Here is a 55,400-nt window from a genome sequence, read left to right as displayed (position 1 = left end):
CCCTGATGCAGGCCCAGCAGGTGCTGCTGCCGGGCCTGTTCGTGGTCGGGGTCACCTGGTACGGGGTCGAGCTGGCCGCCCAGGGCCGGATCACCGTCGGCGAGCTGGTCGCCGTCTACGGCGCCACCGCCTTCCTGGCCGCCCCGCTGCGCATCCTCGGCGAGGCCGCCCACGCCTGGAGCGTGGCCCGGGTCTCCGCCGCCCGGGCCACCCGGGTGCTGGCACTGCGCCGTACCGACTCCACCCGCCCGCTCACCGCGGAGCTGCCCGCCAAGCCCGGGCTGGCCGACCTGCACGACCCGGTCACCGGCCTCACCGCCCAGGCCGGCCGGCTCACCGCCGTGGTCTGCGGCGACCCGCTCACAGCCGGCTCGCTGGCCGACCGGCTCGGCGGCCACGTGCCGCTGGCCGAGGGCGAGAGCGCACCGCCCTCCGTCCGGCTCGGCGGCGTCGAGCTGGACGCCGTACCGCTGGACGCCGCCCGGGCCGCGGTGCTGGTGCACGACAAGGAGCCGGTGCTGCTCTCCGGCACGCTGGCCGACCTGCTCGCCGTCCCCGCCTCCGGGCGGGTCGGCGCCGAGGCGGCGGTGGCCGCCGCCCAGGCCGAGGACGTCCTGGACGCCCTCGTCGACGGCTCGCCCGAGGCCGGCGGGGACCCGCTGAAGGCCGTGATCACCGAGCGGGGCCGCTCGCTCTCCGGCGGCCAGCGCCAGCGCCTGGCGCTGGCCCGGGCGTTGGTGGTCGACCCGCCGGTGCTGGTCCTGGACGAGCCCACCAGCGCCGTCGACGCCCACACCGAGACCAGGATCGCGGCCGGCCTGCGCGCCGTCCGCGAGGGCCGCACCACCGTGGTGCTGGCCACCAGCCCGCTGCTGCTCGACCAGGCCGACACCGTCGTGCTGGTCGAGGACGGCCGGGTGGCCGCCACCGGCCGCCACCGCGAACTGCTGCACACCACCCCGGCCTACCGCGCCGTGGTCACCCGCGAGGACGCCGCCGACGAGGCCCCGCGGGCCGTCGGCGCCGTGGAGGAGACGGTATGAAGCCGCCACTGATCGAGGAGCAGGGCCCGGCCGCGGTGCTGCCCGTCGCCACCCCCGCCACCGTCCGCTCCTACGTCCGCCACCTGGCGCGCCGTCACCGGGCCGGCTTCGGCGCGGTGGTGGGCCTGCACACCGTGGCCACCCTGGCCGGCCTGGTCGGCCCCTGGGTGCTCGGCTCGCTGGTCGAGGACCTGAGCGCCGGCACTGCCGGGGGCAAGGTGCTCTCCGCCGTCGGCTGGTACCTGGCCGCGCTGGTGCTGCAGGCCGCCTTCATCGGCTGGTCCCGGCTGCGCGGCGGGATGCTCGGCGAGGAGGTGCTGGCCGACCTGCGCGAGGACTTCCTGGTGCGCTCGGTGGCCCTGCCGCCGGGCGTGCTGGAGCGGGCCGGGACGGGCGACCTGGTCTCCCGCGGCACCACCGACGTGGACCGGCTGGCCAAGTCCGTCCGCGAGGCGGTGCCCGAACTGGCCGTCGCCGTCGTCTCGGTGGTGCTGGTGCTCGGCGCCCTGGTGCTCACCTCCCCGCTGCTGGCGGTCTCGGTGGCCGTCGCGCTGCCGCTGCTGCTCGCCACCTCCCGCTGGTACTTCCGGCGCGCCCCGCAGTCCTACCGCTCCGAGTCCGCCGGGTACGCGGCGGTCAACACCGTGCTCGCCGAGACGGTGGACGCCGGGCGCACCGTCGAGTCGCTGCGGCTCGGCGGCGGGCGGGTGGAGCTGACGGACCGCAAGATCCACGAGTGGCAGGCCTGGGAGCGCTACACGATGTGGCTGCGCACGGTCTGGTTCCCGACCGTCTCGGCCTCCTACGCGATCGTCATCATCGGCACCCTGGTGCTCGGCGGCTGGTTCGCGCTGCGCGGCTGGCTCACCGTCGGCCAGCTGACCGCCGGGGTGCTCTACGCCCAGGCGCTCACCCACCCCGTGGACCTCATCCTGCGCTGGTACGACGAGCTCCAGGTCGGCCAGGCCTCGCTGGCCCGGCTGGTCGGCGTCCGCGAGGTGGCCGACCCGGAGACCGACCCGACCGTCCGCCCGGCGGGCCGTCAGGTCGCCGCCGCCGACGTGCGGTTCGGCTACCGGGAGGGCGCCGACGTGCTGCACGGCATCAGCCTGGACGTCGCCCCCGGCAGCCGGGTCGCCCTGGTCGGCCCGTCCGGGGCCGGCAAGTCCACCCTCGGCCGGCTGCTCGCCGGGATCTACGCCCCGGGCCGCGGCAGCGTCACCCTGGGCGGCGCCGCGCTCTCCCGGATGCCCGCCGAACGCGTCCGCGCCGAGGTGGCCCTGGTCAACCAGGAGCACCACGTCTTCGTCGGCACCCTCCGCGACAACCTGCGGCTGGCCCGTCCGGACGCCTCCGACGCCGAGCTGCGCTCCGCCCTGGCGGCCGTCGACGCCGACGAGTGGGCCGAAGCCCTCCCCGAGGGCCTGGACACCGAGGTCGGCTCCGGCGGCCTGGCCCTGACACCCCCTCAGGCCCAGCAGCTCGCCCTGGCCCGCCTGGTCCTCGCCGACCCCCACACCCTGGTCCTCGACGAGGCCACCTCCCTCCTCGACCCGCGCGCCGCCCGCCACCTGGAACGCTCCCTCTCCCGCGTGCTGGCCGGCCGCACCGTCATCGCCATCGCCCACCGCCTCCACACCGCCCACGACGCCGACGTCATCGCCGTCGTCGAACGCGGCCGCATCAGCGAGTACGGCCCCCACGACGCCCTGGTCACCGCCGACGGCCCGTACGCGGCCCTCTGGCGCTCCTGGCGCGACGAGGGCTGACCCGCCGTCGACGGCCGACCGCTCGGCGAGGGCCGCCAACCCTCGTCCGGGCAGTCCGAACAGGTAGGCGGCCCGGACCGAGGGCTCCCGAGTGGCGAGCACCCGGTCGGTCAGCAGCTCGGCCAGGCCGTGCCGCTGCGCCTCGGTCAGCAGGGCGGCGAGCACCAGCAGGTCGCCGGGTCCCCTGACCCGGGCGGCGTGCGCGACGGCGTGCCGGACCGTCGAGGTGAAGCCGAAGGCCGTCTCCAGACGCACCAGGGTCGGGACGAGCTCCTCGGGCGGCTGGTGCTCCGCGGCGGCGGTCGCCACCGCCTCGGCCGGGGCGTGCGAGAGCCGGCGCCGGTGCAGGTGGAGCACCAGGTTCCCGACGGCTCGGTGGTCGTTCTCCCGGACGAAGAGCGCGGCAGCGGCGCCGATCTGGTCGGTCAGGCCGAGGCCGGCGAAGGCGCTGACCAGGTCGGCCGCCGCCACGACATCGCGGGCCCGGACCGCCTCGGGGAACGCGGCCAGGGCCGGTGACGAGGGCGCCGCCGCGTGCAGGGCCGTCAGCAGCGCGACGGCTTCGCCCAGCGGCCGGTGCCGGGCCGTGGCGCGGACCAGCTCGACGACCACGTCCCGGTACCGGGCGTCCGGGTGGACGGCGAGGTGGAACAGCTGCTCGACCGAGGCGCAGCGCAGGTCGTTCATCAGTTCGTCGGCCCTGGCGACCGGGGAGACCAGGTCGAGGGCGAGCCGCTGCTCCCACAGCAGTTGGCGGATCCGTTCCTCCGCAGCCAGGGTCCGGGCCCGTTCCTTGAGCAGCTCCTCGTGCAGGTGGAGGACTTCCCGGTACAGCGCGTCGCGCTCGTGGCGCAGCCGCAGGTGCTCGGAGTCGTCGGTGGTGAGGGCCTGCCGCAGCGCGCGGAGCCCGTTGTCGGAGACCGCCAGCGCCCGTTCCCGCTCGGCCAGTTGGCCGGCCAGGACTTCCTATTCTCGCTGGCTGCTGGACAACTCCGCCCGGGTTCGTTCCAGTTCGATCCGCAGGTCCTGCGAGTCGCTCCTGCTGACCGAGGCCCGCTCCAGCAGGGTCAGCAGTTCGGTGCGCACCTCCGGACCGACCGGCCGTCCGGCCGCGTCCAGTTCCTCGCAGAGGCCGGTGACGAAGGCCGGTGACGGCAGGCGCTGGCCGGCGATGTAGCGGTACACCGTCGAGTAGTCCAGGTTGTGCCGATCCCCGTACTCGCGGTAGGTGCTGCCCAGCTGCTTGTACAGGGGGCGCAACCGGGCCGCGAAGGCCGATCGGTCGGAATTCTCACGCTCGGGCACCGCACCGTCCTCGCTCTTCCAGTGAAGGGCTCGATTCTCCCGGCTCCGTCCGGGCGGGGTCGGTGTTGCGGACGGATCGTCAACACATCGGCGGGGAAAGGGCGATGACGGTTGCCGAGGCGACCGGCAACGTGTTGCGGCTGCCGCAACACCCGCGGGCGCGGCACGGTGGAACCGTCGTCCCCGCACACCCTGGAGATCCGGTGCCCCGTACCGCCCTCGTCCTGCTCGCCGCCGCCGTGGTGGTGCTGTCCGCCCTGCTGGTCGCCGCCGCGGCCGCCAAGCTGGCCCGGTGGGAGGGTGCGGGGCGTCCGGCGGCGGTGCGGGCCGGGGCGGTGGCGTTCGCGGGGACCGTGACGCTGGCGGTGGTGGTGGCCTCGTACCTGGGGGAGGTGCTGGGCTGACTGGGCCGTACGGATGGTGTCGGTGCGATCGTCGGAGTGGTGCGTCCGCCCCTGGTGGGGGTGGGCGCATGCTCGGCGGGTGACCAAGACAACGGGTGATGGCTCGGGCAAGCGCAGCGAGATCGCGGGGGTCCCCACGCGGGTGATCGCGATCGGGGCGATCGTGGTGCTGGCGGTGTGGTTCCTGCTGGCCAACCTGGACAAGGTGAAGATCCAGTTCTGGGTGTTCACGGTGTCCTGTCCGCTGTGGATCGCGCTGCTGGCGACGCTGCTCGCGGGCGGGGCGCTGGGCTGGCTGCTCAAGGGGCGGCGTTCGAAGTGAGCGCGGTGGCGGCGTTCACTCCGCTGATCGAACTCCGGGGGGTGAACAAGCACTTCGGGGCGCTGCACGTGCTCCAGGAGATCGACCTGACGGTCGGTCGCGGTGAGGTCGTGGTGGTGATCGGGCCGTCCGGCTCCGGCAAGTCGACGCTCTGCCGGGCGGTCAACCGGCTGGAGCAGATCGAGTCGGGGACGATCACCATCGACGGGGTGCCGCTGCCCGCGGAGGGCAAGGGGCTGGCGAAGCTGCGCGCCGAGGTGGGGATGGTCTTCCAGTCCTTCAACCTGTTCGCCCACAAGACGGTGCTGCAGAACGTGGTGCTGGCCCAGGTGAAGGTCAGGAAGCGCGGGCGGCAGGAGGCCGAGGCGAAGGCCCGGGCGCTGCTGGAGCGGGTCGGGCTGGCGGCGCAGGCCGACAAGTACCCGGCCCAGCTCTCCGGCGGGCAGCAGCAACGGGTGGCGATCGCACGGGCGTTGGCGATGGACCCGAAGGCGCTGCTGTTCGATGAGCCGACCTCCGCCCTCGACCCGGAGATGATCAACGAGGTGCTGGACGTGATGAAGGGTCTGGCCGACGAGGGCATGACGATGGTCGTGGTGACGCACGAGATGGGGTTCGCCCGCAGTGCGGCGCACCGCGTGGTGTTCATGGCGGACGGGCGGATCCTGGAGGACCGCGCGCCGGAGGAGTTCTTCGCCGATCCGGAGACGGACCGGGCCAAGGACTTCCTCTCCAAGATCCTGAAGCACTGAGGGGCGGTCAGCGATGAGACGGCTCACGGTCGTTGCGGCGCTGCTGCTGCTCACCGCAGCGGCGGCGGCCGGCTGCGGCAAGCCCGGTACGCCGCCCCCCAAGGGCCCGCAGCCCAGCTCCCTGCCGAGCTACCAGGTGAACAGCGCGGACGCGGTCCAGGGCTCGCCGACCCTGGACGCCGCCCGCGGCCGGGGCCGGCTGGTGGTCGGCGCCAAGGAGGACCAGCCGTACCTGGGGCAGAAGAACCCCGCCACCGGCCAGTACTCGGGCTTCGACATCGAGATCGCCAAGATGGTCGCCGCCGACCTCGGCTTCGCCCCGGAGCAGATCCAGTTCCGCACCATCGCCTCGGCCAACCGCGAGACGGCGCTGCAGAACGGCCAGGTGGACTACTACGTCGGCACCTACACCATCAACGACAACCGCAAGAAGCTGGTCGGCTTCGCCGGGCCGTACTACATCGCGGGCCAGGGCCTGTTGGTGCGTCAGCAGGAGAAGGACATCAACGGGCCGCAGGACCTGGCCGGCAAGAAGGTCTGCTCGGCGGCGGGCTCGACCCCGTACCAGCGGATCCAGAAGGACTACCCGAAGGCCACCCTGGTCGGCTACGACACCTACTCGGCCTGCGTGGACAACCTGATCACCGCTCAGGTGGACGTGGTGACCACCGACGACACCATCCTGATGGGCTACGCGGCCAAGGTCCCGGACGAGCTGAAGCTGGTCGGGCAGCCGTTCTCCAAGGAGCCGTACGGCATCGGCACCCCGCGGGGCGACACCGCGCTGCGCGCCGCGATCAACGACGCGCTCCTGCACCACGAGCAGAACGGCGACTGGAAGAAGGCGTACGACGCCACCCTCGGCCTCTCCGGGGTGCCGGCACCGGCGCCCCCGCCCATCGACCGGTACTGAAAGGCGGCCGGGATGAAGGTCCTGACGGACAACTGGTCCACGTACTGGGAGGGATTCCTCGGCACCCTGGAGCTGACCGCGGTCAGCGCGGTGCTGGCGCTGGTGCTCGGGGTGCTGATGGCGGCCTGCCGGGTCTCGCCGGTGAAGCCGCTGCGCACGCTGGGCACGGCCTGGGTGACGGTGCTGCGGAACACGCCGCTGACCCTGCTGTTCTTCGCCGTGCTGCTCGGGCTGCCGCGGTTCGGGATCTCGCTGCCGTTCTTCACCTTCGCGGTGGTGGCGCTCGGCTGCTACACCTCCGCGTTCGTCTGCGAGGCGCTGCGCTCGGGCATCAACACGGTGCCCACCGGGCAGGGCGAGGCGGCCCGCAGCCTGGGCATGACCTTCGGTCAGACCCTGGGCCTGGTGGTGCTGCCGCAGGCGTTCCGCTCGGTGGTGGCGCCGGTCGGCAGCGTGATGATCGCGCTGGCCAAGAACACCGCGATCGCCGGTTCGTTCTCGGTGGTGGAGCTGCTCGGCACCTACCGGACCATCAACGAGCTGGGCTACAGCATCCTCTGGACCTTCGTCTGGATCGCGGTGGGGTACCTGGTGATCACCTTGGCGATCAGTGCGGTCTTCAACCTGATGGAGCGACGGCTGGCGGTGTCCCGATGAGCTCGGCGCTCTACGACGTCCCCGGGCCGAAGGCGGTCGCCCGGCACCGGCTGTACGGGGTGATCACCACCGCGCTGCTGGCGGCCGTGGTCGCCTGGGTGGTCTGGAAGATGTTCGACACCGACCAGTTCACCTACCAGAAGTGGATGCCCTTCGAGTACGAGGGCGTCCAGGAGCTGCTGCTGCGCGGCCTCGGCAACACCCTCAAGGCCTTCGCGCTGACCGCCCTGTTCGCCCTCCCCTTCGGCGCGCTGTTCGCCGCCGGGCGGCTCTCCGACCACCGGCCGGTGCGCTGGGTCTGCACGGTGGTGGTGGAGTTCTTCCGGGCCATGCCGCTGCTGGTGATGATCTTCTTCATCTTCGTGGCCATGCAGGTGCAGCCGCTCTGGGCGCTGGTGGCCGGGCTCACCCTCTACAACGGCTCGGTGCTGGCCGAGGTGTTCCGGGCCGGGGTGCTGGCGGTGCCCAAGGGGCAGCGCGAGGCGGCCTACGCGCTCGGCATGCGCAAGACCCAGGTCATGGCGTACGTGCTGGTGCCGCAGGCCAACCGGGCGATGCTGCCGAGCATCATCAGCCAGCTGGTGGTGGCGCTCAAGGACACCTCGCTGGGCTTCCTGATCACCTACGAGGAGTTCCTGCACGCGGGCAAGCTGATCGCCACCAACCTCGACTACGACCTCCCCTTCATCCCGGTGGTGCTGGTGATCGCCCCGGTCTACATCGGGATGTGTCTGCTGCTCTCCTGGCTGGCCCGCTGGGTCGAGCAGCGCGGCCGGCGCAGCCCCCGGATCAAGGGCGGGGCCCCGATGGCGAAGGCGGGCGTGGCGATGGGGCTGCCTCCCGAGGCGCGGTGACACCCCGGGTGACACTCCGTCAGGGGGACGGCTGCCGCGCGTCGGCGCCGAGCACTTCGGCGGCCTTGGCCAGTACGGCGCCCTGGTGCTCCCTGGCCAGGGCGAGGTCCTGGCGGTGGGAGTCGATCGCGGCCCGCTGGAGCTCGCTCTCCACGGTGAGCAGCACGGTCGGGAGCCGGGTGCCGAGCTTGCAGCCGACGTCGGCCCGGGCGGTGGCGCGCTCCAGCTCGGTGGGCTCGGCCGCGTTCCACCGGGGGTCGTCGTTGGCCCGCCAGATGTCCTGGTAGGCGTAGCCGGCCCGCTGCATGCAGGCGCTCCACTCGGCGGTCGCGGCCACGGCGCGGGGGTCCTTCCCGGCCCGGGTGAAGCTGTCGGTGGGGATCCGGTTGAGCTCGATGCTCCCCTGGCTGAACTGCCCCACCCCGAGCGTGCGCCGGGCTTCGCCGAGGCAGCCGCCCGCGGGCACCGGCACCCCGTTCAGCTCGGCGGCGCCACCTTTGCCGCCGTAGGCCGTGACGACCTCGGGCGTGGGCTCCGCCGCCGCCTCCGGTGCCGCCTCGGCGGCCGGCCGGGCGGCCGGGTGGTAGCCGAGGCGCTCGGCCTCGCCCGGGTCGATCAGTCCGTACCGCTGGGCGTTGACGGGCCCGCCGGGGTCGGGAGCCGGGCCGCCCGGCTGCCAGTCGAGGCCGAAGCGCCGCAGGCAGTCCCGGGCCAGCCGCTGTTCGGCCCGGGCCACGGTGCGCTGCTGATCCGGCGTCATCACGTAGGCGTCGAAGGGCAGCACGATGTCCGCCCCGGACCGGACCTCCCGGACCGGCGACGGGGACTCCGGGGCGGGCCCGGCCGAGCCCGTCGGCGCGCAGGCGGCCAGGGCCGCCAGCAGCACGGTGAGCGAAGCGGTTCTGCGCATGTCCGTCCTTGTCCCGTCGGGCCGTTCCGGAGCGGGGCACCTTGCCCGTGCCCCGCTCCGGAACGCGCTGCTCAGAAGTTGTAGACGGTTCCGCAGGTGCCGCCGAAGATGTGCGAGTTCATCCGGTCGTTGGCGTTGGTGCCGTCGGAGAGCGTGACGTAGGCGAAGTTGGACACCTCGCCACCGGCCGCGACGGTGAAGCAGGCGCCCCGGAAGCCGGAGTTGTAGTAGACCCGGACGTTCTGGGCGAGGTCCCAGTTGTCCAGGCTGCTGACGTTGCTGGCCACGTAGTCGCCCTGGTAGAGCGGGACGCCGTTGGTGTACCTGACCTGGCCCCAGTTGGACTGCTGGTGGAAGTTGTCGAACTTCGCGCCCTGGTAGTTGGCGTCGCTGTAGAGACAGGCGTTCTCCGGGGTACAGGGCGCGGACGCGGCGGCCGTGCCGACGCCGGTGCCGACGGCGGCCACGGCGAACAGCCCTGCCACGGCGAGGTTCCTCAGACGCATGGTGATCCGTTCTCGATGGGATGTGGAGGCCGCTCCGGCCTCCGCCCACAGACTCTCCCGGGGACGGTTCGCATTCCTTGTAAAAAAGCGAACCCACCGGGACGCAAGTGACTCAGAAGGAGCTGACGGGGTATCGGAGACAAACCCAAAATCTGCTTATGATTTGGGGATGTTCGACTCCCGGCATCTGCGCACCTTCCACCAGATGGTCGTCACCGGCTCCTACTCGGCGGCGGCCCGTGAGCTCGGCTACACCCAGCCCGCCATCACCCAGCAGATGAAGGCGCTGGAGCGCGAGGTCGGGGTCCCGCTGTTCACCCGGGCCGGGCGCGGGCTGCGGCTCACCGAGGCAGGGGAGACCCTGGCCCGGCACGCCGAGGAGATCCTGGCCGGCCTGCGCACCGCCCAGCAGCAGCTCGGCGCGCTCGCCCGGCTGCGCGCCGGCCGGGTCCGGGTCTGCGCCTTCCCCAGCGCCAACGCCACCCTGATACCCGCCGCGATGGCCCGCCTCCAGGCCGAGCACCCCGGCATCCGGGTCGAGCTGCTGGAGGCCGAACCGCCCGAGTCGATCCAGCGGCTGCTGCGCGGGGAGTGCGACATCACGCTGGCCTTCAGCTACCCCGGCGCGGACACCGAAGTCCCGCCCGAGGTGGTGGTCACACCGCTGATGGAGGACCAGCTCACCGTGCTGCTCCCGATCGGCCACCCGCTGGCGCGCCGTCAGGCCGTCCGGATCTCCGACCTCGCCGAGGAGCGCTGGATCGCCGGCTGCCCGCGCTGCCGGGCCAACCTGCTCCAGGTCTGCTCCGACCAGGGCTTCGCCCCCGACGTGGTCTTCACCACCGACGACAACCTCGCCGTGCAGAGCCTGGTCGCCGCCGGGGTCGGCATCGCGCTGATGCCCGCGCTGGTGCTCTCCTTCATGTGCCACGCCAAGGTCACCGGCCGGCTGGCCGAGCCGCACGTGCGCCGCCAGGTCTCCGCGTACGTGCTCCGCGACCACCTGCGGGTGCCCGCCACCGGACTGGTCCTGGAGGAGCTGACCCGGGCCGCCGCCGCCCGGGTCGGCTGCTGACCACCCCGGACGGCCACCCCGGACGGCCACCCCGAACGGAGCGTCCTGAGGCCCCGTCATCCATAAGCAGGAGCTGGCGGAAGGTCAACGAATCCTCCTTGGACGCGTGCGCGCGCGGGTCGCACGCTCGGTGGCATGACAACCACCACAGCGCCGCTGGACGCCTGTACCGAGCGGATGCACGGCCTGGTCGACGAGCTGCGCCGGGTGGTCGGCCGGGCCCTGCCGCCGGAGCTGACGGTCCGGCTGGTCGCCGCCGCCCTCGCCCCGCACCTCGGCAGCCCGGACCTGCTCACCCCCGCCCAGCAGGAGGGCGACCCGGAGCGGTACCGCCAGCACCTGCTGCACGCCGAGCCGGACGGCAGCCTCTCGATGGCCGCGCTGGTCTGGCTGCCCGGCCAGCACACCTCGATCCACGACCACGTCTCCTGGTGCGCCACCGGTGTCCACCAGGGCGAGGAGAGCGAGCGCCGCTACCTGCTGGTCCCCGACGGCCTCACCGGACGGCTGGTCGCCACCGAGGACGTGGTGAACCGTCAGGGCGAGGTCTGCGGCTTCACCCCGCCCGGCGACATCCACCGGGTGGCCAACACCGGCCCCGGCACCGCGATATCGCTGCACGTCTACGGTGCCGACCTGGCCCGCCTCGGCAGCAGCGTCCGCCGCGTCTACCAGCACCCGGTCGAGGGCTGACCCACCATGGCACTGACGCTCCGCGCCGTCGCGCACCCCACCCTCCCCGGCCCGGTCCGCCGGCACGGCCCCGGGCTCGCCCTGGCCGTCACCGGGGTGGCCGCCGCCTGGGCCGTGCACCGCGCCGTCCCGGCCGTGCCGATGCTCACCGCCGCCGTGGTGCTCGGGGTGACGGCCGGTCAGCTGCCCGCGCTGCGCCCGCTGGTCGGCGGCGCCGCCAAGCCCGGTCTCGGGCTGGCCTCCAAGCGGCTGATGCGCGCCGGGATCGTGCTGCTCGGCCTCAAGCTCGGGCTGCGGGACGTGCTCGGTCTCGGCTGGCCCAGCGTGCTGATGGTGGTCACGGTGGTGGCCGCCACCTTCTTCGGCACCGTCTGGCTCGGCCGCAGGCTCGGCCTGCCGGGCGACCAGCCGCTGCTGATCGCCACCGGCTACTCGATCTGCGGGGCCTCGGCGATCGGCGCGGTCGGCCAGGCCGCCGGCAGCGACGAGGAGGACATGGCCACCTCCGCCGCCCTGGTCACCCTGTGCGGCACGCTGGCCATCGCGGTGCTGCCGCTGCTGCGCACCCCGCTCGGGCTGGACGCGGGGGAGTTCGGCCGCTGGGTCGGCGCGGGTGTGCACGACGTCGGCCAGGTGGTGGCCACCGCGCAGACCGCCGGGGCCGAGGCGCTGCGCGAGGCGGTGCTGGTCAAGCTGATGCGGGTGGCCATGCTGGCCCCGCTGGTGGCCGGGGTCGGGATCGTGCTGGCCCGCCGCCGGGGTGCCGGTGCGACGGCGGGGCCCAAGCCGCCGGTGCTGCCGTTGTTCGTGGTCGGCTTCCTGGCGATGGTCGCGGCCAACAGCACCGGCCTGGTCCCGGCCGCCGCCCTCTCGCTGGCCGCCCACGCCCAGGAACTCCTGCTCGCCACCGCCCTGTTCGCCCTCGGCAGCGCCGTCAAGCTCTCCTCGCTGACCCGCACCGGCGCCCGGGTCGCGCTGCTCGGCCTGGCCTCCTGGGTGCTGATCGCGGGCGTCGCCTACGGCGGCGTGCTGCTCACGTCCTGAATCGGTAACTCTTCTCCCCGGCGGTCGACTTGGCGCCCCCTGAGCGGGCATCCTCGCTGCGGACGGGGGTGGGGGCGATGGAGTTCCACAGGGCGGGACGGCTGCGGCGCGGAGCCGCGAAGGTGCTGGCGGCCGCGGCGGCGATGCTGCTGGCCGACGGCTACTGGGTGGTGCGCAGCGGGTTCGGCGCCGCCGGGCAGTACGCCCTCGCAGGGGCGGCACTGCTCGCGGTGGTCTTCGCGGTGTCACAACTCGTCGACGCGGCAGAGCCGTTCCGGCTGCGGGTGGACGAGTACGGGATCGCGCTGCACGACCGTGAGCTGAGCTGGAGCGAGATCACCGCCGTCGCGCTGGAGTACCCGGAGGCGGTGGAGGGCTACGAGCGCGACGAGCGGAGCTACCCCGATCCGCTGCTGGTGATCTGGCCGGTGCCCGGGGTGGTGTTGGCCGGGGAGGCGGCCGGGGAGCGCGGCGGCCGTCCCGGGTACCAGATCGCCAGGTGCACCGAACTCACGCCCGGAGTGGGGGAGTTGAGCGCCGCGCTGCTGTGCTGGGGCGGTCCGCGCTTCGTCACCGCCCCCGCCGGGATCGGCGCCGAACCGGCCGGCGGGCTCCCCGCCGGCTACCACGGCCCCGAGGAGTGGCAGGAGTACCTCGTCGCCGACCACTCGGACCGCCGCGCGGCGATCGCCGGCGCGGTGACGGTGACCGGGCTGCTGTACGGCACGGCGGTCGGCCTCGGGCTCGCCGGGGTCGAGTCCTTCCACGCCTTCGCCCGGGCCCCGCTGTTCCCCTTCGGTCTGCTGGCGCCCTACCTCGTGGTGGCAGGCCTCTCCCGGGTCCGCCGCTACCGCCGCTGGGCCCGCGACCCGAAGCGGCTGCGGATCGGCAGCAGGGGGATCGCGCTGCGGCCGCGCGGCGGGCGGGAGGTGCTGCTGGACTGGGCCGAGCTGACGGCGGTGCGGATCGTGCCCCGGCCGGACCGCACCGACGGCGCGGCCTGGCTGACGGTCTGGGCGGTGCCCGGCACCCGGTACGGGTCCTCCGGCGACTTCCGGCGGGACGGCCTCTGGGCCAAGGCGCTGCTCCCGGTGGCCGGTCTGCCGGTGCGTCAGCTGACGCCGGAGCAGGCGCTGCGCCGGTATTCCGGCGGACGCTACCGCGAGAGCGGCTAGAGTCGGTGCCGCACAGCCGCAGACGAACGACCGAAGGGCCCCAGCGAGATGACCGTGCTCCCGGACCGGGACGGATTCGACACCCCTGTCACGATCGACCGCCGCGAGGGCCCGTACGGCGAGGTCGCGCTGCGGCGGCGCGGCGCGCACTACGAGATCATCGCCAACGGCTGCTTCCTGATGGACACCGCCGACGGCCGCTCCGAGCGCCTGCTGATCCGGGCGGCGCTGGACCAACTGGCCGGGGTCGAGCGGCCCAGTGTGCTGATCGGCGGCCTGGGCGTCGGCTTCTCGCTGGCGTACGCGGCGGCCGAGCCGCGCTGGGGGCGGATCGCGGTGGCCGAGCGGGAGGACGCCGTCATCGACTGGCACCGCACCGGCCCGCTCGCGGAGTTCTCCGAGCACGCCCTGGACGACCCCCGGGTCGCGGTCCTGCACGGTGACCTGGTCGCCTATCTGGCGGGCGAGGGCGAGGGCTTCGACGCGCTCTGCCTCGACATCGACAACGGACCGGACTGGACCGTCACCGAGGAGAACTCCGGCCTCTACGGCCCGGCCGGCCTCGCCGCAGCGCAGCGCAGGCTCAACCCGGGTGGTGTGCTGGCGGTGTGGAGCGCACAGCCGTCCGCGGCCTTCGAGGAGGCGCTGCGGACGGCCGGCTTCGCGGACGTGCGCACCGAGGAGATCCCGGTGTCGCGCGGCGTGCCCGATGTGGTGCACCTGGCACGCCGCGCCGGCTGACGCCGCCTCAGGTCTACTTCAGGCCGCTGTCCACCGCGGTCATCAGCTCACCGTTGGTGGTGTCGCCGTCGAAGGACCAGATCATCGCGCCCGCCAGGCCCTGGGACTTGATCCAGGCGGTCTTGCGGGCGATCTCGGCCGGGTCGTCGTAGGTGTAGAACACCGTGCCGTTGTAGATGTAGGAGTGGCCGGCCACCGGGTCGCGGTAGATGGTGTAACCACCGCTGGTGGCCATGGTCTTGAGCTTCTTGTAGTCCTCGAAGCCGTTCTCGTACGAGCCCGGGGCCGGCCCGGTCGCGCTCTGGAACAGGCCGTTGGTGGTGCCGCGCGGCACGCCCGTCCAGCCGCGTCCGTAGAACGGGATGCCGAGGGTCAGCTTGCTCTTCGGGGCGCCCCTGGTGAGGTAGGCGTTGATGGCGATCTCGGAGCTGAACTGACGGGCCACCGGGTTCGGGTCACCGGCGGCCAGCTTGATGCCGGACTGCTGGTTGGTCTGCGTCTCCCAGGCGCCGTGGTAGTCGTAGCCCTGGATGGTGGCGAAGTCGAAGGCGCCGAACAGGCCGGGCACGTCGATGCCGAGGTCCACCTTGGCCGGGTCGGCCGGGAGGAACGCGCTCAGGGTGTACTTCTTGCCGGTGGTGGCGGTCAGCGCGTCCAGCTGACGGCGGAACTCCTGGGCCAGCAGGGTGTAGTTGGCCTTGTCCGCCGGGCGCAGGATGTTGCCGAGGTGCCCCTCGGAGTTCGGCCACTCCCAGTCGAGGTCGATGCCGTCGAAGATCCCGGCCGCCGAGCCCGCGCCGCCGCGGCCGTCGATGGTCGGCAGGTTGCCCTTGATGTACATGTCGATGCAGGAGCTGACCAGCGCCTTGCGGGAGGCGTCGGTGAGCGAGGCGTCGGAGAACCACTTGCTGTACGACCAACCCCCGATCGAGATCTGCATCTTGAGGTTGGGGTACTTGGCCTTGAGCTGCTTCAGCTGGTTGAAGTTGCCGGCCAGCTTCTGGTCCCAGGTGTCGGTGGTCCCGGCCACCGAGGCGCCCGCGTCCCAGCCCTTGCCGAAGTCGGCCCAGGCGTCACCGGCACCGTCACCGGCGTTCGGGTCCGAGTCGTTGCCCGCCGCCTTGTTGGTGATGAAGCACTGCTTGCTGGACGGGTTGATGTTGGCGAAGGCGTAGTTGAGGTGGGTCAGCTTCGCCGCCGTGCCGGAGGTGTCCAGCTGCTTCACGCTGTAGCCGCGGGCGTAGATGGACCACTGGGTGAAGTAGCCGATCTTCAGCGCGTTGGGGTTGACCACCTCCTTGGTGGTCCGGGTGGCCACCGGGTCGGAGGCGACCGAGGAGTTGCCCGCCGCGTCGCGCGCCTTCACGGTGAAGCTGTAGTCGGTCTCCGGGGTGAGACCGCTGATCACCGCGTTGGTGGTGGTGACGGTGGCGGCCAGCGCCGGGCCGTTGTAGACGTCGTACGCGACCACGCCGACGTTGTCCGTGCTGGCGCCCCAACTCAGCGCCACCGAACGGGAGTCCGGGATGGCGGACGGGGCGCCGGGCTTGCTCGGCGGCTGGGTGTCCGGCTGCGGCGGGGGCACCACCACCTGGACCGGTCCGGCCGGGGCCGAGCGGTTGCCCGCCGCGTCGAAGGCCACCACCGTGAGGTTGTACGTCCCGGCGGGCAGGCCGGAGACGGTGCTGCCGGTCCCGGTGACGGTGGCCAGCTTGGCCGAGCCGTTGAAGAGGTCGTAGCCGGTGACCCCGACGTTGTCGGTGCTGGCGCTCCAGGAGGCGGTGATCGAGCCGCTGCCGGGCGTCGCCTGGAGGTTGCCCGGGACGCTCGGCGGGACGGTGTCGGAGCCGGTGCCGTCGCACGGCTTGCCGTTCAACTTGCAGTTGAGCAGCGGGGCGTAGGCACCGGAGTAGGCGATGTTGAAGCCCAGGCCGTACGAGCCGCCGGGGGCGATCGAGGTCTGCCAGCTCGGCGGCTTGACCGTGACGTGCGAGGCGGCGGTGGTGTAGGTCGCGTTCCAGAGCGAGGCGACGGTGTTGTTGGCGGGCAGGTCGAACTCGAGCACCCAGTTGTTCAAGGCGGTGGTCTCGTTGTTCTTGACGGTGTAGCTGCCCTCGTAGCCGGAGCCCCAGTCGCTGCCCTTGGCGAAGGTCGCGGTGGGGGCGGCGGCCTGGGCGGTGCTGGGCAGCGCCACGGCCAGCAGCGGGGCGATCAACGCCCCCGCCGCGAGCAGGGGCAGGCTGAACCGACGTCTGCGCATGGCTGAGCTCCTGTCCAGGGAGCGCCGCCCGGTGCACGGACGGTCTGGCTCCCTACCTGTGGGGAGGTGACGGTTCCAGGTGCGGGTACTGCTGGGCCGCCGGGCCGTCGGGTTGCCACGGAGATCCTGTGTCATGCGAGCGTAGGGACGGACACCCAGGCTGGCAATAGGTCTGGACCAGGGTCGTGCACCTGCCAGTGGAACGTCAGGTCCGCGGCCCTCGGCCCGAGCGGGGACGGCGAACGGCCGCCGGTCACGGGGCGGGTGCCTCGTGGCCGGCGGCCGTGGGGGTGTGTCGCGGGCTGACCGACCGTCAGCCGAAGGGGTTGTTCGCGGGCGGTGCGGGCTGGGCCGGGGCCGCGGGGGCGGCCTGGGCGGCGGGGGCCGGGGCGCCGAAGGGGTTGAAGTCCGGCGGGGGCACGTGGACGAAGCGGCCCTTCACGTCCTCCTGCTCCTCGGCGGCCGGGGCGGCCGCCTTGGGCTTGGGCGGGGCGAAGGGGTTGAAGTCCGCAGGGGGCACGTGCACGAAACGGCCCTTGACGCTCTCGTCGTCGACGGGCGCCGCCGGGGCGGGCGGTGCCACCGGCGCCGGCGGAGAGGTCGGCCGCGGCGGGGCCGCCGGGGCGGCCGGCTGAGCGGTCGTCACGGTGCCGAAGGGGTCCACCGGCTGGGTGGTGGTCACCGTGCCGAACGGGTCGACGGCGGCCGGTGCCGGGGTCGGAGCGGCGACCGGGGCGGGGGCCGGGGTGGCCGCCTTCGGGGCCGGGGCGCCGAAGGGGTTGAAGTCCGCCGGGGGCACGTGGACGAAGCGGCCCTTGACGTCCTCGTCCGAGGCCGAGGCCGAGGCCGGGGCTGCGGTCGGGGTGGCGGGCTTCGGCGGGGCGAAGGGGTTGAAGTCCGGCGGCGGGACGTGGACGAAGCGGCCCTTGACGTCCTCGTCCGAGGCCGGGGCTGCGGTCGGGGTGGCGGGCTTCGGCGGGGCGAAGGGGTTGAAGTCCGGCGGGGGCACGTGGACGAAGCGGCCCTTGGCGTCCTCGTCGACGGAGGCCAGCGCGGTGGCAGCGGGCTGCTGGGCCGGCACCACCGGCGGAGCCGCCGGGGCGGGCGGCGCAGGGGGAGCGGCGGGCGGCGGAGCCACCGGCTGCGGCGGGACGGCTGACTGCACGTCACCCTGGTAGGCCGGCTGGTAGGCGGGCGGCTCGGGCTGGTACTGCGGCTGGGCCTGCGGAGTGACGGCCTGGGGAGCGACGGCCTGCGGCGGCAGGGCGGCGCGGGTGCCGTCCCAGCCGAGCTGGATCCCGCCCAGCACCTCGGCGAAGGCGCCCGCGTAGAGCTCGAAGTCCTCTGGGTGGGCGGTGCCGAGCTGCACCGTCAGCACCGAGACGCCGTCCGGCAGCGGGAGGAAGGCCTCGACCACCGAGATCACCGTGTTGTCCTGCGCGTCCGGCTCGTCGGCCGCCTGGCCGACCGGCAGCAGCAGCTGCGGCACCGAGGCGATCCGGGTCTCCACCAGCACGGCCGCGGGGCCGGCCGGGACCAGCACCGTCCACACCTCGGCCTGCGGCCGCGAGTCCGCCAACTCGGCCGACAGCTCGGTGATCTGACGCCCCGAACGCGACAGCGACACCACCAGCGAGGCCCGGCTCGGACGGCCGTCCACCTCCAGGGCGGCCAGGCCCGCGAAGATCACTCCGGCGGCGGCCGCGGGCTGCGCCAGCAGACCCGTCAGCACCGACCACTCCAGGCGGTGCAGCGCGGTGCCGCCCGCGTACAACTCCTCGGCCACCTCGGCCAGATGACCGGCCCGGTCGGCCCGGCCCCCGCGCACCACCAGCGGGTGGAACACCGGCGGCACCACGAACCGGACCTCGACGCCCGCACCGGTCGCCAGCTCCTCCGGCTCCGCCACGGGGCGGTCCGAGGCGAACCGTGCCACGGCGGCGGGGAACTCCGGCCGCAGGAACGCGTCCGCGGCGTCCGCCACCACCGGCAGCCCGACCTGAGCGGCCGTCACCGCCTCGGCGGGCAGCCCGCGCAGCTCCTTCGCCCCGTACCGGCCGAACAGCTCCGAGGTCGGGGCGTCCGCCTCCGCGAACGCCGTGACGGTGGAGGCCTCCACCACCGCGCCCAGCCCACGGACGGTCATCCGCCCCGGGCCGGTCCGGGAGAGCCGCAGGCCGAACAGTGCCGAGGCCGCCGGGTGCGTGGACGGCCCACCGCTCAGCGAGCTCACCGGATAGTGCGTGGCCACCCGGCCCAACAGGCTGTCGGCCAGTACGTCGATCGTGGCGCCGATCCGCTCCGCGCCCGCGAAGCCGTCCAGAGTCATGGTGGTGGGCCCCCTCGCTCCCCGGTGGAAATTCCGTTCACTTTCTATCAGAACCGGCAGACGAGGTGGTGTTCGGCCTGTGTGGGACGACCCGGGCCCGCCGCAGGTGGTCAGCGGCGGCGTTCCAACAGGGCCGCGGTCAGGGCGCCGAGGGTGGCGGCGGCCAGTGACCAGGTGGGTGGGGCCGGGGTGGTGGAGTGCCAGAAGGCGACGGCGGTGGCGGTGAACCAGCCGGTGCAGGCGCCGAGGGCGGTCAGGGCGAGCCGGTCGGTGAGGGAGGGCCGGGCGGTGCGCCCGGTCTCGCGGGACCAGCGCAGGACGGAGCCGGGCAGCACGGTGGCCAGGGCGCCGAGCAGGGCGATCACCGGCCCGTGGAACGGCCCCGGCAGCGGCGGCCGGTACTCGAGTGCCTGCACGGCGGCCAGCACCATCAACACCCCGCCCAGCACCGAGGTCTGGAGCAGCGTCAGCTGCTGCTGCCGCTGCTGGAGGCGCTGCTGCACCAGCGCGGTCGCGTTCCGCACCACGGTGTCCGCCCGGTCGCCGACCAGCCGGAAGTCCTCCGCGTCGTGGTCGGTCTGCCGCAGCAGCCACCCCCGCAGCGCGGTGTCCTCCGCGAAGAGCCCGCCGAGCGGTGCGCCGGCCACCGGAGGGACCGCCGAGTCGGCGTTCTCGGCGGCGAGTTCGGCCTGCCGTCGGAACCGCTCCAGCCTCGTGCGCTGGGTGAGCAGCGTGTCGGCGGCCTGCTGGAGCTCGCCGAGCGCCCTCTCCAGGGCGAGGAGCTGGGCGGCCCGGCCGGCGGTCCCGGCCCGGGCCGGTTCGGCGCAGAGGCCGACCACCCGGTCGGTGAGCCGGTCGACCAGGTCGCGGTGGGCCCGGAAGGAGGACTGCCGTTCGGTGAACACCAGGTACTGGTCATGGAGTTTGGCGCTCTGGAGCAGGTAGCGGTGGAGCGCGGTGGGCCGCAGTGCGGCGGCCTCGGTGGCCCCATGGCTCCAGATCCAGGAGTCCAGCAGCCCCTCCTCCTGGCGGGCGGCGAGCACGGCCAACCGCCGCGACCGCCCTTCGGGGCCGTCCGTGGGTGGCGAGAACACCACGAACTCACCGACAGCACCCGGAAGTTGGAGCGCCGTGGCGATCGGGAGCACCACGCTGGTCAGAGTGGAGAAGCCGACCCGCATCGCGGCCTCGCCGAGCAGCCTCCCGGGAGGTGCGGCGTCGGCCACCACCCGGTGCAGCGTGGCGGTGCCGAGCACGCCGCCCACCGCCGCGGTGCCGCCGTGCCGGGCCACGGCCGCCTGCCAGTCGCGCTCGGACCGTGACCAGGGGTCGCCCGGGGCGGTGGCCAGCAGCACGATGACGCCGACCACGTCGTGCTGGAGGTAGCAGAGCGCCTGCTGCGCGGAACCCGCCGTCCCGGGCCGCTTGCGCCCGGCCAGTACCCGGAACGGACCGGGGCGGTCGGCCTCCTCCGGCAGCCGTTCCGGGATCTCCAGCGGAAGGTCCAGCAGCGGCTGCGTCATCCCGTGGTCACGGCAGGCCCGCCACCAGGTGCGCAGCAGCTCGCCGGCCCCGTCGTCCAACCCGTCGCGGCTGACGAACAGATGGAGGATCAGATCGTGGTCAGTCAGCGTCACCGGGCTCCCCGGACCGCCGGTCGGGATCGGTCGGGAGCGACCCGAGGTCGATCCGGTCGTTGAGCAGCTCGGACGGGGACCAGTGGGGCTCCAGGTCGCCCGGTTCGTCCACGCCCCTGGCATCGTTCTCGACGTAGTCGAAACCGTCGTGGTACTGGTCTGACATCCTCGTCCCCCCGGACGCGCTCGACTGCCCCGTACGGAACCAGGTTAGCGAGGCGGCAGGGCCGCCGTGAAGGACTACGCCGGGGCCGCCAGGCGGGCCAGGGCCTCGGGGAGGTCGGGGACGGCGAGCAGGGTGGTGAGCTGGCGGACCAGCTGGGCGGTGGGGCCGGTGGTGGACTCGGTGGCGAGGTAACCGGCCAGGTCGAGGGCGAGGGAGGGTTCGCGGGCGGCGCAGACCACCAGGGCGGCGGTGAACTCCTGGACCAGCTGGAGCTGGAGCTCCTGCGGCGGGACGGTGGCCTCGTCGGCCAGCCAGTCCAGCGATGTGATCTCGACGTTGGCGATCCAGGCGCGGACGGTGCGCCGCAGGTTGGCGCTGGGTTCGCCGACGGCGAGGTGGGACAGGATCTGCTCGGCGGCCGCCCGCCGTACCTGGTCGATGACCGCCGTCCCGGCCGGGCTGGAGGTCACCGAGCCGCCGCGCAGCAGCGCGGTGAAGCCCGGTCCGTGGCTCTGCACGAAGTCGAGGTAACGGCCCATCACCCGGGAGAGCCGCTCGGAGAGCGGGCCCTCCCTGGGCTCCTCGAAGCGGCCGGCCAGCTCCTGGCCCGCGCGCCGCAGGGACTCCTCGTAGAGCGCCTGCTTGCCGGGGAAGTAGTGGTACACCAGCGGCCGGGAGGCACCGGCCGCGGCCGCGATGTCGTCGATCGACACGTCCTCCGGCGCGCGCCGGCTGAACAGGTCGAGCGCCACCGCGATCAGCTGCTCGCGGCGCTCGTCCACGCTCAGCCGTCGGCGGGGAGCCCGCCCGTCCCGATCCGCCACCGGCGGCGTACGCGAAGCCATGGGCGTCACCCTAGTGCCTCCCCCGGCAGGGTTCGCCCCGTCGCGCCGCCCGGCACGCACTCTCGCCGCACCGGCCAAAGGCCCGAGTAGCTCCGCTACGAGGGCCTTTTCCCGGCACGCCGAGAGCACGCACCGAACGACGCTCCTGATGGGGCGAACCCTGCCGGGGGAGGCACTTGCCCCGACGCGTCAGCTCCGATGGGCCAGGTAGCGCCGGTAGGCCTCCAGGCCGTCGGGCACGAACTCCCACTCCGTCAACCGCTGGTCCAGCTCGGCCTCGCTGAGCCAGCCGTGCCAGTCGATCTCCTCGACCTGCGGCTGCACGGGGCCGTCCCAGCGGGCCTCCCAGACGTCGCACCACCAGGACAGCCCGGGCTCGGAGAACAGGAACCTGAACAGCCGGTGCGGCACCACCCCAGAGACGCCGAGCTCCTCCTCGGCCTCCCGGACGGCGGCCTCGGCGTAGCTCTCGCCGGTGCCGACCACGCCGCCGACGAAGGCGTCGTACGTCCCGGGGCCGTAGCCCTTGGTGGCGGCCCGGCGGTGGACGAAGATCCGGTCCTGCGGGTCGCGGACCAGGACGAACGAGCAACGGTGCGTCAGGCCCCGCCGGTAGACCTCGCTGCGCGGGGCGGTGCCGATCACCTCGTCGTGCTCGTCGACCACGTCCAGGATCTCGTCCTCGGGGTTCGTCATGGGCCCCACGCTACCGACACCGACCTGACGGGGTGTCGGGGGAGAGCAGACGAGGGGGCGGCCCACATCGGCAGGCGGCTGACGATCGGACTATCGTTCAGAAGCGGACTGTACGGCGGAGCGAGGGCGGCACGTGGTGGTGGAGATCTGGGGCGAGGTGGCCGAGGGCTTCGAACCGGTCCGGGAGGCGTTCGCGCGCAACTTCCGCGACTACGGCGAGCTCGGCGCGGCCTTCGCGCTCTACCACGACGGCCACAAGGTGGTGGACCTCTGGGGCGGTGACGCCCGGCCCGAGGTCGGCGGCCGCCCGGCCCCGGCGGTGGCCTGGACGGCGGACACCGCGCAGGTGCTCCGCTCGGTGACCAAGGGCCTGACGGCCGCCGCCGCGCTCCACCTGGTGGGGCAGGGCCGGCTCGACCTGGACGCGCCGGTCGCCTCGTACTGGCCGGAGTTCAAGGCGGAGGGCAAGGACCGGGTGCCGGTCCGCTGGCTGCTCTCGCACCAGACCGGCATCCCCGCGCTGGACGTCCCGCTGCGGGTCGAGGACGTGATCGCCTGGGAGCCGGCCGTCGCGGCGGTGGCCGCGCAGGCCCCGTTCTGGGAGCCGGGCCGGGCGCACGGCTACCACCCCTACACCTTCGGCTGGCTGGTCGGCGAGGTGGTCCGACGGGCCGACGGGCGCTCGATCGGCCGCTACTTCGCCGAGGAGATCGCCCAGCCGCTCGGCCTGGACCTGTGGATCGGCCTCCCGGCCGGAGCCGGCCCCCGGGTCGGCCGGCTGGTCGACCTGCCCGGCCCGGCCGAGGCGGCCCAGAGCGCGTCCGGCGGGCTCAAGCTGCGCCCCAAGGCCTCGGTGACGGCGGCCTACCAGGACCGCACCTCGCTGACGTCCCGTTCGTTCGCCTCGGTCCGCTCCGCGGTGGACCTGAACGACCCGGCGATCCAGGCCGTCGAGATCCCCGGAGCAGGCGCGATCGGCACGGCCCGTTCGGTGGCCCGGCTGTTCGCGGCGCTGATCGGTGCGGCCGACCGGCACGGCGGCGCCCCGGGCGAGCGGCTGCCCGCGCTCTTCGGGCCGGAGCTGCTGGCCGAGGCGATGGGCCCGGCGGTCAGCGGCCCGGACAAGGTGCTGATCGTCAACACCACGTTCGGCCACGGCTTCTTCCGCCACGGCCCCAGCTCCCCGATGGCCTCCCCGGCCTCCTTCGGCCACCCGGGCCGCGGCGGCTCCCTCGGCTTCGCCGACCCGGACCTGGGCATCGGCTTCGCCTACGTCACCAACGGCATGATGCCTGGCGTCACGGGGGACATCCGCTCCCGCACCCTGATCGCCGCCGTCCGCCAGGTCCTGGCGGACCGTCAGCCCGCCTGACACGCCGCACGACCGGTTTGACCAGCCGTCAGGCGTTGCCGCGGCGCCGCACCAGGTCGACCACGGCGATCACCAGGGCCAGCCCCACGATCGCGGCCGAAGTGAGGATGCCCGCCCGGAAGGCGGCCTGCCAGCCGTCGCCGACCCGGGCGAAGAACACCGAGCTGACGATCGCGATCCCGGCCGCCGAGCTGACGCGCTGTCCGGTCTGGAGCATGCCGCTGGCGGTGCCGGCCTGGGCCACCGGCACGTCCTGGAGGGTGAGCGTGGAGTTGGGGCTGATCACTGCGCCCGAGCCGACCCCCGCCACGAACAGCGGCAGCGCCGTCGCCCAGCCCGCCGCCGAACCGGTGGCCAGCGAGGCCGCCAGCCAGGTGCCGGTGAGGCCGAGCGCGACCAGCACCAGACCACCGGTGATCATGCGGCGGCCGAAGCGGTAGACGTTCCGCCCGGCCACCACCGAGCTCGCCGCGGTGCCCACCGCGAAGGGGGTGATGGCCAGTCCGGCGGCCAGTGCCGAGTACCCGAGCCCGTTCTGCAGGTAGAGCGTGAAGATGAAGAAGATGCTGGTGAACCCGGCGAAGTAGACCGCCCCGAGCAGTGCGCCCAGCGAGTACGAGCCGAAGCGGAACATCCCGAGGTCGACCAGCGGCGTCCGTCCGGCCCGCCCGTAGCGGTGCTCCCACCCCAGGAAGGCCGCCAGCAGCAGCGCGCCCAGCCCGAGCAGCAGCCACTTCGCCGAGCCCTGCCAGCTCCGCTGCTCGATCAGCGGCAGCAGCAGGGCGAACACCGCACCGCCCAGCAGCAGCACGCCCACCGGGTCGAGCCCGGTCCGCCTGCCCCGCTCGCCGCGCGGCAGCAGCCGGCGGGCCAGCGGGTAGGCCACCAGGCCGATCGGCAGGTTGACGAAGAACACCCAGCGCCAGCCGTGCTCGGTGCCCAGCGCCTGGATCAGCAACCCGCCGAGCACCGGCCCGACGGCGGTGGCGATCCCGATGGTGGAGCCGAGCAGCCCGAAGGCCTTGCCGCGCTCGGCTCCCCGGAACAGCTGCTGGATCAGGCCGGAGATCTGCGGGGTGAGCAGCCCGGCCGCGACGCCCTGGACCAGCCGGGCGGCGATCAGCATGGTCTCGTCGCCGGCCAGGCCGCAGAGCACGGAGGCGGCGGTGAAGAGCGTCAGCCCGGCCAGGAAGAAGGTGCGCCGCCCGTACGTGTCACCGAGCCGTCCGGCCGGGACGAGGGTGAGGCCGAAGGCGAGCACGTAGCCGGAGAGCACCCAGGAGAGGCCGGCCTCGGAGGTGTGCAGGCCGCTCTGGATGGAGGGCAGCGCGACGTTGACGATCGACACGTCCAGGAAGGACATGAAGCCGACCAGCAGGCAGACCCAGAGGGCCTTCCACCGCCTCGGGTCGAGACCGTCGGCCTGGCCCGGGGCCGGGGAGGGCCCGGGCCGGACGACGGGGGTGCTGGTGGCGGCCTTGCTGGTCAACGTGGCGTCATCCTTCAGGGGGAATGGTTCGGTAGGGCAAGTAATAGTTTACGCCCGAACTCTTCCGTCCCGCCCGTCCGGCCGCCGGGGTCAGGCCTGGCCGGTCTCGAAGCGGCTGACCTTCCCGTCCGTGACGGTGAAGCGCCAGGCGGTCCGCATCGCCCCCCAGGTGTCGTTGCGGTAGTCGGCGACCAGCGAGCGGCCGCCGTCGCTCTCGCTCTCCACGTCGAGGTGGCCGTTGGAGGAGAAGACCTCCCGCTCGGTCCAGTCGTGGAGATCGCGCTCGCTGCCGTCGTCGGACATGGTGGCGCCCGGGGCCAGGGCGGCCTGGAACGCGGCCCGGTCGTTGGCGTTGAGCGCGGTCAGCAGGGCGCGCACGGCGGGGTCGGCGAGCTGCGAGATCGGGACGGACATCGGGGCCTCCTCGGTACGGCGGAGAGTGGTCGCGTCCAGCGAACACGTCCGGGGCTCCGGGGCCGGTGACCTTGGGCCGTCCGTGGCGTGCCGCCGCCGACCACCCGTCAGACGACCGAAAACCGCTGGTCCGCGCCGTGCCGCGGTGGTTAGCCTTCGCCGCATGAGTTGGCTTCCCGAGGACTTCGTCCACCCGCTGCACGAGCCCCTGGCCGAGGGCTTCCACCTGCGCCCGATCAGGGCCACCGACACCGAGATCGACTACCCGGCCGTGATGGGCTCCCGCGAGCGGCTGTTCGAGATCTTCGGCCCGGCCTGGGGCTGGCCCGCGGCCACCATCACCGAGGAGGCGGACCGGACCGACCTGGCCCGCCACGAGCGTGAGGCCGAGGCCCACCTGTCCTTCAACTACGCCCTGCTGAACGAGGCCGAGACCGAACTGCTCGGCTGCGTCTACATCGACCCGCCGGAGCGCACCGGCGCGGACGCCGAGATCTCCTGGTGGGTGGTGGACGCGCGGGTCGGCACCGAGCTGGAGGCCGCGCTGGACGCCTTCGTACCGCGCTGGATCGGCGAGCGCTGGCCGTTCGAGCGGCCGCGGTTCATCGGACGGGACCTCAGCTGGGCGGAGTGGATCGCCCTCCCGAAGCCGGAGTAGTCCGCCGCACCCGGGCCCGTCCCTCCGCTCGGAGGGACGGGCCCGCGCCGTGCTCAGCCGGCGTTCTGCGGCGGGAGGGCGGCCACGGCCGGGTGGTCGTGTCCGACGGGGCCGTGCTTGGCGGCCCCGCCGGGGGAGCCGATCCCGTCGGTGAACTCCACGTTGATCGCGGTGAAGTGCTTCCACTCCTCCGGGGTGTCGTCCTCGTAGAAGATCGCCTCGACCGGGCAGACGGGCTCACAGGCCCCGCAGTCGGTGCACTCGTCCGTGTTGATGTAGAGCATCCGGTCGCCCTCGTAGATGCAGTCCAGCGGGCATTCGTCGATGCAGGCCCGGTCCTTGACGTCGACACAGGGCAGGGCGATCACATAGGTCATCGGGCGGCCGTCCTCACGGTTCGTTCCTGGTGGGTGTTCTGACGCGCTGTCCGGACGCAGGCCGACCGTATGACCTCAAGTAAACTTGAGCACAAACAGGAGGCGGCACAGACAGGAGGCGGCCCCGGATGACGAGCCATCAGCCCGGCCAGGCCCGGGCCACCCCGGACGACTGGCTGGCGATCGGCGAGGTGAGCGCCCGCACCGGCGCGGCGGTCTCCGCCCTGCGCTTCTACGAGGAGCTCGGCCTGATCGCCTCCGAGCGCGACGGCCGCAACCAGCGCCGCTACCCCCGCCACATGCTGCGCCGGATCGCCCTGATCTCGGTGGCGAAGCGGATCGGCATCCCGCTCCAGGACCTTCGGGACGCGTTCGCCGACGTGCCGCTGGACCGGCCGCCGAGCCACCAGGAGTGGCAGCGTGCCTCGCGCGGCTGGAAGCTCCGGCTGGAGGAGCGGCGGCAGACCATCGAGCGGCTGGAGGCCGAACTCACCGGCTGCATCGGCTGTGGCTGCCTGTCGATGAGGGCCTGCGCCCTGCTGAACCCCGGCGACGAGCTCGCCGAGGACGGCGCGGGCGCCCGCCGGCTCTGACGGGTGGTCATCCCGGCCCGGCCCGATCCGCCCCCGTGTCGGCCCGGACTCCTGGCGTTCGGTGTGCTTGTATCCCTTATTCGGGGAATGTCCACCCATCGAAGGGAGCCCTGGATGGGGCCGGCCGAACTGCTAGTCCTGACCTTCCCTCAGGAGACCATCACCGTCGAGGCGGTGAAGGCCCTGCGCCTGCTCCGGGCGGCGGGCGAGGTCCGGGTGATCGACACCCTGGTGGTCACCCGGCAGCCCGACGGCGAGGCGACCTACGGGGAGCTGGAGGACTTCGAGCACCTGCGCGGCGTGGTCGATCCGGACCGCGAGGAGCTCCAGCTGATCGGGCCCGAGGACGCCCAGGAGGCCGCCGAACTGCTGGAGCCCGGCACGGTGGCGCTGCTGGTGCTGATCGAGCACGTCTGGGCGGCGGCCGCCGCCGGTGCGCTGCGGGAGCTGGGCGGCCGGATCGCCACCGGCGTCCGCATCCCGCAGGAGAACATCGAACAGGCCGTCAGGGCCGCCGAGGCGCGCCGCGTCGCGGCCGGACAGTAGGAGGAGGACTCGTGTTCCGACCCATGCGCCCGATCCGGCCGGTCCGGGTCGTCCGACCCGTCGGCGCTCCGCTGGTCCGCGGCCTGGTGGTCGGCGGCGCCGCGTACGCCGCCGGCCGCAGCGCGGCCCGCTCCGCCCAGAACGAGCAGGACCAGAACGCCGCCATCGCCGACCTCCAGGCCCAGCAGGTCGCCGGCGCCCAGCCCCCGTACCAGCCCCAGTCCGCGTACCAGCCGCCGCCGGTACCCGCCGCGCCCGCCCAGCCGGACGTCGCGACCAAGCTCGCCGACCTGGCGCAGATGGTCCAGCAGGGCCTGCTCACCCCGGAGGAGTTCGCCGCCGCCAAGGCCAAGCTCCTCTCCGGCTGAGCCGAGCCTGCCCGCCTGCCCGCCTGCCCTCCCGCCGGCTGACCCGCCGTCGGGAAGGCGGCCAGGAGTCACCCGATCGGCCGATGGCCGTACCCGGTGGCCGTATCCGATGACCGGTTGGGCCGGTTGGTACGGCAGCGATCGGTAGGCCGGTGCGTGACTGCTGTGGACACCACCCGGCGACCGCAGGCAGAAGAAGGCGGAATGCTCCAAATCTCAGTCGAGGACTCCGAGATCGACCCGGGCGAGGCCCATCGGTGGCACCTGGTCTCCCTGACCGGTGACGGGGGGCCCGCTCCCCGCCGGATGACTGGTTACAACCAGGCGAAACATTTCACCGTGGCGCAGCACGCCCAGAGCATCGACGAACCGATCCGGTCCTACGTCGCGGCCAGCTTCGAGCTCCCCGGACGGGTGGACCTGGATGCGCTGGAACGAGCGTTCCTCCACCTGGTGCGGAGGCACGAGGTTCTCCGGGCGGTCTACCAGCCGCTCGGCGGGGACCTGGGGTGCGAGGTCCTGACGTCCGACGAGGTGGCCCTCAAGCACGACTACGTCGGCCCGCTGGAGACTTCCGCCGAGGTCACCGGTCACCTCCACGAGGCGTTCCGGGAGGTGGACACGCTCGCCTGGCCGCTGATCACGATGGGTGCGGTCGTGCGGCCGGAGTCGACCACGGTCTGGTTCTCGTGCGACCACCTCGTCACCGACGGCCTCTCCAGCGCGATCGCCGTCAACGACATCACCACCGCCTACCGGGGCCTCGCCCAGGAGCAGGAACCCGGCAGCTACCTGGAGTTCAGCCGCACCCAGCGCCGCGCCAACCGGGCGATGAAAGCGGACGACGCGCGGCTGGACTACTGGCGGGCGTTCCGCGATCGCAACGACGGCCTGTTCCCCCGCTTCCCGCTCGACCTGGGGGTCCGGCCCGGCCGGCTGTACGCGCCGCTGGCCAGTACCGAACGGCTGCTGACCGCCCGTCAGACCGAGGAGTTCGGCGCCGCCTGCCGGGCCCGTGGCGGGCGGCTGTCCATGGGACTGCTGGCAGGTTCCGCGCTCGCCCTGCGGCAGCTGGGCGGACCGGCGGAGTACCGGGGGCTGGTGCCGGTCAACGAGCGCGGCCGGGGCTGCTACGCCGAGTCCATGGGATGGTTCATCAACACCCTGCCGATCGAGTTCCCGGTCGGGGAGCCGGCCGGCTTCGCCGACGCGCTGACCGCCGCCCAGGACGCGTACGGGCAGGCGCAGGCCCACGCCGGAGTTCACTTCGTGAAGGCGTGGCGGCTGCTCGCCCCGGCCGAGTACGCGCGACTGCACTACTGGCCGCACGCGGTGAACTTCTTCTCCTACATCGACTGGCGCCGTCTGCCCGGTGCCGACCTGCACGCCGCCCAGCGGGCCCGGATGCACGTCTGGGTCTCCGGCTGCAACGGGCTCCTGCACTGGCTGCACCGCACCGACGACGGCTTGTTCGTCAACACCATCCACGTCGACACCCCAGCGGCCCGGGACACCAACCGGGCCCTGCTGGACGGATTGGTGGGCGTGCTGACCGAGGCCGCCTAGTGCCGTGCCCGCCGGAGTCCTACGGGTGCGGCCCGAGCATCATCAGCTTCTGCGGGTCCCGCACCGGCTCGAACCCGGCCCGGGCGTAGACCTCGTGGGCGTCCAGGGTGGAGAGCAGCAGCCGCTTCAGCCGGTACGGGGCGAGCAGCTCCACCACCGACTCGGCGATCCAGGTGCCGATGCCGCGCCCCCGGGCGGGCCGCGCCACGTACACGTCGCAGAGCCAGCCGAAGGTGGCACGGTCCGTCACCACCCGGGCGAACGCCAGCTGTTCGGCGGGCCCGGGGGTGTCCGGGGCGGCCGCGTAGACGCCGACGACCACCGAGTTCTCGATGCTGCGGGCGATGGTCCCGCGCTCGCGGCCGAGGGCCCAGAAGGCGTCGGTGGAGAGCCAGTGGTGGACCAGGTCGAGGTCGATCCTGGCGGGGTCGGTGTCGAGGACGAGGCCGTCCTCCCGGGTCAGCTGCACGGGTCCTCCTCGTGGGGTCTCAGGCGGCCAGGCCGGGGAGCACCTCGGCGCGTGGCAGCCGGGCCACCGCCGCTCCGGGCAGGATCAGCTTGCCGCGCCGCCGCCCGCTGCCGATGAGCACGTGCGGCAGGTCCACCACCGCCTCGTCCACCAGCAGCGGCCACTGCTCCGGCAGCCCGATCACGGTGATCCCGCCGTACTCCATCCCGGTCCGGGCCACGGCCTCCTCCATCGGCGCGAACGAGGCCTTCCGCGCCCCGAGGTGCTTGCGCACGACCCCGTTCACGTCCAACCGCCGGTCGGCCCGCACCAGACAGGCCGCATAGGTGACTTCACCCCCGCGCTTGGCGGCCACCACGACGCAGTTCGCCGACAGCTCCAGCGGCACCCGGTACGCCTCGCAGAACACCGCCGTGTCCGCCTTCTCCGGGTCGGTGCCCACGTAGAGCACCGACTCCGCCGCGTCCCACCCTTTCAGGGCCTCCACCACCGGCGGGGCCAGCTCCTCCCACGCCTCGGGCGCAGGCAGGACGGACCCGAAGTCCCCGAAGGGTGCACGCAGTTCGCTCATCTCCCGGACTGTAGCGCAGCCAGGTCCGTCCGGGCCCGGAGCCGGACGGCCGCGACGATCGGGGAGCGGGTGAAGGCCTCGGCGACCAGGGCGAGTTGGGAGCACTCGGCGCGGAGGTCGGGAGAGGTGGCGGGCGGGGTGTGGCCGGGGGTGCCCGGGTAGGGGTAGCGACGGCCGGCGGCCGCCGCCTCCAGCGCCGCCGCCAGCACCGCGGCCTCGACGGTCGCGTCGGTGCGCCGCCGGTCGAGGCGGGCGGCGAGGCTGGCGGCCGCGGCCCAGCCGGGCACCCGGTCGTCCAGGTGGGTGCGGAGCGCGAGTTGGCCGTCGCGGATCTCGATCACCCGCCGGTAGAGCGCGAACTCCGGGTCCCCGCCCGGACCGGGGCCGCCCCGGGCGGAGGGCGGCTCCAGCGCGATCTCCGGGCGGACGGCGTACAGCGCGGCCCAGAGCGGGCCGATCCGGCGCAGGTCGCGCCGGGCCCGCAGCCGCCGCGCCCACCCGGCGATCCGGCCGCCCCAGGCGGTCACCGTCATGCCGCCGATCACCATCACCAGCGTGGCCAGGCCGATCGAGGCGGAGTGCAGGTTGACCCCACTGGTCTGACGGCCCGTCCGGAACCCCTGGACCAGCGGGAAGAGGCTCATCGCGGACCAGTACAGCCCGCAGGCCCCGGCGGCCACCACCAGCCGCAGCCCGGTGCGCAGCAGCCCCGGGCCGAGCCGCCGGGCCGAGCGGTGGACCAGCAGGGTGAACAGCCCGACGCACCAGAGGCTGTGCGCGGTGAACAGCGCGTTGTAGGCGGTCAGTTCGGCCCGTCCGCCGGCCTCGACGGTGATCCTCCCGGCCACCGGCGTCACCTCGGCGGCCCGGTAGAGGAACGCGACGACGGCCATCACCGCCACTGAACAGCGGGCCTGACGCCGCATCGGCGCACGGCCGCGGTCGCCGCCGCGCACCGCAAGGGCCGTCAGCGCGAGGAAGCCCTCGGCCGCGAGTTTGAGCTCGGTGCACAGCAGTGGCAGCAGGTAGCCGACCAGCGGCCGGGCAGCGATCCCCGGGCTCCGGGAGAACGGCAGCAGGGCCATCGCCAACCCGAGGCAGACCGTGAACGCGGCCAGGTGGCGGGCGCCGGGTTGCAGCGGGCCGCCGCGCCAGAGCCGGATCCGGCAGAGCACCCCGACGATCGCGACGGCCCCGGCCAGCCACTCGACGAGCTCGATCATTTCGGGTCGGTGGGACGCCGGCGCATGCCCGGGCCCCAGTCAAGGCCCCAGCCCCAGCGCGGGCGGTGGTCGGTGAGGCCCGGACCGGGGCTGCGGCTCGGACCGTGCGGAGAGTCGAAGATCCGGCCGAGCCGGACCGCCTCCTCGCTCCCCTCGCTTTCGTCGCCCGGACGCGCCGCCGCCTGGCCGGACGGGGCGCGCGGCCCCGCGGCGCGGTGCAGCACCAGCGAGGCGAACAGCTCCGCCTCCTGCTCCTGGGTGGTGTCGTACGAGCTGCGCCCCAGCACCCGGCGGACCAACTCCTCGGACAGGTGCGGCAGCAGACCGCCGACGCCCCCGCCGCCGCCCCCGCCGATGCCCCCTCCGGCGCCCCGGTCGGCCGCCGGCCGTGCGTCCTGGTGGCCGCAGAGCAGGTGCCCGACCTCGTGCAGCACGATGTGCTGCTGGTGCAGCGGGGTGGTGTCGGTCGGATAGCCGATGTACTCGGCGCGCTCCGTGCTCACCAGTACCCCGCAGGTGCCGGCCGCACCGGCGGGCAGCGGCAGGAACTCCACCGGCCGCCCCAGCTGGGTGGACAACACCGAACCGAGGGCCGGGAGTTCGAACGGGTCGGGGAGGGTCAGGGTGTCCGCGAGCTCCCGGCAGTGCCGCCAGAGCCTGCGCCGTTCGCCGTCCGTCATGCCGCCCCCAGCCGCCGTGCCGCCCGAACCCGTGGGACGGCGGGCGGGCGCGCTCCGCACGCGCGACCGTCCCGTACTCCGCCCCAGCAACCCCACGCGCTCCGGTGAGCGCGGACGCGAGCCTACTCGGCGCCCCTGGCCCGCGCCTCGCGCCGGGCGATCGCCTCGATCATGTCGCTGATGGTGCCCAGCCCCTCGGGCGAGAGCGTCACCGCCCGCAGGGCCACCTCCTGCACCCCGGCGTCCCGCAGCGCCCCCAGCAGGGCCAGCTCCTCGGCGATCCGCGCGCCCTGCTCGTCCTCGAAGAAGTAGGCCGGCGGCACCTGGAAGAACTGCGCCAGGGCCTCGAGGTGCCGCTTGGTCGGGTTGTCCCGCCGCCCGGTCCGCAGCTGCCAGAGGTAGGTGGCGGAGAAGGTCTCACCCGTCGCCTCCCGGCACGCCCGGGCGACCTCCTCGTTGCTGTGCGGCTCGCCGTTCGGCCGCCTGACGGTACGGAAGAGCTGTTCGATCCGCTCCCCGAGGACACCGGGCCCGTCTGCCGTCACTGTGCGCCTCCCCGTCCCGTCGCTCCGTCCGGCCCCCATCGTAGCCATGCGTCCCAGCACCCGGAGCGGTGGCGAGGCCGGTGACCTGTCGGTGGAGCGTCCGTCCTGCCTCGCCACCCTCGGCAGCGCCCGCTGAGGGATCGACTCCAGATCACTGATGACCAGTCAGATCCCTTTCGATCGAATATTGTTGGCCCGATGCCCGCCTCCCTGCCTACGGTGGCGGCCATGGACACTTCCCGCATCGCCGTCGTCACCGGCGCCAACCAGGGCCTCGGCCGCGCCCTGGTCGAAGGCCTCGCCGCCCGCCTCGCCGAGCACGACCTGGTCCTGCTCACCGGCCGCGACCAGGGCCGCGTCACCGCGGCGGCCCGCGAGGTCGCCGAGCTCCCCGCCACCCGGGCCCGGGTCGAGGGCCGGGTGCTCGACGTCACCGACGCCGACGCCATCGCCCGCCTCGCCGAGGACCTGACCGCTCGTCACGGCGGCGTCGACATCGTGCTCTCCAACGCCGTCGCCCGCCTCCTGCCGGAGGACTCGCAGTCCGAGCGGGCCGATGAGTTCATCGACGTCTCCAACGCCGCCACCCACGCGGTGCTGCGCTCCTTCGGCCCGGTGCTGCGCCCGGGCGGGCGACTGCTGGTGGTGGCCAGCAGTCTGGGCACCCTGGGCCGCCTCGATCCCCGGCTGCACCCCCTCTTCGACGGCGCGGGCCTCGACGGAGTGGAGCGGGCCGTGGAGTCCTGGCGCGCGGCGGTCCACAACGGCACCGCAGCCGAGGCCGGCTGGCCGCGCTGGCTGAACGTGCCCTCCAAGGTGGCCCAGGTGGCCGCCGTCCGCGCCGTCGCCGCCGCCCGCCGGGAGGACGACCTCGCCACCGGCACCCTGGTCGCCGCCGTGTGCCCCGGCATGGTCGACACCCCGACCTCCCGCCCCTGGTTCTCCGACTACAGCCAGGCCCAGACCCCGGCCGAGGCCGCCCGCGCCGTCCTCGACGTGGTCCTCACCGAGTCCGTGGACCCGTCCCTCTACGGCGAGTTGATCCGCTTCGGCGCCCCGCTCGACTGGCACGGCGGCACCCCGCCGCTCGAACAGGACCTCATCCTCAAGCCCTGACCGCCGCCGCCCGACCAAGCTCACGCCACAGGCGCGAGTCGGGCGGAGGGGTCATGAGCAGGGTCGTCGTGGTGCACGGGGTGGGACGTCAACTCGACACCGCCGAGACGCTGTTGGCGGAGTTCGAACCGGCCCTGCGCGGCGGGGTCGGCCTGGCGCTCCGCCGCGACCCCGCCCTCGTCGGACTCGCCGACGGCGACGTGGCCTTCGCCGCGTACGGCGACCTCTACCGGCAGTCCGGCGCACGCGGCGAGCCGTACTACCGCGCGGAGGACGTCGAGCCCGGCTTCGAGACGGAGCTGCTGGAGGCCTGGTGGCGCGAGGCGGCCCGGCTGGACCCGCGCGTCCCCGGGCCGGACGGGCCCGTCGGCGGTCCGGCCGCCCGGGGCGCGGTCGGGCACCTCGCGTCGCGGGCCCTGACGGAACGGGTCCGCCAGGCCCTGCACGCCGTCACCCGCCTGCGCTACTTCCGGCCGGTCGCGGAGCACATGTTGATCTCCGACCTCAAGCAGGTCAGCCGGTACTTCACCGAGCCCGCACTGCGCACGGCGGCGCGCGCCCGGGTCGGGGAACTCCTCACCCCCGAGACCAGGGTGGTGGTCGGCCACTCGCTGGGCTCGGTGGTGGCCTATGAGGCCCTGTGCGCGGCCGTCCCGGAGCACGGGCCGCTGACCCTGGTCACCATCGGTTCACCGCTCGGGCTGTCCGGATTGGTGTTCGACCGCCTGCTCCCGGTGCCCGGGCCTGACGGCATCGGGGTCTGGCCGGCGCCCGTGAAGCGCTGGACGAACCTGGCGGACCGAGGCGATGTGGTCGCCCTGGTCAAGGAGTTGGCTCCCCGCTTCGGCCCGGAGCTCCGGGACCTGGCGGTGGACAACGGGGCCGAGATGCACAGCATGCGCGCCTACCTGACAGCGGTGGAGACCGGGACGGCGATCGCCACGGGGCTGGCCGGATGACGGTCAACCCGGCCTCCGATGGGCACAACCGCTTCCTCTTCGCCTTCGGCTCGGGCGTGTACACCTCCGACCCGACCCTGGAACCCCTGCCAGGTGTGCCCGAGGACCTGCGTCGGGTCAAGGGCCTCTTCGGCTCGCTCGGTTATACCGAGATCCTCCCTGAGCTGTCCCACGCTCCGGACGCGTACCGGGTGCGCGTCGCCCTGGAGGTCTGGCTCAGGGCGGAGGAGCGCTGCGAGCAGGACGTGCTCGTCGTCTACTACGCGGGGCACGGGCTGCGTGGTGCACAGCGCCACCGGCTCACCTGCCTGAACAGCCGTCAGGATCTGGTGTCCACCGCCCTCGCTACCCGCGACTTGGCCGAGCTGCTGGCGGACAGTCGGGTCGGGCACGTCCTGCTGCTGCTCGACACCTGCTTCGCCGAGCTCGGCGCGGCCGAGATCGCCGCCGTCACCGGCCAGCTGGTGGACGAACGCCCGCAGGACGCCGACGCTGTGTGGCTGGTGGCCTCCGCCCGCTCAAGGGAACTCGCCTACGACCACGCCTTCGCGACGGCACTGGAGGCCGCGGTACGACATGGCACGGCCGGGAAACGTCAGCGCTACCTCGACATCCCCACCGTAACCAACCAGGTGAACGACCACTTCCGGCAGCACGGTTCAGGCCAGGACGCCAGCTACCACGCGGTCTCCGGCCGAGCCGTCCCGCCGTTCCTGCCCAACCCCAGGTACCGGCCCGCCTCGTTGAACGGAGCCATGGACGTCGAGTCGGAGGGGGAGTGGACCGCGCACTTCGACCCGCGCGGACGCGGGGTGGACTACCCGAGCGATCCGGGTGACTGGTTCACCGGCCGCAGCCAGGTCCTGGCCGAGCTGGCCGAGTGGCTGTGCGCCCCCGTCCACGACCGCCGGGCCCGGGTGGTGACGGGCGACCCGGGCTCCGGCAAGTCCGCGGTCTTGGGACGGTTGCTCGCCCTGTCTCGGTCGGACCGTCCCGAAGCCCCTGAGCTCCGGCTGCCGCCGGGCGTGGTGACGGTCTCGGTGCACGCGCACGGCACCACGTTGGAGCAGCTCACCACTCGGCTGGCCGCCGCACTGGACGTCGAAGCCGACAGCCTGTCAGAGCTGCTGGCCGGTCTCGCCGCGTACGACGGTCCGCTGCGGACCGTGCTCGTCGACGCGTTGGACGAGGCGGGCACCGGCGTCGAAGGGCGGGAACCGCAGCGCATCGCCTGGGAGTTGCTCCGGCCGATGTCCGACATGCCCGGTCTGAGGCTGTTGATCGGCGCCCGTCGGACGACCGTCCCCTACCTGGGGCGCGCTGTGGAGGTCATCGACCTGGACACCGACGAGTACTTCGGCCGGGACGACATCGAGGAGTACGCGCGGCGCACCCTTGCCGGCAGGCCCGGAGAACCGGATGCGTTGGCGAGGGCGGTGGCCCGGCAGGCGCGGCGCTCCTTCCTGATCGCCAGGATGACCGTACGAGCGCTGCTGCACGGTGACTTGACCGTAGATCAGTCGCGGCCGGGCTGGGAGGAGACACTCCCGTCGGAGGTGGGGCAGGCCTTCGACGCGTACCTGGCCCGATACGGCGAGGACGAGGACCGAGTGCGCCGTCTGCTGCGACCGCTGGCCTACGCGGAGGGCTCCGGGCTTCCGTGGGACTGGCTGTGGGCTCCGCTGGCGACCGCCCTCTCAGGTGAGAAGTGCACGGACGAGGACGTGGACTGGCTGCTGCGGCACGCCGGTTCGTACGTGGTGGAGGTGTCGGTCGGTCAGGACCGGTCGGTGTTCCGGCTCTACCACGAGGCGTTGGCCGAGCACCTGCGGGACCCGCGGCGCAGCCGCGAGGACGGGCGGCGGATAACGGCGGCGCTGGTCGACTCGGTCCGGTTGAGGGGTGACGGCACGCCGGACTGGGAGCGGGCGCATCCCTACGTCCACGGTCATCTGGCGGGCCACGCCGCCGCTTCGGGCGACCTCGAAGGTCTGCTGGACGACCCGTGGTTCCTGGTGCACGCCGACCCGGACGCGCTGTTGGCGGCGACGCAGGTGGTCCGGGGCGGTGACGCTCAGCAGGTGCGGGCGATGTACCGGACCTCGGCCCATCTCTACCGCGACCTGCCCCCGCACGAGCGCGCGCAGGTGATGGCGGTGGACGCGGCCCGCTACCGGCTGGAGCGCCACCGGGCTGAACTGGGCGAGCGGTTGGAGTGGAGACCTCGGTGGGCGACCGGGGCGCAGACGAGCTCCCTGTTTCTGGCGGAGCTGAGTTCGGAGTGCGGCTACCCACTGGTCGCTGCACAGCTGCGAGGGAGGCCGGTTGTCCTCAGTGCGCTGCGGGGTGGACCGGTGCAGGTCTGGGACCCGGAGCAACGTGCGTGCGTGTTCACCCTGGAGGGACATGACGAGACCGTCTCGGCGATGGACTGCATCGAGTTGGACGGTGTCGTTCACGCAGTGACCGCCTCCCACGACGGAACGGTCCGCGTCTGGGACATCGAGCGCTCCACGGAGATCCGCAGGTTCGTGGTGGAGGCCGCAGAAGACACCGTCCGGCGACTGGAGGCGCCATACGGGGAGCCTGCGATGGCGGGTATGTGCTGCATTCGCGTGAACGGTGAGGCACTGGTCGTCGGCTGTGCGTCCAACGGATCGGCCTGGGTCCGTGATGTGGTGTCGGGCGCGATTCGACGGAGCATGCCGAGTCGGAGCAGTGCCTCCTTCCAGCCGCTCGCAGTGGTCGGCACGGAGATCGGGGGTGTGGCGCATGTCCTCGTCCAGCAGCCTGACGGTCCGGTACGGCGGTGGAACCTCGAGACCGGGGAATGGGGAGACCTTGCGGACTCCGAGGGCTGTCTCGGTGTGGCCGTGACGGTGGAAGGCCGTCGAGCGGTCGTCGCTCTCGGCTTTCGGGACGAGGTCGTGCGGTTCAGCGATCCGATCTCGTCGGCAGCGTTCTCCTCGATGGAAGTGGGGCCGGGCTGGGCCACTTCGCTGGCTTTCGCGGAGCTGGATGGCCTCGCGGTCGTGGTGGTCGGTTACGGCGACGGTTCGATGGACTTGCGGGACCGTTCGGGCGGTCGCGTGCTCGCGCGTCTCAACGGCAACACGGACTGGGTCAACTCCCTGGCGATCACGAGCGTCGAGGGCAGGCCCGCGGTGGTCAGCGCCAACAGCCGCGGAGCCGTTCGTCTCTGGAGGCTTGAGGCGCAGTCGGAGGAGGTCCGTCTGGCCGGGCACTCGAGCCGGGTGTCGGCAGTAACGTGCACGGTGCTAGACGACAACGCTGTCGCGGTGTCGGCCGGCGATGACCACACGGCGCGCGTGTGGGACGTGGCGTCCGGGCGGGAACTGCGGCGCCTTGAAGGGCACTTGGAGCGTCTGAACGGAGTTGCATGCACGACTGTCCAGGGTGACCGGGTCGCGGTGACCAGCGGGAACGACGACACCGTGCGGATGTGGAGGCTTGCCGACGGGGTCGAGATCGCCAGGGCCGCGGCAACCTACTCGTCCCCTGTGGCCTGCGGATACGTCGACGGCGATCCTGTGGCTCTTCTGGTGCGGGGTGAGCTCTTCAGTGGACGGACGGTCCTCTGGAACCTGAACGACCGGAAGACGGGCGGGACGATCGAGGCCGGAAGCGCGATGGGCACGTTGGCCTGCTCCCTCGTGGACGGACGGCAGGTGGCAGTGATCGGGGAATCGCACCTGTCGCAGGAGGATCCCTCCGAAATCGACTGGCAGCGTGTGGGGTTGTGGGATCTGCACGACCAGACCCATCTCGGGGACCTGGAGGAGGGGGCGGTACAGGTCAACAGTCTGCAGTGCGGTGATGACGGGAGCGATCCCGTCGTCGTGGCGGGCACGGCCGGTGAAGGAGCACTGGTGTGGAGTCTGCGTACCCGGCAACTGCGTCACCGGTTGGGTGACGGCTGGATGTCCGATGTGGAGCTGGGGTCGCTGGACGGAGTACCGGTAGCCGTCACCGCCGGCTACGACGACTACGTGGTACGGATCTGGAACGTCCGCAGCGGCGTGCTCCTGCAGGAGATCCCGATGCCAGTCCAGCCCGGAGCGGTGGCCTTCGCACCCGGTGGTGAGCTGGTGGTCGGGGCCGGGTACGAGGTGATCGTGCTGGAGCGGGCCGGGAGGCCGTCAGGCCCGGGTGGTCGGAGGTGACCCGGGCCTGACGGGGTCTCAGGTGGGCGCCGCGGTCTAGAAGAAGCCGAGGGCGTCGGGGGAGTAGGAGACCAGGAGGTTCTTGGTCTGCTGGTAGTGCTCCAGGAGCATCTTGTGGGTCTCGCGGCCGAAGCCGGAGTTCTTGTAGCCGCCGAACGCGGCGTGGGCCGGGTAGGCGTGGTAGCAGTTGGTCCAGACCCGGCCGGCCTGGATGGCGCGGCCGGCCCGGTAGGCGGTGGAGCCGTCGCGGGACCAGACGCCGGCGCCGAGGCCGTAGGCGGTGTCGTTGGCGAGGGCGATGCCGTCGTCGAAGTCGTCGAAGCGGGTGACGGCGACGACGGGGCCGAAGATCTCCTCCTGGAAGATCCGCATGGAGTTGTCGCCCTCGAAGACGGTGGGGGTGACGTAGTAGCCGCCCGCCAGGTCGCCGTCCAGCTCGGCGCGTTCACCACCCGTCAGCAGCTTGGCGCCCTCGGCCTGGCCGATCTCCAGGTAGGAGAGGATCTTGGCGAGCTGCTCGGCGCTGGCCTGGGCGCCGATCTGGGTCTCGGTGTCGAGGGGGTTGCCCTGGCGCATGGCGCGGACCCGCTCCAGGCCGTCGCCGAGGAAGCGGTCGTAGACCGAGGACTGGATCAGGGCCCGGCTGGGGCAGGTGCAGACCTCGCCCTGGTTGAGGGCGAAGAGCGCGAAGCCCTCCAAGGCCTTGTCGTAGAAGGCGTCCTGACGGTCCGCCACATCCGCGAAGAAGAGGTTCGGGCTCTTGCCGCCGAGTTCGAGGGTGACCGGGATGAGGTTGGGGCCGGCGTACTGGCTGATCAGGCGGCCGGTGGAGGTCTCGCCGGTGAAGGAGATCTTCCGGATCCGCGGGGAGGAGGCGAGCGGCTTGCCGGCCTCCTCGCCGAAGCCGGTGACCACGTTGACCACGCCCGGCGGCAGCAGGTCGGCGACCAGCTCCATCAGCAGCAGGACGGAGGCGGGGGTCTGCTCGGCGGGCTTGAGGACCACCGCGTTGCCGGCCGCCAGCGCGGGGGCGATCTTCCAGATGGCCATCAGGATCGGGAAGTTCCACGGGATGATCTGGCCGACCACGCCGAGCGGCTCGTGGAAGTGGTAGGCGACGGTGTCCTCGTCGATCTGGGAGAGGCCGCCCTCCTGGGCGCGCAGGGCGCCGGCGAAGTAGCGCAGGTGGTCGACGGCGAGCGGCAGGTCGGCGGCCAGCGTCTCGCGGACCGGCTTGCCGTTCTCCCAGCTCTCGGCGACGGCGAGGCGTTCGAGGTTGGCCTCGATCCGGTCGGAGACCCGCAGCAGCACCTGGGCGCGCTCGGCGGGGGAGGTGCGGCCCCAGGCGGGGGCGGCGGCGTGGGCGGCGTCGAGCGCCGCCTCGACGTCCTCGGCGGTGCCCCGGGCGACCTCGCAGAAGGTCCGTCCGGTGACGGGGGTGGGGTTCTCGAAGTAGCCGCCGCGCACCGGGGCCCGGAAGGTGCCGCCGATCCAGTGCTCGTAACGGGGGCGGAACTCGACGATGCTGCCGGGCTGGCCGGGGGGCTGATAGACCGTCATGGGCGGTATCTCTCCTCGCTGCTGAGGGTGGAGCTGCGGGACGACCACGTACGCGCGCCGATGTCGGGGTCACCGGCCGGACACGCACGGTAGTGACCCCGGGGCGAGACCCTAGCCGCGAAGGGCCCGGGCCGCCACGGTGCCTCGTGGGGAGAGAGGGGGAGGAGCGGTGGTACGTCAGCCCGACAGGTACCGACCGGTCCGGAGCTCCCAGCGGAGATAGCCGGCGGTCCACGCGCCGAGTCCGTCCGCGTACCGGTGCGCCGCGTGCCGATCGGCCGCCGACAGCTGCAACAGGCGGTAGACTTCGGGTAGTTCGGTCATCAACTCGCCGACCCGGTCGGCCATGTGCTGGGCCTCCGACATGACCACGGAGGCCGCCTCCTCGGGGGAGCAGCCGCGCTCGCGTTGCACGATCATCACCAGGTTGGCCACGTCGCCACGGGCCAACTCCTGGGCGTAGGAACGGACATCGTTGGTGAGGGAGGGTATGTCCGCGGCGAGCTGGCGGAGTTGACGCAGGACCGGATGGTGCAGCACGGCCTGCGGTACCTCGAAGCGCCCGAGCCGCTCGATCATGTCGAAGATGGTCTCCATCGCGGCGGTGCCCCGACGGAGCATCAGATAGCTTTCCCGGTCCGGCGGTCGGCTGGCTATTCGCCCGGCGGCCTCGGCGGGGTGGGAGGCGAAGTAGGACTCCCAGTTGTACGCGGCCCGGGCCCGCCAGCGGGGCGACATGCCCTCGATGCTGCGGCGCCAGAGGTCCGAGAAGGCCCGCTCCGCAGGGGTGGCGCCGACCGGTCTGGGGCTGTGGACCAGGGCGGTGAGCCGCTCGCAGATCTCGGAGACCTCTTCGGGGCGGCGGCCGAGCGCGTCGTCGAACTGGTCGTCGAAGAGGAAGTAGAAGCCCATCAGGTCGGCGGCCAGCCCGAGGTCCTCGGCCGAGCTCTCCGGGTAGGTGAGCGCCGCCAGTTCCGGCACGTCCCACCTCTCGTAGCTCAACTGGCCGGTGGAGGCGGCCAGTTCACGGTGGCGGTGCAGCCACTCGGTGTGGTGGCGGGCAGCCTGCGACTGGTACGGGCTGCGTCGGTGGGGGAAGGGGAGCTCAATTGAACTGTCGTCGGACATCGGACTCCAGGCGCTCGTACTGTGCGTAGTTCTGGCGCTCTCCACAGGCTCTGGTGTTCAGCCTTTCGCGCCGTGTACGTCTCAATGATCAACGGCGCCCGTACCGGGCGAAGGTTATCCGATCTGATCATCAGACGGCAGGGGTACCAAGGCATTTGCCCTCGGTACCCGGGCTGAATCCTGAAGGTGGGCTCCGGCCTGCGCGAACGCGCGCCACGGGGGCGGCCACGGTATTACGCTCACCACCAGGACCGAGGGACGGGTGCGAAGCGGAGGCGGGGCAGTGGTCGAGCAGCAGGGTGGGCCGAGGGACGGGCACTGGCACGGCGGTCACACGCGCCTGCACGAGCGCGAGGAGGAACTCCACACCGCCGAGCAGGCGTTGGACCGCCTCTGCGAGGACTTCGACGCCGGTGGCACCGAGATCGGCGAGCTGCTCGTCTACGCCTCCCCGGCCGGCGTCGGCAAGACCGCGGTGATGGACCAGATCCGCAGGCTGGCCAAGCTGCGCAAGACCTGCACCGTGCTCTCCGGCCGGGGCGGCGAACGGCAGACCAAGGAGCCGTTCCACGTCCTCAAGCAGCTGCTGCTCCCGGTGCTCGGCGGGCTCTCCGAGTCCGAGCGCTCCGAGGTCTTCGGCGGCTGGTACTCCATCGTCGGCCCCGCCATCGGCCTGCTGCCGCCCTCCGGCGAGGTCGAGCAGATGGACCCGCAGGGCGTCCGCGACGGACTCGACTACGTCCTCACCCAACTGGCGCCCCGGCGCGCCCCGCTGGTGATGATGGTGGACGACCTGCACTGGGCCGACCAGGAGTCGCTCACCTGGCTGGCCTCCTTCGCCGCCCGGGCCCGGCTGCTGCCCGTGCTGCTGGTCTTCGCCTACCGCAACGAGTTCGAGGAGAGCCGCGAGCTCCAGCAGCAGATCGAGAGCCAGGCCACCCGCCGGCACGCCCTGCGCCCGCTCAACCCGACCTCGGTCGGCCAGCTGGTCCGGTCCGAACTCGGCCCGGAGACCGAGGACCTGTTCTGCCACGAGGTCTGGGCCGTCACCAAGGGGAACCCGTACGACGTCGCCGTCCTGCTGCGCGAGGTCCGTGACCAGCAGCTCGACCCCTTCGAGGAGAACGTCAAGCAGCTGCGCGACCTGGCCGCCGCGGCCAAGGGCATGACGCTCCAGTACTGGCTGGACAAGCTCGGCACCGGCGTCCTGCGGTTCGCCTGGGCCTGCGCCCTGCTCGGCACCGACATCAAGCAGGACCTGGCCGCCACCATCTGCGCCCAGAGCCCGGCCGAGGCCGAGGAGTCGGTCCGTCAGCTGCGCCGCCAGCACGTGCTGACCACCGGCCCCACCGGCAGGCTCGACTTCGTCCACCCGGTGATCGGCACCTCGATCTACCAGACCATGCCGCCCAGCACCCGCACCGGGATGCACGGCATGGCCGCCACCGCCATCGAGCACTCCGGCGGCTCGCTGCTGGACGCCTCCCGCCACCTGCTGGAGACCCACCCCGAGGGCGACGACGCCATGGTGTCCAAGCTCCGCCAGGCCGCCACCGAGCACCTGGCGATCGGCGCGCCCGAGGCCGCGCTGCGCTGTCTGCAGCGTGCGCTGTACGAGCCGCCGGAGGAGGACGTCCGCGCCCAGGTGCTCTACGAGGCGGGCTGCGCCGCCCTGCTGACGGGCCCTCTGACCACCGTCCACCAGCTCCGCCAGGCCCTCGCGCTGGACCCGGGCCTCAGCCCAGCGCTGCGGGTGGACGCCACCTTCCGGCTCTCCGAGGTGCTGGCCCACGCCGGACAGCTGGTCGAGGCCGCCGAGGTCTGCCGCGCCGAGGCCGAGCACACCGCGCACGGCCCCGGCCGGATGCGGCTGGAGGCGCTGCACTTCATGTGGATCGCCTGGCAGCGCGACGAGGACGACGGCCCGGCCCGCTCCCGCCGGCTCGCCGAGCTGGGCCGCACGGTCAGCGGCCGGGGCGACTCCGACCGCGCCGTCCACACCATGCGGGCCTGGGACCTGACGCTCCGTGGGGAGCCCGCCGGGCGCGCGCTCGACCTGGTCGTCCAGGCGATGGACGGCTACGACCTGCCCGACGGCCTCGGCTGGCGGAACAACACCTGGGGCTTCGAGTTCCCCGCCATCCTCGGCCTGACGTACACCTACACCGACCAGCTCGCCACCGCCGAGCGGCTGTTCGCCGACGCCATCACCGAGTACGAGGTCGCCGGGTGGAGCGGCGGCCACCGGGGCTTCTCCTACTTCCTGATGGGCCTGGTCCGGTTCCGTCGCGGACTCCTCGCCGAGGCCGAGGACTTCCTCCGCCGCGGCCTGCGGCTCTCCGAGCGGATCGCCCCGGACATCCCGCTCCAGTGGGACACCGTCGGCGTGCTGGTCGACACCCTGCTGGCCCGTGGCCGGATCGACGAGGCCTGGGAGCTGGCCCGCAAGTACCACTTCGCGCCGCCGTACCACCCCACCGCCATGGTGCTGCCCGACGCACCGACCCTCTACGGCAAGCTGCTGCTCGCCAAGGGCGACCGTCACGGCGCCGCCCAGGTCTTCCGCATGGTCGGCGAACAGCTGGACCGGCGCGGCTGGCACAACACCGTCTGGGCCCCGTGGACCGGCCACCTCGCCAAGGCCATCGCCCCCGAACGCCCCGACGAGGCAAGGGAACTGGCCGCGGAGGCGGTGGCCCGGGCGGAGAAGTTCGGCACCGCCTCGGCGCGGGGCGCGGCCCTGCGGATGCAGGCCTCGGTCTGGGACGGCCAGTTCGCGGTCGACCGGCTGGAGGAGTCGGTCAACCTGCTCACCCAGTCCCCGGTCAGCTACGAACTCGCCTGCTCGCTGGTCGAGCTCGGCGGCGCCCTGATCCGTACCGGGCGGCTGCACGACGCCGCCGAGTACTGCTACCAGGGCATCGAACTGGCCCAGAACTGCGGCGCGGACGGGCTGGTCGCCCAGGCCCGCCGCGAGCTGGCCCGGGCCGGCCTGCGGCCCAACCGCCTGCGGACCCTCAGCAAGGACTCGCTCAGCCAGAACGAACGCAGCGTCGCCGAGCTCGCCGCCAAAGGAGTACCTCCCCAGCGGATCGCCGAGCAGCTCAACGTGGCCCTGAGCATGGTCCACCGCCGCCTGGCGGCCGTCCACCGCAAGATCGGCACCGGCCCGGAGGGCCTGGCGGAAGCCCTCGGCCTGGAACGCCCCAAGGACTGAACGCACTGGCTTTCGGCAGGGCAGCAACCCCAGGGGCGCGAGGCTCTGCTGATGTGCGGCTCCGCCGCGGGGCGCGAATCGGAAGGCGGCTCACCTGCAACTGAGGCTCCATCAGCCAGTTGCACGTGCTGCCGTTCCCCTGCACGCAGTTCCTCGCGCCCCCCAGGTAGCCTAGGTGCAAACAAACAGAGTCGCACAGGTTCGAACATCGCGAAGGAGTCCCGTCCACATGCCGCAGACCGAGGTGCGCCGCGCGTCGTTCGACAGGTCCGGCGCCGGTGCCGCCATCGAGCGATGGACCCTCCGCAGCGCCACGGTCGAGGCCACTGTCCTCTCGCTCGGGGCGACGCTGCACGGCCTGACCGCCCCCGACCGCACCGGCCGCACCGCCCAACTGCTCCTGGCCTCCGACGACCTGGCCGCCGTGCTCGGTCCGGCCCGCCACTACGGCGCGACCGTAGGCCGGTACGCCAACCGGATCGCCGACAGCCGGATCACCGTCGACGGGGTGGACCACCCCCTCGCCCCGACCGGCAACGGAGTGACCCTGCACGGCGGCCCCGACGGCTTCGCCAACCGCCTCTGGCAGGCCACCGAACTACCGGGCGCCGGCGTCCGCCTGACGCTGCACAGCCGGGACGGTGACCAGGGCTTCCCCGGCGCGCTGGACGTCACCGTGGACTACGTCCTCGACGGCCAGGACCTCACCATCGCCTATCACGCCGTCACCACCCGCCCCACCGTGGTCAACCTGACCAACCACGCCTACTTCAACCTCGCGGGTGAAGGCTCCGGCGACGTCCTCGGCCACCTGCTCACCCTGGAGGCCGACCACTACACCCCGGTGGACGAGCGCCAGATCCCGCTCGGCCCGTTCGAGCCGGTGGCCGGCACGCCGTTCGACTTCACCACGTCCCGCCCGATCGGCAAGGCGATCGGCGAGGTGGGCGGCTACGACCACGACTGGGTGCTCCGCGGCTACGACGGCGGCACCGCGCCGGTCCGGGCCGCGTTCCTGGAGGACCCGGGCAGCGGCCGCACCCTGGAGGTGCTGACCACCGAGCCGGGCATCCAGGTCTACACGGCCAACGGGTTCCACGGAGCGGTGTCCGGCCCGAGCGGGGTGCCGTACGGGCGCTACTCCGGCGTCGCGCTGGAGACCCAGCACCACCCGGACTCCCCGCACCAGCCGTCGTACCCGAGCACCGTGCTGCGCCCGGGCGAGGAGTTCCGCTCCGTCACGGTCTTCCGCCTCGGCACTTCCTGACGGCCGATCGGCGGCCGGCCGACGGCCGACTGTAGGGGCGGTACATCCGTTTCGCCGTATATTGACCGGATGGACGGCGGTACGGAGAGCAGCGGCGAGGTGCACCGGGCGCTGGCCGCGCCGGCCCGCCGCGCGCTGCTGGCGGAGCTGACGGCGGCCGGCGAGCCGCGGGAGGCGCGGCAGCTGGCCGAGGCGGTCGGGCTGCACCTGACCACCGTCCGGCAGCACCTGACCGCCCTGGTACGGGCCGGGCTGGTCGTCGTGCACACCGAACCGGCGGCCGGCCGGGGCCGCCCCAAGCTGCGCTACGCCGCCGCCCCGGAACGCGAACAGCTGGACGCCTACCGCGAGTTGGTCGACATCCTGGCCCTCGGCTACGGCCGCCTCACCCCGGCCCAGGCGGGCCGGGAGTGGGGCGCGGCAGATCCGCCGCCGGACGCCCCGTTGGCCGACCGGGTGATGGCCGCCGCCGAACGCTGGGGCTTCGAGCCCGAACTGGACGACCGTCAGGTCCTGCTCCACGGCTGCCCGTTCGCCCCCAACGCCACCCGCCACCCCGAGGTGATCTGCGCCGTCCACCAGGGCCTGCTCGACGCCCTCGCGCCCGGCATCACCCTGCGGCCGTTCACCGCCCCGGGCCTCTGCACCATCGAGCTGCCCGGGGCGGCGGACTGAACCAGTGCCGGGCACGGCGCTAGCGCGCGGCCAGCCAGAGATCGGGGCCGAACACCTCGTAGTGGACGGCGTCCGCCGGGACGCCGCGCTCCAGCAGCTGCCCGCGGGCCGCCCGCATGAACGGGAGCGGTCCGCAGAGGTAGGCCTGGACGCCGGTGGGCAGTGGGACGGTGGAGAGGTCGACCAGGCCGTCGGTCTCCTCGTACCAGCGGTGCAGCTCGGCCGCGGGCAGGGCGGCGGTGAGGGCGGTGAGCTCCGCGGCGTGGGCGTGCGCGGCGGGGGAGCGGTCACCGTGGACGGCGACCACGCGGCGCTTGGAGCCGGTGCGGACCAGGTGGTCGAGCATGCCGACCATCGGGGTGCAGCCGATCCCGGCGGAGGCGAGCAGCAGCGGGGCGTCCCCGTCCCGGAGCACCAGGTCGCCGAAGGGGTGCGAGACGGAGAGCTCGCCGCCCTCGGCCAACTGCTCGTGAAGCCAGGCGGAGACCTCGCCGTCGCGCTTCACGGTGATCCGCCACTCGTCCCGCCCGGGGGCGGCGGAGAGGCTGTACTGCCGGATCTGCCGCGCGCCGTCCGGGAGGCGGACGCCGACGCTGACGTACTGGCCGGGCAGGAAGGGGCCGACCGGGGCGCCGTCGGTGCGGCGCAGGGTGAAGGAGACCGCCTCCGCGGTCTCGGCCTGCCGCCCGGTGACGGTCATGGACTGCCAGACGTCGCCCGGCTCCAGCCCGGCCTCCTGGTACAACTTGGCTTCCAGGGCGACGAGTTCACCGGCCATCAGCCAGTAGACCTCGTCCCAGGCGGCGGCCACCTCGGGGGTGACGGCCTCGCCGAGCACCTCGACGATGGCGGCGAACAGGTGGGTGTGCACCACCTGGTACTGGGCCTCGGTGACGCCGAGCGAGGCGTGCTTGTGGGCGATCCGGGCCAGCATCGCGCCGGGCCGCACCTCGGGGTGCTCGACCAGCAGGGTGGCGTAGGCGGCGATGGAGCCGGCCAGCGCCTGCTGCTGCTCGCCGCTGGCCTGGTTGCCGCGGTTGAAGAGGTCGCGGAGCAGTTCGGGGTGGGCGGCGAAGAGCTTGGAGTAGAACAGCGGGGTGATCTCACCGATGGCCCCGCCGACGGCGGGCAGGGTGGCGCGGACGGTCTCGGTCGACTGCGGGGAGAGCACGGGTCCTCCTGGATGGGGTGACAGCTGCGTGCTCAATATAAATGGTGTTCATCATTTAAAACGTGGGCCAAAGGTCCCCATCTCCCGCCGACCCGACACCCGCCACCGTCCGGCAACGCAGAGGACACGCGGACGTAACGATCCCCGGTTCTTGCAGAAACTTGCTGCAAGACCTTTCGACGCCGCTCGCATCGCTGTTACGTTCCTCCCAGCCCGACGGCCACGAGCAACGGCGCAGTCGGCAACGGGACAGCCATTATGCGCCGTCCCCCTCCACTTCGGGCACCCCCACCTTTCCCCAAGGAGTTCTCATGCGGCGTGGCATCGCGGCCTCTGCCCTCGTTGCGGCCCTCGCGGTCACCATGGCGGCCTGTGGCAGCAGCGGCTCCGGTTCGGACGACAAGGCCGCTTCCGGCCCGGTCACCATCACCTACTGGGACACCTCCAACGCCACCAACGAGGCGCCGAACTACGAGGCCCTGGTCAAGAAGTTCGAGGCCGCCAACCCGAACATCAAGGTCAAGTTCGAGAACGTCCCGTTCGAGCAGGCACAGAACAAGCTGCAGACCGCGATGGGCGCCACCGGCGCCCCGGACGCCTTCCGCGCCGAGGTCGGCTGGACCTCCGCCTTCGCCAAGGCCGGTTACCTGGAGCCGCTGGACGGCACCCCGGCCCTCACCGACAAGGCCGCCTTCCAGCCCAGCCTGATCCAGCAGGCCACCTTCGAGGGCAAGGTCTACGGCGCCCCGCTGGTCACCGACACCCTGGGCCTGCTCTACAACAAGGACCTGTTCGCCAAGGCCGGCATCACCAAGGCGCCCGCCACCTGGGACGAGCTGAAGACCGCCGCCGCCCAGGTCAAGGAGAAGACCGGCGCCGACGGCTTCTTCCAGCGCGCGGCCGACGGCTACTACGCGATGCCCTACCTGCTGGGCGAGGGCACCGACACGGTGGACGCCAAGGGCAAGAAGATCACCGTGAACTCGCCCGAGGCGGCCAAGGCGGTCGAGACCTACAAGTCGATGTTCACCGCGCCGGGCACCGTGAAGGCCGACGTCACCACCGACTCCTACGCGCACATGATGGACGCCTTCAACAGCGGCAAGGTCGCGGCGATCATCCAGGGCCCGTGGGAGGTCACCAACATCTACAAGGGCTCCGCCTTCGCCGACAAGAAGAACCTCGGCATCGCGGCCGTCCCGGCCGGCTCGGCCGGCAAGGCCGGCGCCCCGACCGGCGGCCACAACGTCTCGGTCTACGCCGGTTCGGACAAGGCCCACAAGGAGGCCGCCGCCAAGCTGGCCGGCTTCCTGACCTCCGCCGAGAGCCAGTCCTTCCTCGCGCAGAAGAACTCCACCCTGCCGACCCGCGCCGACGCCTACACCGCCGACGTCAAGGCCGACCCGGGCATCGCCGGCTTCCAGGCGATCCTGACCGCCGCCCAGCCGCGCCCCGAACTGCCGGAGTACTCCTCGCTGTTCGCCTCCCTCGGCACCAACCTGGGCAAGGTCGTCCAGGGCCAGTCCGAGACCAAGGCCGGCCTGGACGCCACCGCCGTGGACTACGCCAAGCTGCTCCCCGGCTTCGCCAAGTAAGACCCACCGTCCGGGTCACCCACCTGACGGAGGTGACCCGGACGGTTGCTCCCCCAAGCCCCAGCTCTCCTGAGAAGGTGTCAACTCATGGCAGTCGCCGTGCAGGACGCGCCCACCGAGGACGGACGGCGAGCCCGTCCCGGCCTGGTGGCCCGCGTCAAGCTCTCGTACAGCAAGTACTGGTACGCGTACGCGATGGTCGCGCCGGTCGTCATCGTCCTCGGGGTGCTGGTCGGCTACCCGTTGGTGCAGGGCCTCTACCTGACCCTCACCGACGCCAACAGCCTCAACTCCGCCCGCACCATCGGCGTCAAGCACATCCCGGCGACCTACGAGTTCATCGGGCTGCACAACTACGCCGACGTGCTCTGGGGCCCCGGCTCCTACGACCGCTTCTGGTCGCACTTCGTCTGGACCATCGCCTGGACGGTCATCTGCGTCACCGTCACCTACGCGACCGGTCTGGCGTTGGCCATGCTGATGAACCAGCACCTGCGCGGCCGCAGCCTCTACCGGCTGATGCTGATCCTGCCGTGGGCGGTGCCCACCTTCGTGACCGTCTTCTCCTGGCGCCTGATGCTGGCCGACGGGGGAGTGATCAACGGCCTGCTCGGCAGCGTCGGACTGCCCGAACCCTCGTGGCTCTCCGACCCGTTGGCGCAGAAGGCGGCCGCCATCGGCGTCAACACCTGGGTCGGCGTGCCGTTCATGATGGTCTCGCTGCTCGGCGGCCTGCAGTCGATCCCCGGCGAGCTGTACGAGGCCGCCGAGATGGACGGCGCCACGCCCTGGCAGCGGTTCCGCCACATCACCCTGCCGGGCCTGCGCAGCGTCTCCTCCACGGTGGTGCTGCTCGGCGTGATCTGGACCTTCAACCAGTTCACCGTCATCTTCCTGCTGTTCGGCAACGGAGCGCCGGACGCGCAGATCCTGGTCACCTGGGCCTACCGGCTCGGCTTCGGCCAACAGCCGCGCGACTACGCCCAGTCGGCCACCTACGGCGTGCTGCTGCTCTCCATCCTGATCGTCTTCACCAGCTTCTACCGCCGCTGGCTGGCCCGGAACGAGGAGTCGTCCCGATGACCGCGACCCCGACCGCGACTCCGACCGCGACCCCGAAGAAGGCCCGCCGCCGCGGCGAGTCCTCCCCGCTGGTGCGGGTGCTCTCGCACGCCGCCCTGGTGCTGGCCAGCCTGATCGCGCTGTTCCCGGTGCTCTACATCGGCTTCATCTCGCTCGGCCCCGACAAGATGGACTACCTGCACCCCGGGCAGATCCTCTCCAAGGTGACCTTCTCGAACTACACCAAGGTGCTGTTCGACACCGACTTCGGCACCTGGTTCCTCAACTCGGTGATCGTGGCCGGCGGTACCACCGTCTTCGGCGTGCTGGTCGCCGCCACCACCGGCTACGCGGTCTCCCGGATGCGCTTCGCCGGACACCGCCAGCTGATGTGGACCCTGCTGGTGACCCAGATGTTCCCTATTGCGGTCCTCATTGTGCCGATGTACACCATCCTCTCCGAGCTGAAGCTGCTGGACGGCTACCTTGGCCTGATCATGGTCTACTCCGCCACCACCGTCCCCTACTGCGCCTGGCTGCTGAAGGGCTACTTCGACACCATCCCGGTCGAGATCGACGAGGCCGGGCGGGTGGACGGGCTGAGCCCCTTCGGCACCTTCTGGCGCCTGGTCATCCCGCTGGCCCGGCCGGGCCTGGCGGTCGCCGCCTTCTACTCCTTCCTCACCGCCTGGGCCGAGGTGGCCTTCGCCTCCACCTTCATGCTCAGCTCCGGCAAGTACACGCTGGCCGTGGGCCTGCAGACCTTCATCAGCCAGTACGAGAGCCAGTGGAACCTGATGGCCGCCACCTCGGTGCTGATCGCCCTCCCCGCAGCTCTGGTCTTCTACCTGGTACAGCGTCACCTCGTGACCGGTCTGACCGCCGGCGCCGCGAAGTCCTGACGGCCTGACGTACCGTCAAAACTGCCCCCGCACCTGCCTGTTGCCGCGAACCGGCCGACCCCGACCGGGCGGCCGGGCCGCCACCGAGTCCCCAAGGGATGACTGTCCATGACCCAGAACCTGGCCGACACCTCCCGGCCCGCCGCCGAGACCGTCGCCGCAGCCGCCGACTCCTCCGCCGCGAACGGTGCGGCCGGCAGAGACTGGTGGCGGGACGCGGTCATCTACCAGGTGTACCCCCGCAGCTTCGCCGACTCCAACGGCGACGGCATGGGTGACCTGCCGGGCGTGCGCAGCCGGCTCCCGTACCTGCGGGACCTCGGGGTGGACGCGGTCTGGCTCTCCCCCTTCTACGCATCCCCGCAGGCCGACGCCGGCTACGACGTGGCCGACTACCGCGCGGTGGACCCGATGTTCGGCACCCTGCTGGACGCCGACGGCCTGATCCGGGACGCCCACGAGCTGGGCCTGCGGATCATCGTGGACCTGGTCCCCAACCACTCCTCGGACCAGCACGAGTGGTTCCAGCGCGCGCTGCGCGAGGGCCCCGCCTCCCCGCTGCGCGACCGCTACCACTTCAAGCCGGGCAAGGGCGAGGACGGCGAACTGCCGCCCAACGACTGGGAGTCCATCTTCGGCGGCCCGGCCTGGACCCGCACGACCGACCCCGACGGCACCCCCGGCGACTGGTACCTGCACCTGTTCGCCCCCGAGCAGCCGGACTTCAACTGGGAGAACCCGGCGGTCGCCGACGAGTTCCGCTCCATCCTGCGGTTCTGGCTGGACATGGGCGTGGACGGCTTCCGGATCGACGTCGCGCACGGCATGGTGAAGGCCCCCGGCCTGCCCGACCTCGGTGCCCACGACCAGCTGAAGCTGCTCGGCAACGACGTGATGCCGTTCTTCGACCAGGACGGCGTGCACGCCATCTACCGCGCCTGGCGCAAGATCCTGGACGAGTACCCGGGGCAGCGGATCGGCGTCGCCGAGGCCTGGACCCCGACCGTCCAGCGCACCGCCAACTACGTCCGCCCGGACGAGCTGCACCAGGCCTTCAACTTCCAGTACCTGGGCACCTCCTGGGACGCCGCCGAGCTGCGCGAGGTGATCGACCTCTCGCTGGACTCGATGCGCCCGGTGAACGCCCCCACCACCTGGGTGCTCTCCAACCACGACGTCACCCGGCACGCCACCCGCTTCGCCAACGAGCCGGGCCTGGGCACCCAGATCCGCACCCCCGGCGACCGCGAGCTGGGCCTGCGCCGGGCCCGCGCCGCCACCCTGCTGATGCTCGCCCTGCCCGGCTCGGCCTACGTCTACCAGGGCGAGGAGCTCGGCCTGCCCGACGTCACCGACCTGCCCGACGAGGTCCGCCAGGACCCCTCCTTCTTCCGCGCCGAGGGCCAGGACGGCTTCCGTGACGGCTGCCGGGTGCCGATCCCGTGGTCCGGCACCGAGGCCCCCTACGGCTTCGGCCCGACCGCCGGCGGCCCCAGCTGGCTTCCGCAGCCCGACAGTTGGGCCGGGCTCAGCGTCGAGGTCCAGAGCGGCGACCCGACCTCCACCCTGGAGCTCTACCGCTCCGCCCTGACGATCCGTCGGTCCCACCCGGACCTGGGCGCGGGCGAGGCGGTGGAGTGGCTGGAGACCGGCGAGCACCTGCTCTCCTTCCGCCGCGGCTCCTTCCTCTGCACCGTGAACACCGGCTCCGAGCCGGTCCGGATCGCCGCCCCGGGCCGTATCCTGCTCTCCTCCACCGAGGCCGTCGCGGTGGAGGGCGAGACGGTCCTCCCGGCGGACAGCACCATCTGGTGGGCGGTCTGACATGGTTGCAATAGGCTCTGGGATCGTGACTACGGCGCGACTCTCGGACATCGCGGCGCAGGCGGGGGTCAGCGAGGCCACCGTCAGCCGCGTCCTCAACGGCAAGGCGGGTGTCTCCGCGACGACCCGTCAGACGGTGCTGGCCGCACTCGACGTGCTCGGCTACGAGCGGCCCACCCGGCTGCGCCAGCGCAGCGCCGGACTGATCGGCCTGATCACCCCGGAGCTGAGCAACCCCATCTTCCCGGCGCTGGCCCAGGTGATCGAGCAGGTGCTCAGCCGGCACGGCTTCACGCCGGTGCTCTGCACCCAGACCCCCGGCGGCTCCACCGAGGACGAGCTGGTGGAGATGCTGGTCGACCGGGGCGTGGCGGGCATCGTCTTCGTCTCCGGCCTGCACGCGGACTCCACCGCCGACCACGACCGGTACGCCAAGCTGACCGGCCGCCAGGTCCCGTTCGTGCTGATCAACGGCTACAGCGAGAAGATCGCCGCGCCGTTCATCTCGCCGGACGACCGGGCCGCGATGTGGATGGCCGTCCAGCACCTGGTCGAACTCGGCCACGAGAAGATCGGTCTGGCGGTCGGTCAGCGCCGCTACGTCCCGGTGCTGCGCAAGATCGAGGGCTTCACCGCCGCGGTCGGCGAGTACCTCGGCCTCGCCCCGGCCGAGGCCGCCGAGTACGTCCACCACACGCTGTTCAGCGTCGAGGGCGGGCACGCCGCGGCCAACGCCCTGCTGGACAAGGGCTGCACCGCGATCGTCTGCGGCAGCGACCTGATGGCACTGGGCGCGATCCGCGCCGTCCGCCAGCGCGGGATGGGTGTGCCGAAGGACGTCTCGGTGGTCGGCTTCGACGACTCGCCGCTGATCGCCTTCACCGAGCCGCCGCTCACCACCATCCGCCAGCCGGTCGAGTCGATGGCCACCGCCGCGGTCGACGCCCTGCTGGAAGAGGTCAACGGCAGCGGCAGCCAGCGGGGCGAGTTCATGTTCCAGCCCGAGCTGGTGATGCGCGGCTCCACCGGCCCGCGCCAGCACGGCCGGTAGGAGTCACGCGGCAACCGGAGGCCCGGGTGCGCTCGTCCGAGCGCCCCGGGCCTCTGCCATGCCCGGAGCCCTGTCGGTAACTTTGGTTTCCGATCCGGGGTCTGTGAACTATGGTTGTCGCATGACGATGCCTGAGATCACGCCGGACGAACAGGTGGAACTGGCCCGGGCGCTGTACGAGGCGCTCAACCCGCTTGCCGCGGCGGTCCGTTCCCGGCAGACCGGGCTGCCGCCCGAGCGGATGTGGGACGCCGACCCGGCGGAGGTGGCGCTCTCCGTGCTCACCGCGTGGAAGGCGGTGGACCTGGAGGTGAGGCGGCTCACCGCAGCCGCGGCGGCGACGGCCGGCTCCTACGGCGCGAACTACGAGCAGCTCGGCGCGGCCTGGGGCATCACCCGCCAGGGCGCCCGGAAGAAGTGGCCGGAGGCCGTCCCCCGGCCGTCCGTCGCGGGCCCACGCGGACTCGAACTCTTCGGTGGGACGGCCGAGTTGACCCAGGGCCAGGACGGCACCTGGGGTTGGCGGGGGACGGGCGCCGACGGGGTGGTCGGCCAGGGCGCCGGTGGCCCGGGCGTGGAGGAGGCCGCGGCCCACGCCGGGGTGTTCCTGCGCGAGCACGCCCGCTCCTAGGGCCTGTTTCGAAAGTGCTGGTCACAGCCACTCGTTGATGGCTGCGACCAGCACGGTCGCTTCGTAGCGGACGGCGAGTTTGTCGAATCTC

52 protein-coding genes (1 of these 52 running past the window's edge) are annotated in these 55,400 nt (G+C 72.7%); 32 read left to right on the top strand and 20 right to left on the bottom strand.

Annotated features, from left to right (window positions below; genetic code table 11):
- The 3 genes from ACZ6ZR_RS32430 to ACZ6ZR_RS32420 form a co-directional block, all read left to right on the top strand.
- Nucleotides 1–1,043, top strand: the 3' portion of a protein-coding gene (locus ACZ6ZR_RS32430; RefSeq protein ID WP_465648506.1) for an ABC transporter transmembrane domain-containing protein. It extends 760 nt beyond the left edge of the window; 1,043 of the gene's 1,803 nt are visible here — the last part of the coding sequence; its start codon lies off the left edge, out of view; the stop codon is at nt 1,041–1,043.
- Nucleotides 1,040–2,812, top strand: coding sequence for an ABC transporter ATP-binding protein (locus tag ACZ6ZR_RS32425; protein ID WP_465648504.1), 1,773 nt, complete (start codon nt 1,040–1,042; stop codon nt 2,810–2,812). Before ACZ6ZR_RS32430 ends, ACZ6ZR_RS32425 begins: the two co-directional genes overlap by 4 nt.
- A 129-nt stretch (nt 2,813–2,941) precedes the next feature.
- The gene (locus ACZ6ZR_RS32420) at nt 2,942–3,331 is read left to right on the top strand and encodes a hypothetical protein (protein ID WP_465648502.1); all 390 of its coding nucleotides are present in this window, start codon (nt 2,942–2,944) and stop codon (nt 3,329–3,331) included.
- 447 nt (nt 3,332–3,778) lie between these two features.
- Here the strand turns inward: ACZ6ZR_RS32420 and ACZ6ZR_RS32415 are convergent, their stop codons facing one another.
- Nucleotides 3,779–4,117, bottom strand: a complete 339-nt coding sequence (locus tag ACZ6ZR_RS32415; protein ID WP_465648500.1) for a hypothetical protein — start codon at nt 4,115–4,117, stop codon at nt 3,779–3,781.
- 203 nt (nt 4,118–4,320) lie between these two features.
- Between ACZ6ZR_RS32415 and ACZ6ZR_RS32410 the strand changes: the two genes are divergently transcribed.
- The 6 genes from ACZ6ZR_RS32410 to ACZ6ZR_RS32385 all read left to right on the top strand — a co-directional run bounded on the left by ACZ6ZR_RS32410 (nt 4,321) and on the right by ACZ6ZR_RS32385 (nt 8,019).
- Nucleotides 4,321–4,521: a hypothetical protein gene (locus ACZ6ZR_RS32410; RefSeq protein ID WP_465648498.1), complete on the top strand. Its 201-nt coding sequence runs from the start codon at nt 4,321–4,323 to the stop codon at nt 4,519–4,521.
- Between the two features lie 79 nt (nt 4,522–4,600).
- The gene (locus tag ACZ6ZR_RS32405; RefSeq protein ID WP_465648496.1) at nt 4,601–4,843 is read left to right on the top strand and encodes a LapA family protein; all 243 of its coding nucleotides are present in this window, start codon (nt 4,601–4,603) and stop codon (nt 4,841–4,843) included.
- A 23-nt stretch (nt 4,844–4,866) separates the two neighbouring features.
- On the top strand, nt 4,867–5,595 hold the full coding sequence (locus tag ACZ6ZR_RS32400) for an amino acid ABC transporter ATP-binding protein (RefSeq protein ID WP_465648528.1): 729 nt from the start codon (nt 4,867–4,869) through the stop codon (nt 5,593–5,595).
- A gap of 13 nt (nt 5,596–5,608) precedes the next feature.
- Nucleotides 5,609–6,508, top strand: coding sequence for a glutamate ABC transporter substrate-binding protein (locus tag ACZ6ZR_RS32395; RefSeq protein ID WP_465648494.1), 900 nt, complete (start codon nt 5,609–5,611; stop codon nt 6,506–6,508).
- Between the two features lie 12 nt (nt 6,509–6,520).
- Nucleotides 6,521–7,165: an amino acid ABC transporter permease gene (locus ACZ6ZR_RS32390; RefSeq protein WP_465648492.1), complete on the top strand. Its 645-nt coding sequence runs from the start codon at nt 6,521–6,523 to the stop codon at nt 7,163–7,165.
- On the top strand, nt 7,162–8,019 hold the full coding sequence (locus ACZ6ZR_RS32385) for an amino acid ABC transporter permease (protein WP_465648490.1): 858 nt from the start codon (nt 7,162–7,164) through the stop codon (nt 8,017–8,019). Before ACZ6ZR_RS32390 ends, ACZ6ZR_RS32385 begins: the two co-directional genes overlap by 4 nt.
- 19 nt (nt 8,020–8,038) lie before the next feature.
- On the opposite strand, the gene ACZ6ZR_RS32380 is transcribed toward ACZ6ZR_RS32385, so the two are convergent.
- The gene (locus ACZ6ZR_RS32380) at nt 8,039–8,929 is read right to left on the bottom strand and encodes a hypothetical protein (protein WP_465648488.1); all 891 of its coding nucleotides are present in this window, start codon (nt 8,927–8,929) and stop codon (nt 8,039–8,041) included.
- 71 nt (nt 8,930–9,000) lie between these two features.
- Nucleotides 9,001–9,435, bottom strand: a complete 435-nt coding sequence (locus ACZ6ZR_RS32375; RefSeq protein WP_465648486.1) for a peptidase inhibitor family I36 protein — start codon at nt 9,433–9,435, stop codon at nt 9,001–9,003.
- A 169-nt stretch (nt 9,436–9,604) separates the two neighbouring features.
- Here ACZ6ZR_RS32375 and ACZ6ZR_RS32370 point away from each other — a divergent pair, with 169 nt between their 5' ends.
- The 5 genes from ACZ6ZR_RS32370 (at nt 9,605) to ACZ6ZR_RS32350 (ending at nt 14,163) form a co-directional block, all read left to right on the top strand.
- Nucleotides 9,605–10,510: a LysR family transcriptional regulator gene (locus ACZ6ZR_RS32370; protein ID WP_465648484.1), complete on the top strand. Its 906-nt coding sequence runs from the start codon at nt 9,605–9,607 to the stop codon at nt 10,508–10,510.
- 135 nt (nt 10,511–10,645) lie between these two features.
- The gene (locus ACZ6ZR_RS32365) at nt 10,646–11,203 is read left to right on the top strand and encodes a cysteine dioxygenase family protein (protein WP_465648483.1); all 558 of its coding nucleotides are present in this window, start codon (nt 10,646–10,648) and stop codon (nt 11,201–11,203) included.
- A gap of 6 nt (nt 11,204–11,209) precedes the next feature.
- Complete coding sequence (locus ACZ6ZR_RS32360; RefSeq protein ID WP_465648481.1) at nt 11,210–12,247, top strand: YeiH family protein; 1,038 nt, start codon at nt 11,210–11,212, stop codon at nt 12,245–12,247.
- Between the two features lie 77 nt (nt 12,248–12,324).
- The gene (locus ACZ6ZR_RS32355; RefSeq protein WP_465648479.1) at nt 12,325–13,422 is read left to right on the top strand and encodes a hypothetical protein; all 1,098 of its coding nucleotides are present in this window, start codon (nt 12,325–12,327) and stop codon (nt 13,420–13,422) included.
- A gap of 48 nt (nt 13,423–13,470) precedes the next feature.
- On the top strand, nt 13,471–14,163 hold the full coding sequence (locus ACZ6ZR_RS32350; protein ID WP_465648477.1) for a spermidine synthase family protein: 693 nt from the start codon (nt 13,471–13,473) through the stop codon (nt 14,161–14,163).
- Between the two features lie 13 nt (nt 14,164–14,176).
- On the opposite strand, the gene ACZ6ZR_RS32345 is transcribed toward ACZ6ZR_RS32350, so the two are convergent.
- The 6 genes from ACZ6ZR_RS32345 to ACZ6ZR_RS32320 form a co-directional block, all read right to left on the bottom strand.
- The gene (locus tag ACZ6ZR_RS32345) at nt 14,177–16,423 is read right to left on the bottom strand and encodes a glycosyl hydrolase family 18 protein (RefSeq protein ID WP_465648475.1); all 2,247 of its coding nucleotides are present in this window, start codon (nt 16,421–16,423) and stop codon (nt 14,177–14,179) included.
- 313 nt (nt 16,424–16,736) lie between these two features.
- The gene (locus tag ACZ6ZR_RS32340) at nt 16,737–18,752 is read right to left on the bottom strand and encodes a hypothetical protein (protein ID WP_465648473.1); all 2,016 of its coding nucleotides are present in this window, start codon (nt 18,750–18,752) and stop codon (nt 16,737–16,739) included.
- A 110-nt stretch (nt 18,753–18,862) separates the two neighbouring features.
- Entirely contained in the window at nt 18,863–20,389 is a 1,527-nt protein-coding gene (locus ACZ6ZR_RS32335; RefSeq protein WP_465648471.1) for a CATRA conflict system CASPASE/TPR repeat-associated protein, read from the bottom strand.
- Nucleotides 20,376–20,555, bottom strand: a complete 180-nt coding sequence (locus tag ACZ6ZR_RS32330; RefSeq protein ID WP_465648469.1) for a hypothetical protein — start codon at nt 20,553–20,555, stop codon at nt 20,376–20,378. Before ACZ6ZR_RS32330 ends, ACZ6ZR_RS32335 begins: the two co-directional genes overlap by 14 nt.
- Nucleotides 20,556–20,629: 74 nt before the next feature.
- Nucleotides 20,630–21,400, bottom strand: coding sequence for a TetR/AcrR family transcriptional regulator (locus ACZ6ZR_RS32325; RefSeq protein WP_465648467.1), 771 nt, complete (start codon nt 21,398–21,400; stop codon nt 20,630–20,632).
- Nucleotides 21,401–21,589: 189 nt separating this feature from the next.
- Nucleotides 21,590–22,096 (bottom strand): NUDIX hydrolase, encoded by a 507-nt coding sequence (locus tag ACZ6ZR_RS32320; protein WP_465648465.1) that lies wholly within the window; start codon nt 22,094–22,096, stop codon nt 21,590–21,592.
- A 136-nt stretch (nt 22,097–22,232) separates the two neighbouring features.
- Between ACZ6ZR_RS32320 and ACZ6ZR_RS32315 the strand changes: the two genes are divergently transcribed.
- Nucleotides 22,233–23,468 (top strand): serine hydrolase domain-containing protein, encoded by a 1,236-nt coding sequence (locus tag ACZ6ZR_RS32315; protein ID WP_465648526.1) that lies wholly within the window; start codon nt 22,233–22,235, stop codon nt 23,466–23,468.
- A gap of 28 nt (nt 23,469–23,496) precedes the next feature.
- Here ACZ6ZR_RS32315 and ACZ6ZR_RS32310 read toward each other — a convergent pair whose 3' ends face one another.
- Nucleotides 23,497–24,957, bottom strand: a complete 1,461-nt coding sequence (locus tag ACZ6ZR_RS32310; protein ID WP_465648463.1) for an MFS transporter — start codon at nt 24,955–24,957, stop codon at nt 23,497–23,499.
- 90 nt (nt 24,958–25,047) lie between these two features.
- Nucleotides 25,048–25,371, bottom strand: a complete 324-nt coding sequence (locus tag ACZ6ZR_RS32305; RefSeq protein WP_465648461.1) for a nuclear transport factor 2 family protein — start codon at nt 25,369–25,371, stop codon at nt 25,048–25,050.
- A gap of 163 nt (nt 25,372–25,534) precedes the next feature.
- On the opposite strand from ACZ6ZR_RS32305, the gene ACZ6ZR_RS32300 reads away from it, so the two are divergent.
- A complete protein-coding gene (locus ACZ6ZR_RS32300; RefSeq protein WP_465648459.1) occupies nt 25,535–26,029 on the top strand; it encodes a GNAT family N-acetyltransferase in 495 nt (164 codons plus the stop codon).
- Nucleotides 26,030–26,082: 53 nt separating this feature from the next.
- On the opposite strand, the gene fdxA is transcribed toward ACZ6ZR_RS32300, so the two are convergent.
- Entirely contained in the window at nt 26,083–26,406 is a 324-nt protein-coding gene (gene fdxA, locus ACZ6ZR_RS32295) for a ferredoxin (RefSeq protein ID WP_465648457.1), read from the bottom strand.
- Between the two features lie 128 nt (nt 26,407–26,534).
- On the opposite strand from fdxA, the gene soxR reads away from it, so the two are divergent.
- The 4 genes from soxR to ACZ6ZR_RS32275 all read left to right on the top strand — a co-directional run bounded on the left by soxR (nt 26,535) and on the right by ACZ6ZR_RS32275 (nt 29,479).
- The gene (gene soxR / locus ACZ6ZR_RS32290; protein ID WP_465648455.1) at nt 26,535–26,999 is read left to right on the top strand and encodes a redox-sensitive transcriptional activator SoxR; all 465 of its coding nucleotides are present in this window, start codon (nt 26,535–26,537) and stop codon (nt 26,997–26,999) included.
- Between the two features lie 114 nt (nt 27,000–27,113).
- Nucleotides 27,114–27,545 carry a DUF6325 family protein gene (locus tag ACZ6ZR_RS32285; RefSeq protein ID WP_465648453.1) on the top strand — a complete coding sequence of 144 codons (432 nt, stop codon included), beginning with the start codon at nt 27,114–27,116 and terminating at the stop codon, nt 27,543–27,545.
- Between the two features lie 11 nt (nt 27,546–27,556).
- On the top strand, nt 27,557–27,913 hold the full coding sequence (locus ACZ6ZR_RS32280) for an SHOCT domain-containing protein (protein ID WP_465648451.1): 357 nt from the start codon (nt 27,557–27,559) through the stop codon (nt 27,911–27,913).
- 204 nt (nt 27,914–28,117) lie between these two features.
- Nucleotides 28,118–29,479 (top strand): condensation domain-containing protein, encoded by a 1,362-nt coding sequence (locus ACZ6ZR_RS32275; RefSeq protein WP_465648449.1) that lies wholly within the window; start codon nt 28,118–28,120, stop codon nt 29,477–29,479.
- 19 nt (nt 29,480–29,498) lie between these two features.
- On the opposite strand, the gene ACZ6ZR_RS32270 is transcribed toward ACZ6ZR_RS32275, so the two are convergent.
- The 5 genes from ACZ6ZR_RS32270 to ACZ6ZR_RS32250 all read right to left on the bottom strand — a co-directional run bounded on the left by ACZ6ZR_RS32270 (nt 29,499) and on the right by ACZ6ZR_RS32250 (nt 32,967).
- The gene (locus ACZ6ZR_RS32270) at nt 29,499–29,948 is read right to left on the bottom strand and encodes a GNAT family N-acetyltransferase (RefSeq protein WP_465648447.1); all 450 of its coding nucleotides are present in this window, start codon (nt 29,946–29,948) and stop codon (nt 29,499–29,501) included.
- Nucleotides 29,949–29,967: 19 nt separating this feature from the next.
- Nucleotides 29,968–30,510, bottom strand: coding sequence for a YbaK/EbsC family protein (locus ACZ6ZR_RS32265; protein ID WP_465648524.1), 543 nt, complete (start codon nt 30,508–30,510; stop codon nt 29,968–29,970).
- A gap of 5 nt (nt 30,511–30,515) precedes the next feature.
- On the bottom strand, nt 30,516–31,742 hold the full coding sequence (locus tag ACZ6ZR_RS32260; RefSeq protein WP_465648445.1) for an MAB_1171c family putative transporter: 1,227 nt from the start codon (nt 31,740–31,742) through the stop codon (nt 30,516–30,518).
- Nucleotides 31,739–32,422, bottom strand: a complete 684-nt coding sequence (locus tag ACZ6ZR_RS32255; RefSeq protein ID WP_465648444.1) for a ParH-like protein — start codon at nt 32,420–32,422, stop codon at nt 31,739–31,741. The genes ACZ6ZR_RS32260 and ACZ6ZR_RS32255 overlap by 4 nt, the downstream gene beginning before the upstream one ends.
- A gap of 122 nt (nt 32,423–32,544) precedes the next feature.
- On the bottom strand, nt 32,545–32,967 hold the full coding sequence (locus ACZ6ZR_RS32250) for an XRE family transcriptional regulator (RefSeq protein WP_465648442.1): 423 nt from the start codon (nt 32,965–32,967) through the stop codon (nt 32,545–32,547).
- 228 nt (nt 32,968–33,195) lie between these two features.
- On the opposite strand from ACZ6ZR_RS32250, the gene ACZ6ZR_RS32245 reads away from it, so the two are divergent.
- From ACZ6ZR_RS32245 to ACZ6ZR_RS32235, 3 genes are read left to right on the top strand one after another with little or no spacing between them, the layout of a single operon-like run.
- Complete coding sequence (locus ACZ6ZR_RS32245; RefSeq protein WP_465648440.1) at nt 33,196–34,083, top strand: SDR family NAD(P)-dependent oxidoreductase; 888 nt, start codon at nt 33,196–33,198, stop codon at nt 34,081–34,083.
- Between the two features lie 53 nt (nt 34,084–34,136).
- Nucleotides 34,137–35,042 carry a hypothetical protein gene (locus ACZ6ZR_RS32240; protein WP_465648438.1) on the top strand — a complete coding sequence of 302 codons (906 nt, stop codon included), beginning with the start codon at nt 34,137–34,139 and terminating at the stop codon, nt 35,040–35,042.
- Nucleotides 35,039–39,226, top strand: a complete 4,188-nt coding sequence (locus ACZ6ZR_RS32235; protein WP_465648437.1) for a caspase family protein — start codon at nt 35,039–35,041, stop codon at nt 39,224–39,226. Before ACZ6ZR_RS32240 ends, ACZ6ZR_RS32235 begins: the two co-directional genes overlap by 4 nt.
- Nucleotides 39,227–39,262: 36 nt before the next feature.
- Here ACZ6ZR_RS32235 and exaC read toward each other — a convergent pair whose 3' ends face one another.
- Entirely contained in the window at nt 39,263–40,786 is a 1,524-nt protein-coding gene (gene exaC / locus ACZ6ZR_RS32230) for an acetaldehyde dehydrogenase ExaC (protein ID WP_465648435.1), read from the bottom strand.
- A 177-nt stretch (nt 40,787–40,963) separates the two neighbouring features.
- On the bottom strand, nt 40,964–41,914 hold the full coding sequence (locus ACZ6ZR_RS32225; RefSeq protein WP_465648433.1) for a terpene synthase family protein: 951 nt from the start codon (nt 41,912–41,914) through the stop codon (nt 40,964–40,966).
- 283 nt (nt 41,915–42,197) lie between these two features.
- Here ACZ6ZR_RS32225 and ACZ6ZR_RS32220 point away from each other — a divergent pair, with 283 nt between their 5' ends.
- The 3 genes from ACZ6ZR_RS32220 (at nt 42,198) to ACZ6ZR_RS32210 (ending at nt 47,073) form a co-directional block, all read left to right on the top strand.
- Entirely contained in the window at nt 42,198–45,131 is a 2,934-nt protein-coding gene (locus tag ACZ6ZR_RS32220; protein ID WP_465648431.1) for an ATP-binding protein, read from the top strand.
- Between the two features lie 229 nt (nt 45,132–45,360).
- Nucleotides 45,361–46,398: an aldose epimerase family protein gene (locus ACZ6ZR_RS32215; RefSeq protein ID WP_465648429.1), complete on the top strand. Its 1,038-nt coding sequence runs from the start codon at nt 45,361–45,363 to the stop codon at nt 46,396–46,398.
- A gap of 69 nt (nt 46,399–46,467) precedes the next feature.
- The gene (locus ACZ6ZR_RS32210) at nt 46,468–47,073 is read left to right on the top strand and encodes a helix-turn-helix transcriptional regulator (protein WP_465648427.1); all 606 of its coding nucleotides are present in this window, start codon (nt 46,468–46,470) and stop codon (nt 47,071–47,073) included.
- Nucleotides 47,074–47,092: 19 nt separating this feature from the next.
- Here ACZ6ZR_RS32210 and ACZ6ZR_RS32205 read toward each other — a convergent pair whose 3' ends face one another.
- Nucleotides 47,093–48,244 (bottom strand): globin domain-containing protein, encoded by a 1,152-nt coding sequence (locus tag ACZ6ZR_RS32205; RefSeq protein ID WP_465648425.1) that lies wholly within the window; start codon nt 48,242–48,244, stop codon nt 47,093–47,095.
- 311 nt (nt 48,245–48,555) lie between these two features.
- Here ACZ6ZR_RS32205 and ACZ6ZR_RS32200 point away from each other — a divergent pair, with 311 nt between their 5' ends.
- From ACZ6ZR_RS32200 to ACZ6ZR_RS32175, 6 genes are all read left to right on the top strand, one after another.
- Entirely contained in the window at nt 48,556–49,839 is a 1,284-nt protein-coding gene (locus ACZ6ZR_RS32200) for an extracellular solute-binding protein (RefSeq protein WP_465648423.1), read from the top strand.
- An 87-nt stretch (nt 49,840–49,926) separates the two neighbouring features.
- Nucleotides 49,927–50,922 (top strand): carbohydrate ABC transporter permease, encoded by a 996-nt coding sequence (locus ACZ6ZR_RS32195; RefSeq protein ID WP_465648419.1) that lies wholly within the window; start codon nt 49,927–49,929, stop codon nt 50,920–50,922.
- Nucleotides 50,919–51,803 (top strand): sugar ABC transporter permease, encoded by an 885-nt coding sequence (locus ACZ6ZR_RS32190; RefSeq protein ID WP_465648417.1) that lies wholly within the window; start codon nt 50,919–50,921, stop codon nt 51,801–51,803. The genes ACZ6ZR_RS32195 and ACZ6ZR_RS32190 overlap by 4 nt, the downstream gene beginning before the upstream one ends.
- A 108-nt stretch (nt 51,804–51,911) precedes the next feature.
- On the top strand, nt 51,912–53,627 hold the full coding sequence (locus ACZ6ZR_RS32185; protein ID WP_465648415.1) for a glycoside hydrolase family 13 protein: 1,716 nt from the start codon (nt 51,912–51,914) through the stop codon (nt 53,625–53,627).
- Between the two features lies 1 nt (nt 53,628).
- Nucleotides 53,629–54,678 carry a LacI family DNA-binding transcriptional regulator gene (locus ACZ6ZR_RS32180; RefSeq protein ID WP_465648413.1) on the top strand — a complete coding sequence of 350 codons (1,050 nt, stop codon included), beginning with the start codon at nt 53,629–53,631 and terminating at the stop codon, nt 54,676–54,678.
- Between the two features lie 121 nt (nt 54,679–54,799).
- Entirely contained in the window at nt 54,800–55,309 is a 510-nt protein-coding gene (locus tag ACZ6ZR_RS32175; protein WP_465648412.1) for a hypothetical protein, read from the top strand.
- The last annotated feature ends 91 nt before the right edge of the window (nt 55,310–55,400 follow it).

It is taken from the genome of Kitasatospora sp. NPDC088742 (assembly GCF_055584905.1).
This window is presented reverse-complemented; position numbering and strand designations above follow the sequence as displayed.

What these genes read in the sequence shown, in the direction of transcription:
- ACZ6ZR_RS32375 (WP_465648486.1), bottom strand. Translation starts at nt 9,435, where the DNA reads ATGCGTCTGAGGAACCTCGCCGTGGCAGGGCTGTTCGCCGTGGCCGCC.
- ACZ6ZR_RS32285 (WP_465648453.1), top strand. Translation starts at nt 27,114, where the DNA reads ATGGGGCCGGCCGAACTGCTAGTCCTGACCTTCCCTCAGGAGACCATC.
- ACZ6ZR_RS32365 (WP_465648483.1), top strand. Translation starts at nt 10,646, where the DNA reads ATGACAACCACCACAGCGCCGCTGGACGCCTGTACCGAGCGGATGCAC.
- ACZ6ZR_RS32425 (WP_465648504.1), top strand. Translation starts at nt 1,040, where the DNA reads ATGAAGCCGCCACTGATCGAGGAGCAGGGCCCGGCCGCGGTGCTGCCC.
- ACZ6ZR_RS32320 (WP_465648465.1), bottom strand. Translation starts at nt 22,096, where the DNA reads ATGACGAACCCCGAGGACGAGATCCTGGACGTGGTCGACGAGCACGAC.
- ACZ6ZR_RS32240 (WP_465648438.1), top strand. Translation starts at nt 34,137, where the DNA reads ATGAGCAGGGTCGTCGTGGTGCACGGGGTGGGACGTCAACTCGACACC.
- ACZ6ZR_RS32385 (WP_465648490.1), top strand. Translation starts at nt 7,162, where the DNA reads ATGAGCTCGGCGCTCTACGACGTCCCCGGGCCGAAGGCGGTCGCCCGG.
- ACZ6ZR_RS32330 (WP_465648469.1), bottom strand. Translation starts at nt 20,555, where the DNA reads ATGTCAGACCAGTACCACGACGGTTTCGACTACGTCGAGAACGATGCC.
- ACZ6ZR_RS32360 (WP_465648481.1), top strand. Translation starts at nt 11,210, where the DNA reads ATGGCACTGACGCTCCGCGCCGTCGCGCACCCCACCCTCCCCGGCCCG.
- ACZ6ZR_RS32390 (WP_465648492.1), top strand. Translation starts at nt 6,521, where the DNA reads ATGAAGGTCCTGACGGACAACTGGTCCACGTACTGGGAGGGATTCCTC.
- ACZ6ZR_RS32325 (WP_465648467.1), bottom strand. Translation starts at nt 21,400, where the DNA reads ATGGCTTCGCGTACGCCGCCGGTGGCGGATCGGGACGGGCGGGCTCCC.
- exaC (WP_465648435.1), bottom strand. Translation starts at nt 40,786, where the DNA reads ATGACGGTCTATCAGCCCCCCGGCCAGCCCGGCAGCATCGTCGAGTTC.
- ACZ6ZR_RS32395 (WP_465648494.1), top strand. Translation starts at nt 5,609, where the DNA reads ATGAGACGGCTCACGGTCGTTGCGGCGCTGCTGCTGCTCACCGCAGCG.
- ACZ6ZR_RS32185 (WP_465648415.1), top strand. Translation starts at nt 51,912, where the DNA reads ATGACCCAGAACCTGGCCGACACCTCCCGGCCCGCCGCCGAGACCGTC.
- ACZ6ZR_RS32340 (WP_465648473.1), bottom strand. Translation starts at nt 18,752, where the DNA reads ATGACTCTGGACGGCTTCGCGGGCGCGGAGCGGATCGGCGCCACGATC.
- ACZ6ZR_RS32345 (WP_465648475.1), bottom strand. Translation starts at nt 16,423, where the DNA reads ATGCGCAGACGTCGGTTCAGCCTGCCCCTGCTCGCGGCGGGGGCGTTG.
- ACZ6ZR_RS32350 (WP_465648477.1), top strand. Translation starts at nt 13,471, where the DNA reads ATGACCGTGCTCCCGGACCGGGACGGATTCGACACCCCTGTCACGATC.
- ACZ6ZR_RS32300 (WP_465648459.1), top strand. Translation starts at nt 25,535, where the DNA reads ATGAGTTGGCTTCCCGAGGACTTCGTCCACCCGCTGCACGAGCCCCTG.
- soxR (WP_465648455.1), top strand. Translation starts at nt 26,535, where the DNA reads ATGACGAGCCATCAGCCCGGCCAGGCCCGGGCCACCCCGGACGACTGG.
- ACZ6ZR_RS32380 (WP_465648488.1), bottom strand. Translation starts at nt 8,929, where the DNA reads ATGCGCAGAACCGCTTCGCTCACCGTGCTGCTGGCGGCCCTGGCCGCC.
- ACZ6ZR_RS32355 (WP_465648479.1), top strand. Translation starts at nt 12,325, where the DNA reads ATGGAGTTCCACAGGGCGGGACGGCTGCGGCGCGGAGCCGCGAAGGTG.
- ACZ6ZR_RS32180 (WP_465648413.1), top strand. Translation starts at nt 53,629, where the DNA reads ATGGTTGCAATAGGCTCTGGGATCGTGACTACGGCGCGACTCTCGGAC.
- ACZ6ZR_RS32245 (WP_465648440.1), top strand. Translation starts at nt 33,196, where the DNA reads ATGGACACTTCCCGCATCGCCGTCGTCACCGGCGCCAACCAGGGCCTC.
- ACZ6ZR_RS32215 (WP_465648429.1), top strand. Translation starts at nt 45,361, where the DNA reads ATGCCGCAGACCGAGGTGCGCCGCGCGTCGTTCGACAGGTCCGGCGCC.
- ACZ6ZR_RS32260 (WP_465648445.1), bottom strand. Translation starts at nt 31,742, where the DNA reads ATGATCGAGCTCGTCGAGTGGCTGGCCGGGGCCGTCGCGATCGTCGGG.
- ACZ6ZR_RS32195 (WP_465648419.1), top strand. Translation starts at nt 49,927, where the DNA reads ATGGCAGTCGCCGTGCAGGACGCGCCCACCGAGGACGGACGGCGAGCC.
- ACZ6ZR_RS32200 (WP_465648423.1), top strand. Translation starts at nt 48,556, where the DNA reads ATGCGGCGTGGCATCGCGGCCTCTGCCCTCGTTGCGGCCCTCGCGGTC.
- ACZ6ZR_RS32255 (WP_465648444.1), bottom strand. Translation starts at nt 32,422, where the DNA reads ATGACGGACGGCGAACGGCGCAGGCTCTGGCGGCACTGCCGGGAGCTC.
- fdxA (WP_465648457.1), bottom strand. Translation starts at nt 26,406, where the DNA reads ATGACCTATGTGATCGCCCTGCCCTGTGTCGACGTCAAGGACCGGGCC.
- ACZ6ZR_RS32235 (WP_465648437.1), top strand. Translation starts at nt 35,039, where the DNA reads ATGACGGTCAACCCGGCCTCCGATGGGCACAACCGCTTCCTCTTCGCC.
- ACZ6ZR_RS32370 (WP_465648484.1), top strand. Translation starts at nt 9,605, where the DNA reads ATGTTCGACTCCCGGCATCTGCGCACCTTCCACCAGATGGTCGTCACC.
- ACZ6ZR_RS32305 (WP_465648461.1), bottom strand. Translation starts at nt 25,371, where the DNA reads ATGTCCGTCCCGATCTCGCAGCTCGCCGACCCCGCCGTGCGCGCCCTG.
- ACZ6ZR_RS32190 (WP_465648417.1), top strand. Translation starts at nt 50,919, where the DNA reads ATGACCGCGACCCCGACCGCGACTCCGACCGCGACCCCGAAGAAGGCC.
- ACZ6ZR_RS32175 (WP_465648412.1), top strand. Translation starts at nt 54,800, where the DNA reads ATGACGATGCCTGAGATCACGCCGGACGAACAGGTGGAACTGGCCCGG.
- ACZ6ZR_RS32225 (WP_465648433.1), bottom strand. Translation starts at nt 41,914, where the DNA reads ATGTCCGACGACAGTTCAATTGAGCTCCCCTTCCCCCACCGACGCAGC.
- ACZ6ZR_RS32210 (WP_465648427.1), top strand. Translation starts at nt 46,468, where the DNA reads ATGGACGGCGGTACGGAGAGCAGCGGCGAGGTGCACCGGGCGCTGGCC.
- ACZ6ZR_RS32275 (WP_465648449.1), top strand. Translation starts at nt 28,118, where the DNA reads ATGCTCCAAATCTCAGTCGAGGACTCCGAGATCGACCCGGGCGAGGCC.